The organism is Chitinophaga barathri (assembly GCF_003807585.1).
Classification (GTDB): domain Bacteria; phylum Bacteroidota; class Bacteroidia; order Chitinophagales; family Chitinophagaceae; genus Chitinophaga; species Chitinophaga barathri.
The window spans coordinates 749,726-807,396 of sequence record NZ_RMBX01000001.1; the positions used below are offsets into that span (position 1 = coordinate 749,726).

General features: G+C 51.4%; 52 protein-coding genes and 1 tRNA gene (2 of these 53 running past the window's edge). 28 read left to right on the forward strand and 25 right to left on the reverse strand.

Annotated elements, in window-relative coordinates:
• The 3 genes from EG028_RS02735 to EG028_RS02745 form a co-directional block, all read right to left on the reverse strand.
• Nucleotides 1-509: the 5' portion of a gluconate 2-dehydrogenase subunit 3 family protein gene (locus EG028_RS02735; RefSeq protein WP_120514508.1), read on the reverse strand. The gene continues 58 nt to the left of window position 1, outside the view; the window shows 509 of its 567 coding nt (coding positions 1-509); it begins with the start codon at nt 507-509; its stop codon lies beyond the left edge, outside the window.
• Between the two features lie 366 nt (nt 510-875).
• Complete coding sequence (locus EG028_RS02740) at nt 876-1,688, reverse strand: L,D-transpeptidase family protein (protein ID WP_120514619.1); 813 nt, start codon at nt 1,686-1,688, stop codon at nt 876-878.
• Between the two features lie 20 nt (nt 1,689-1,708).
• On the reverse strand, nt 1,709-1,897 hold the full coding sequence (locus EG028_RS02745) for a hypothetical protein (RefSeq protein WP_120514509.1): 189 nt from the start codon (nt 1,895-1,897) through the stop codon (nt 1,709-1,711).
• A 133-nt stretch (nt 1,898-2,030) separates the two neighbouring features.
• On the opposite strand from EG028_RS02745, the gene EG028_RS02750 reads away from it, so the two are divergent.
• On the forward strand, nt 2,031-2,849 hold the full coding sequence (locus tag EG028_RS02750) for a glycoside hydrolase family 16 protein (protein WP_120514510.1): 819 nt from the start codon (nt 2,031-2,033) through the stop codon (nt 2,847-2,849).
• A 70-nt stretch (nt 2,850-2,919) separates the two neighbouring features.
• Here the strand turns inward: EG028_RS02750 and hppD are convergent, their stop codons facing one another.
• The 3 genes from hppD to EG028_RS02765 are packed head-to-tail and all read right to left on the reverse strand — an operon-like array spanning nt 2,920 to nt 6,290.
• Nucleotides 2,920-4,050, reverse strand: coding sequence for a 4-hydroxyphenylpyruvate dioxygenase (hppD, locus tag EG028_RS02755; protein ID WP_120514511.1), 1,131 nt, complete (start codon nt 4,048-4,050; stop codon nt 2,920-2,922).
• 55 nt (nt 4,051-4,105) lie between these two features.
• A complete protein-coding gene (locus EG028_RS02760; protein WP_120514512.1) occupies nt 4,106-5,098 on the reverse strand; it encodes an aldo/keto reductase in 993 nt (330 codons plus the stop codon).
• Between the two features lie 34 nt (nt 5,099-5,132).
• Nucleotides 5,133-6,290, reverse strand: coding sequence for a homogentisate 1,2-dioxygenase (locus EG028_RS02765; protein ID WP_120514513.1), 1,158 nt, complete (start codon nt 6,288-6,290; stop codon nt 5,133-5,135).
• 252 nt (nt 6,291-6,542) lie between these two features.
• On the opposite strand from EG028_RS02765, the gene EG028_RS02770 reads away from it, so the two are divergent.
• The 6 genes from EG028_RS02770 (at nt 6,543) to rpe (ending at nt 14,021) form a co-directional block, all read left to right on the forward strand.
• Nucleotides 6,543-7,385, forward strand: a complete 843-nt coding sequence (locus tag EG028_RS02770; RefSeq protein WP_120514514.1) for a hypothetical protein — start codon at nt 6,543-6,545, stop codon at nt 7,383-7,385.
• Between the two features lie 425 nt (nt 7,386-7,810).
• Nucleotides 7,811-10,252, forward strand: coding sequence for a bifunctional aspartate kinase/homoserine dehydrogenase I (gene thrA / locus EG028_RS02775; protein WP_120514515.1), 2,442 nt, complete (start codon nt 7,811-7,813; stop codon nt 10,250-10,252).
• A gap of 8 nt (nt 10,253-10,260) precedes the next feature.
• The gene (locus EG028_RS02780) at nt 10,261-11,205 is read left to right on the forward strand and encodes a homoserine kinase (protein ID WP_120514620.1); all 945 of its coding nucleotides are present in this window, start codon (nt 10,261-10,263) and stop codon (nt 11,203-11,205) included.
• A gap of 3 nt (nt 11,206-11,208) precedes the next feature.
• Complete coding sequence (thrC, locus tag EG028_RS02785; protein ID WP_120514516.1) at nt 11,209-12,504, forward strand: threonine synthase; 1,296 nt, start codon at nt 11,209-11,211, stop codon at nt 12,502-12,504.
• A 21-nt stretch (nt 12,505-12,525) separates the two neighbouring features.
• Nucleotides 12,526-13,332, forward strand: coding sequence for a tetratricopeptide repeat protein (locus tag EG028_RS02790; protein WP_162946219.1), 807 nt, complete (start codon nt 12,526-12,528; stop codon nt 13,330-13,332).
• Nucleotides 13,333-13,358: 26 nt separating this feature from the next.
• On the forward strand, nt 13,359-14,021 hold the full coding sequence (rpe, locus tag EG028_RS02795) for a ribulose-phosphate 3-epimerase (RefSeq protein WP_120514518.1): 663 nt from the start codon (nt 13,359-13,361) through the stop codon (nt 14,019-14,021).
• Between the two features lie 74 nt (nt 14,022-14,095).
• Here the strand turns inward: rpe and EG028_RS02800 are convergent, their stop codons facing one another.
• Nucleotides 14,096-14,488, reverse strand: coding sequence for a response regulator (locus EG028_RS02800; RefSeq protein ID WP_120514519.1), 393 nt, complete (start codon nt 14,486-14,488; stop codon nt 14,096-14,098).
• 6 nt (nt 14,489-14,494) lie between these two features.
• The gene (locus EG028_RS02805) at nt 14,495-17,101 is read right to left on the reverse strand and encodes a PAS domain-containing protein (RefSeq protein ID WP_120514520.1); all 2,607 of its coding nucleotides are present in this window, start codon (nt 17,099-17,101) and stop codon (nt 14,495-14,497) included.
• A 222-nt stretch (nt 17,102-17,323) separates the two neighbouring features.
• Here EG028_RS02805 and purE point away from each other — a divergent pair, with 222 nt between their 5' ends.
• The 5 genes from purE (at nt 17,324) to EG028_RS02830 (ending at nt 20,563) form a co-directional block, all read left to right on the forward strand.
• Nucleotides 17,324-17,779: a 5-(carboxyamino)imidazole ribonucleotide mutase gene (purE, locus tag EG028_RS02810; protein ID WP_120514521.1), complete on the forward strand. Its 456-nt coding sequence runs from the start codon at nt 17,324-17,326 to the stop codon at nt 17,777-17,779.
• 92 nt (nt 17,780-17,871) lie between these two features.
• Nucleotides 17,872-18,855, forward strand: a complete 984-nt coding sequence (locus EG028_RS02815) for a PhoH family protein (RefSeq protein WP_120514522.1) — start codon at nt 17,872-17,874, stop codon at nt 18,853-18,855.
• Between the two features lie 122 nt (nt 18,856-18,977).
• The gene (locus EG028_RS02820) at nt 18,978-19,406 is read left to right on the forward strand and encodes a DUF4878 domain-containing protein (RefSeq protein ID WP_262707097.1); all 429 of its coding nucleotides are present in this window, start codon (nt 18,978-18,980) and stop codon (nt 19,404-19,406) included.
• Nucleotides 19,407-19,635: 229 nt separating this feature from the next.
• On the forward strand, nt 19,636-20,181 hold the full coding sequence (locus EG028_RS02825; RefSeq protein ID WP_120514524.1) for an inorganic diphosphatase: 546 nt from the start codon (nt 19,636-19,638) through the stop codon (nt 20,179-20,181).
• 7 nt (nt 20,182-20,188) lie between these two features.
• Nucleotides 20,189-20,563 carry a sulfite exporter TauE/SafE family protein gene (locus EG028_RS02830; protein WP_120514525.1) on the forward strand — a complete coding sequence of 125 codons (375 nt, stop codon included), beginning with the start codon at nt 20,189-20,191 and terminating at the stop codon, nt 20,561-20,563.
• Nucleotides 20,564-20,855: 292 nt separating this feature from the next.
• Here EG028_RS02830 and EG028_RS02835 read toward each other — a convergent pair whose 3' ends face one another.
• Entirely contained in the window at nt 20,856-21,617 is a 762-nt protein-coding gene (locus tag EG028_RS02835; protein WP_120514526.1) for a C40 family peptidase, read from the reverse strand.
• Nucleotides 21,618-21,687: 70 nt separating this feature from the next.
• Between EG028_RS02835 and EG028_RS02840 the strand changes: the two genes are divergently transcribed.
• From EG028_RS02840 to EG028_RS02855, 4 genes are all read left to right on the forward strand, one after another.
• Complete coding sequence (locus tag EG028_RS02840) at nt 21,688-22,251, forward strand: RNA polymerase sigma factor (protein WP_120514527.1); 564 nt, start codon at nt 21,688-21,690, stop codon at nt 22,249-22,251.
• Entirely contained in the window at nt 22,244-23,395 is a 1,152-nt protein-coding gene (locus tag EG028_RS02845; protein ID WP_123864531.1) for a tetratricopeptide repeat protein, read from the forward strand. The genes EG028_RS02840 and EG028_RS02845 overlap by 8 nt, the downstream gene beginning before the upstream one ends.
• A 438-nt stretch (nt 23,396-23,833) precedes the next feature.
• Nucleotides 23,834-24,442: an RNA polymerase sigma factor gene (locus EG028_RS02850; RefSeq protein ID WP_120514529.1), complete on the forward strand. Its 609-nt coding sequence runs from the start codon at nt 23,834-23,836 to the stop codon at nt 24,440-24,442.
• A 36-nt stretch (nt 24,443-24,478) separates the two neighbouring features.
• The gene (locus tag EG028_RS02855; protein ID WP_120514530.1) at nt 24,479-24,832 is read left to right on the forward strand and encodes an anti-sigma factor family protein; all 354 of its coding nucleotides are present in this window, start codon (nt 24,479-24,481) and stop codon (nt 24,830-24,832) included.
• On the opposite strand, the gene EG028_RS02860 is transcribed toward EG028_RS02855, so the two are convergent.
• On the reverse strand, nt 24,833-25,318 hold the full coding sequence (locus EG028_RS02860; protein ID WP_120514531.1) for a nucleoside deaminase: 486 nt from the start codon (nt 25,316-25,318) through the stop codon (nt 24,833-24,835). It lies immediately after the preceding gene.
• 368 nt (nt 25,319-25,686) lie between these two features.
• Complete coding sequence (gene clpB, locus EG028_RS02865) at nt 25,687-28,287, reverse strand: ATP-dependent chaperone ClpB (RefSeq protein ID WP_120514532.1); 2,601 nt, start codon at nt 28,285-28,287, stop codon at nt 25,687-25,689.
• Between the two features lie 316 nt (nt 28,288-28,603).
• Here clpB and EG028_RS02870 point away from each other — a divergent pair, with 316 nt between their 5' ends.
• Complete coding sequence (locus EG028_RS02870) at nt 28,604-29,860, forward strand: OmpA family protein (protein ID WP_120514533.1); 1,257 nt, start codon at nt 28,604-28,606, stop codon at nt 29,858-29,860.
• 51 nt (nt 29,861-29,911) lie between these two features.
• Here the strand turns inward: EG028_RS02870 and EG028_RS02875 are convergent, their stop codons facing one another.
• Complete coding sequence (locus EG028_RS02875) at nt 29,912-31,819, reverse strand: DUF3857 domain-containing protein (protein ID WP_120514534.1); 1,908 nt, start codon at nt 31,817-31,819, stop codon at nt 29,912-29,914.
• On the reverse strand, nt 31,816-33,777 hold the full coding sequence (locus EG028_RS02880) for a DUF3857 domain-containing protein (protein WP_162946221.1): 1,962 nt from the start codon (nt 33,775-33,777) through the stop codon (nt 31,816-31,818). The genes EG028_RS02875 and EG028_RS02880 overlap by 4 nt, the downstream gene beginning before the upstream one ends.
• A gap of 161 nt (nt 33,778-33,938) precedes the next feature.
• Here EG028_RS02880 and queG point away from each other — a divergent pair, with 161 nt between their 5' ends.
• On the forward strand, nt 33,939-34,865 hold the full coding sequence (gene queG / locus EG028_RS02885; protein ID WP_120514536.1) for a tRNA epoxyqueuosine(34) reductase QueG: 927 nt from the start codon (nt 33,939-33,941) through the stop codon (nt 34,863-34,865).
• A 231-nt stretch (nt 34,866-35,096) separates the two neighbouring features.
• The gene (locus tag EG028_RS02890; protein ID WP_120514537.1) at nt 35,097-36,977 is read left to right on the forward strand and encodes a DUF3472 domain-containing protein; all 1,881 of its coding nucleotides are present in this window, start codon (nt 35,097-35,099) and stop codon (nt 36,975-36,977) included.
• 104 nt (nt 36,978-37,081) lie between these two features.
• On the opposite strand, the gene EG028_RS02895 is transcribed toward EG028_RS02890, so the two are convergent.
• Complete coding sequence (locus EG028_RS02895) at nt 37,082-38,476, reverse strand: hypothetical protein (RefSeq protein ID WP_120514538.1); 1,395 nt, start codon at nt 38,474-38,476, stop codon at nt 37,082-37,084.
• A 220-nt stretch (nt 38,477-38,696) separates the two neighbouring features.
• On the opposite strand from EG028_RS02895, the gene EG028_RS02900 reads away from it, so the two are divergent.
• From EG028_RS02900 to EG028_RS02940, 9 genes are all read left to right on the forward strand, one after another.
• On the forward strand, nt 38,697-39,020 hold the full coding sequence (locus EG028_RS02900) for an ArsR/SmtB family transcription factor (protein ID WP_120514539.1): 324 nt from the start codon (nt 38,697-38,699) through the stop codon (nt 39,018-39,020).
• A 5-nt stretch (nt 39,021-39,025) separates the two neighbouring features.
• Nucleotides 39,026-39,493, forward strand: a complete 468-nt coding sequence (locus EG028_RS02905; protein WP_120514540.1) for an SRPBCC family protein — start codon at nt 39,026-39,028, stop codon at nt 39,491-39,493.
• A 72-nt stretch (nt 39,494-39,565) separates the two neighbouring features.
• Nucleotides 39,566-39,946: a DoxX family protein gene (locus EG028_RS02910; RefSeq protein WP_120514541.1), complete on the forward strand. Its 381-nt coding sequence runs from the start codon at nt 39,566-39,568 to the stop codon at nt 39,944-39,946.
• Nucleotides 39,947-39,956: 10 nt separating this feature from the next.
• On the forward strand, nt 39,957-40,535 hold the full coding sequence (locus EG028_RS02915) for a YdeI/OmpD-associated family protein (RefSeq protein ID WP_120514542.1): 579 nt from the start codon (nt 39,957-39,959) through the stop codon (nt 40,533-40,535).
• Between the two features lie 123 nt (nt 40,536-40,658).
• Nucleotides 40,659-40,732, forward strand: a tRNA-Pro gene (locus tag EG028_RS02920).
• Nucleotides 40,733-40,943: 211 nt separating this feature from the next.
• Nucleotides 40,944-41,390, forward strand: a complete 447-nt coding sequence (locus tag EG028_RS02925) for a bifunctional polynucleotide phosphatase/kinase family protein (protein WP_120514543.1) — start codon at nt 40,944-40,946, stop codon at nt 41,388-41,390.
• Nucleotides 41,380-42,141 (forward strand): tRNA(His) guanylyltransferase Thg1 family protein, encoded by a 762-nt coding sequence (locus EG028_RS02930; RefSeq protein WP_120514544.1) that lies wholly within the window; start codon nt 41,380-41,382, stop codon nt 42,139-42,141. The genes EG028_RS02925 and EG028_RS02930 overlap by 11 nt, the downstream gene beginning before the upstream one ends.
• Before the next feature lie 67 nt (nt 42,142-42,208).
• Nucleotides 42,209-42,457 carry a hypothetical protein gene (locus EG028_RS02935; RefSeq protein ID WP_120514545.1) on the forward strand — a complete coding sequence of 83 codons (249 nt, stop codon included), beginning with the start codon at nt 42,209-42,211 and terminating at the stop codon, nt 42,455-42,457.
• Nucleotides 42,458-42,650: 193 nt separating this feature from the next.
• Nucleotides 42,651-44,096 (forward strand): hypothetical protein, encoded by a 1,446-nt coding sequence (locus tag EG028_RS02940; RefSeq protein WP_123864532.1) that lies wholly within the window; start codon nt 42,651-42,653, stop codon nt 44,094-44,096.
• A gap of 26 nt (nt 44,097-44,122) precedes the next feature.
• Here the strand turns inward: EG028_RS02940 and EG028_RS02945 are convergent, their stop codons facing one another.
• From EG028_RS02945 to tssD (EG028_RS03000), 11 genes are all read right to left on the reverse strand, one after another.
• Nucleotides 44,123-47,887, reverse strand: a complete 3,765-nt coding sequence (locus EG028_RS02945) for an AsmA family protein (RefSeq protein ID WP_123864533.1) — start codon at nt 47,885-47,887, stop codon at nt 44,123-44,125.
• A 10-nt stretch (nt 47,888-47,897) separates the two neighbouring features.
• A complete protein-coding gene (locus EG028_RS02950) occupies nt 47,898-49,004 on the reverse strand; it encodes an AI-2E family transporter (RefSeq protein ID WP_120514548.1) in 1,107 nt (368 codons plus the stop codon).
• A gap of 76 nt (nt 49,005-49,080) precedes the next feature.
• Nucleotides 49,081-49,854 carry a hypothetical protein gene (locus tag EG028_RS02955; protein WP_120514549.1) on the reverse strand — a complete coding sequence of 258 codons (774 nt, stop codon included), beginning with the start codon at nt 49,852-49,854 and terminating at the stop codon, nt 49,081-49,083.
• Between the two features lie 26 nt (nt 49,855-49,880).
• A complete protein-coding gene (locus EG028_RS02960) occupies nt 49,881-50,696 on the reverse strand; it encodes a PoNe immunity protein domain-containing protein (RefSeq protein ID WP_120514550.1) in 816 nt (271 codons plus the stop codon).
• A 17-nt stretch (nt 50,697-50,713) separates the two neighbouring features.
• Entirely contained in the window at nt 50,714-52,045 is a 1,332-nt protein-coding gene (locus EG028_RS02965) for a PAAR-like protein (RefSeq protein WP_120514551.1), read from the reverse strand.
• A 19-nt stretch (nt 52,046-52,064) separates the two neighbouring features.
• A complete protein-coding gene (locus EG028_RS02970) occupies nt 52,065-52,952 on the reverse strand; it encodes a hypothetical protein (protein ID WP_120514552.1) in 888 nt (295 codons plus the stop codon).
• Nucleotides 52,953-52,957: 5 nt separating this feature from the next.
• Nucleotides 52,958-54,778 carry a type VI secretion system Vgr family protein gene (locus EG028_RS02975; RefSeq protein ID WP_120514553.1) on the reverse strand — a complete coding sequence of 607 codons (1,821 nt, stop codon included), beginning with the start codon at nt 54,776-54,778 and terminating at the stop codon, nt 52,958-52,960.
• A gap of 30 nt (nt 54,779-54,808) precedes the next feature.
• Complete coding sequence (locus EG028_RS27625; RefSeq protein ID WP_162946222.1) at nt 54,809-55,633, reverse strand: hypothetical protein; 825 nt, start codon at nt 55,631-55,633, stop codon at nt 54,809-54,811.
• 2 nt (nt 55,634-55,635) lie between these two features.
• A complete protein-coding gene (locus EG028_RS02990; protein WP_120514555.1) occupies nt 55,636-56,547 on the reverse strand; it encodes a hypothetical protein in 912 nt (303 codons plus the stop codon).
• 212 nt (nt 56,548-56,759) lie between these two features.
• Nucleotides 56,760-57,152, reverse strand: coding sequence for a type VI secretion system tube protein TssD (tssD, locus tag EG028_RS02995; RefSeq protein ID WP_120514557.1), 393 nt, complete (start codon nt 57,150-57,152; stop codon nt 56,760-56,762).
• 126 nt (nt 57,153-57,278) lie between these two features.
• Nucleotides 57,279-57,671 carry the 3' portion of a type VI secretion system tube protein TssD gene (gene tssD, locus EG028_RS03000; protein ID WP_120514558.1) on the reverse strand. It continues 9 nt past the right edge of the window, so only the last 393 of its 402 coding nucleotides appear in the window; its start codon lies beyond the right edge, outside the window; it ends in the stop codon at nt 57,279-57,281.

The window sequence follows — 57,671 nt, forward strand, 5'->3', positions numbered from 1 at the left end:
ACTTTGATGTAACGCAGAGCTTTGGTGGCGCCGGGCTCTGAAGTGAAATAACCCAGCAGGGTCAGCTCCTTCATGTACTGGAAGTAGTGGGTCGGATCGTCCTTTTTCTTGGCTTTATTGTAATCCACCCGTTCTTTGTCGATAGCCGTCAGCAGTTCGGTACGTTGTTCAGGCGTGATCTCCATGAAGTCTTTACCGGAGAATTTCTTTTTGCTCTCATCATTCACTTTGTTCAGACCGGCTTCAAATTCTTTCTGCGCCTTTTCGTCGTAACAATCGTTGATCATCAGAACAATGAAATCCTGCACATTCGCGGCTTTGGCGCCGGGACTGGTAGTTTCCGGGATGATGGTTTCGGCTATTTCAGCCAAAAGGGCCTTGGTTTCCGGTGTCTGTAGCGTTAAAGTAGCAGGCTTGGATTTACAACCCTCCAGAGCCGCTAACGTGGAAGCGGAAAGCGCGGTTCCCATAAGGATCGCGACATTCCTGATGGCATCTCTTCTGTTCATAATTAGTAAATTGATTTGACCTTAACGGTAAGTTTCGAAAAATTAACGAGATTTTCAAATAAAATAGTGCTATTGGCAATAATAAGGTGTAAAAATTACGCTAAGTTGAATTTACGGGACTTTCAGGGGGCTGAACGGTGGATTTTACCCCGCATGTACACCCCACCGATCCCCATGCTAAAAATCCACCACCGGCTAAATGGCCTTTGTATTATTTTACCCCTCCTCTCCCGGTGCTCTCCTATATCTCTCGTATAAGTATCCTATATCTATCGTATATGCTCAGCACTTTCGGTAATATGCTATCAAATAAAAAGAGCACCGCGGTTGCGATGCTCTTTTTTAATATTATTTTATCTGTGGTGATTAGTTACCATTCGCTGGTTTGGCGGCTGCGCTCTGCGCGATAGACGGCGCCTGCTGCGGGGTCGTATATACATATTTCCCCTGGCTGTTCACCAGCACTACCGGCAATTTACGATGTTTTTCAAAATAATCGTAAGCGGATTTCAGGTTGATCCAGAACTTCTGCGATTCATTGTCCGTCAGGGACACGCTGCCGAGATAGTCCATAGACCTGGAGTTGCCGAAACGCACCGGGAACACATGTACAGGAATAAAATCCTGCCCGTTGTTCTTGGCGTGAACGGCCATTACATATACTTCTTCAATAAATTCGTCTGTCAAAGGAATACAGCCGATGGTGAGACAGTTACCATGAATATAAATGTCACCGCCGGGCTTTTTCTGGTCGCTGAGGATCCTGTCTGAGAAGTTAGGGTAGTTGATACCCAGGGACAGGTGGAAGCTGCTGTTCGGGTTAAAATCGTTGATGTAATAGAATCCTTCCGGCACCTGGCGATCACCTTCCTTACGTTTAGGCCCCATCTTTCCGGAGAGGGAACATACGCGGTAGGTTTTGAGCAGGCTGAAAGTATCGGACACGCTGTTGCGCACCCATATCTCCAACTCGCTGTCCAGCTTGAAGGAACGGATGTACATCTGTTTGGCAGGGTACGCAATGCCTTTTTTCGCGAATTCCTTTTTAAGGGATTCTTCTTTTTCACGGAAAGCTTCTCCAACCCTTGGGAACATTTTCTGGTTCTCCAGGAAGGTCTGCTGTGCGTGAACATTCATAGCGCCCAGGAGGGATAAAATTCCAATTAATAACCGCTTCATACTTTTATAACTTTCCAAATTCATACCAGGAAATAATACGCCAGGTAGAACAATACAAATGCAAAAATAACATATATTATCGAACCGACCTTACGGTTGGCAAAGCGCAGCACATAATGGCGCTGGCCCGCGAAGATCAGATAGGCCGTCAGCAACTGTAGCAAACCGGCCAGGATAAATAAATACCCGAATAAGTCCCTTAAATCCATAAATATTAACGTCAAATATAAAGATTTAGTGGGTAAAAGGGGGTTAAATATGATAAATTTCTTATGAAACGGCTGTAAAAAACTGAACACCCACGCCGTTTTTTATTATTTTGTTAACCTTAAAAACAACCACATGCTGCTCCAAACCCTGTTCCTGGCGATGCTCGCCTTGCCCTCTCCCGCCCCCGCGGACACTTCCGGCTATAAAATGATCTGGAACGATGAATTTAACACAGATGGCGCTCCCGATCCCGGTAAATGGGATTATGAGCGGGGTTTTGTGCGCAACAACGAGCCGCAATGGTACCAGCCGGACAACGCCGTTTGCCGGAACGGTATGCTCGTGATCGAAGCCAGGAAAGAAAGGTTGAAAAACACGAATTACGACCCTTCCAGTAAAGCCTGGCAGCGCAACCGGGAATACGCGGAATATACTTCCACCAGCATGATCACCAAAGGCAAATTTGATTTCAAATACGGCAGGGTGGTGATGAAAGCGAAGATAGACGTTCGCAAAGGCATGTGGCCCGCGTTCTGGATGCTGGGCAGCAGCCGCGCCGCCGGTGGCTGGCCGGCCTGCGGCGAGGTGGACATCATGGAGTTCTACCGCGGCGACCTGCTGGCAAACTGGGCCTGGGAAGGCGATAACAAAGTAGCCTGGAACACCGGGAAATTCCCCGTTGCTTCCTGGGGCGGGGAACAATGGGCCAAAGACTTCCACGAGTGGGTGCTGGAATGGGATGAAAACAAAATGGATATCCTGCTGGACGGTAAGGTGATCAATTCCATGGACCTTACCCGGACCGTCAATCATAAAAAGGGGAACAATCCTTTCAGGGAGAATTTTTACCTGCTGGTGAACCTCGCGCTCGGCCAGGGCGGGGAAGAGATACCGGATGCACATATTCCCGCTCAGCTGGTGGTGGATTACATCAGGGTGTACCAGAAATAAAAACCGCCGGCCAGAAGACCAGCGGTGCCGAATTGATTTTGTTGTAACCTAATAGTAGTAGTAAAAAGATTTATAAATTCCCGCGCAGCGCCTGTTCTCTTTCTATCGATTCAAACAGCGCCTTGAAGTTGCCTTTCCCGAAGGATTTGGCGCCTTTGCGCTGGATGATCTCGAAGAACAGTGTAGGCCTGTCCTGCAGGGGTTTGGTAAAAATCTGAAGCAGGTAACCTTCCTCATCACGATCCACGAGTATGCCCAGCTCACGGAGCGGCGTTATGTCCTCGTCTATGTCCCCCACTCTCGCGGACAGGTCTTCGTAATAGGATGCAGGTACGGTAAGGAATTCAATACCGCGGTGCTGCAATTCTCCCACTGTGTGCACGATGTCGTTTGTAGCAATGGCGATATGCTGCACGCCAGGGCCGCCGTAGAAGTCGAGGTACTCCTCGATCTGCGATTTCTTTTTCCCTTCCGCCGGCTCATTGATCGGGAATTTGATACGACCGTTGCCGTTGCTCATCACCTTGCTCATAAGGGCGGAATATTCGGTGGAGATGTCCTTGTCGTCGAAAGAAACGAGGTTGTGAAAACCCATGGTACGGCCGTAAAAATCCACCCAGGTATTCATTTCGTTCCAGCCTACGTTGCCCACGCAATGGTCTACATATTGCAGGCCGGTGCTGGTGGGATTGTATTTGCTGTCCCATGTTTTAAACCCGGGAAGGAAAGGACCGTTGTAGTTTTTCCTTTCCACAAAAATGTGCACGGTCTCGCCGTAGGTATGGATACCGCTGCGTACTACTTCACCGAATTCATCTTTCTCGGTCACCGGCTCCAGGAAAGGCTTCGCCCCTCTTTTTACCGTCTCCTCGAAAGTTCTCCGCGCGTCGTCTACCCAGATGGCCAGTACCTTTACGCCGTCCCCATGATTGTCCACATGCATGGACATTTCATTGCCCGGGCGCAGCGGTGTGGTGAGCACAAAACGGAGTTTGTTCTGCACCAGTACATAAGATACGCGGTCTTTTACGCCGGTTTCAGGCCCGGCATATGCCAGTGATTGAAACCCGAAGGCTGTTTTGTAAAAGTGCGCGGCCTGTTTGGCATTGCCGACATAAAACTCCACGTAGTCCGTACCGAGCAAAGGCAGGAAATCCTGCTCTTCCTGCACCGGTATTGGTTTTACTGCTGCACTGTTCATAAAAAATGGATTGGTTTTAAAAAAGATTGTTTTGGTGTTGATATTGGTGATTGATTTATACTAAGCTCAAAGCATACAGGTGTTTGTTGATAAAATCGATCTCTTCCGGTGCCAGTTTGATGTCTATCGCCTTTGCGTTCTGGATCGCCTGGTTCGCGTCCCTGGCGCCTACCAGCGCCACGGTAATGCCCGGCCTTTCGATGGTCCAGCGGATGACCAGCTGTGCCAGCGTTGCATTTTTACTTTCGGCAAGCGGCTTGATGAGCCCCAGGAAAGCATTGATGCGCGCGATATTGTCCGGCTGGTAGAACTTTGTAGTGGGCCGGTGATCGCCGGCTTCAAACTTATGCCCCGGTTTGATCTTGCCAGTCAGTATCCCTCTCTGCAAAGGGCTGTAAGCCAGGATGCCTTTATTATTTTCTATACAGTAAGGCACCAGTTCCTTTTCGATGCTGCGCTCCACCATACTGAAAGGCACCTGGTTGGACGCGAGTTTTATCACGGCATCCGCTTGTTTCATTTGTTCCGCGTTATAATTGCACACGCCCGCTGCAAGTATTTTCCCCTGCTCTTGGAGGCGCAGCAATGCTTCAAAGGTTTCTTCGATGGGCGTTGTTGCATCGGGCCAGTGGATCTGGTACAGGTCGATGTAATCCGTTTTCATGCGGCGGAGGCTTTCCTCGCATTCGCGGATCACGCTTTCTTTACCGGCGTATTTATAAATATCGATCGCTTTACCGCTGTTGTCCGTACTGCTGAAGCCGAATGTGCCTTTGGTGCCTTCCCAGGTCATACCGAATTTGGTCAGGAGCTGCACTTTGTCGCGCTGTATGCCTTCCAGGGCTTCGCCTACAATTTCTTCGCTGGTGCCCTGGCCGTAAATGGGCGCCGTATCAATAGAGGTGACGCCCTTGTCGATGGACGCCCTGATGGCTTCCCTGGCGTCCTTTCTTTCCGCTCCGCCCCACATCCATCCGCCAATAGCCCATGCGCCAAAGGTGATGGCCGAAACTTTTACATTGCTTTCTCCGAGTTGTCTGTATTCCATGCTTTAATTTTTCCTAAAAGTAATACCCGGAAAACTATTCCGCCCAGCTCATTACGTACTGCTGATCTTCAATGTTCAGCGCATCGCCCGTGATCTGCAAGGGGTGAAAGGTATCCACCATTACCGCCAGTTCTTTTGTTTCCTTCGCCCCCAGGCTTTTTTCCACCGCTCCCGGGTGCGGCCCATGCGGAATACCGGCCGGGTGCAGGGTGATCATACCGCGGGTTACGTGTTTACGGCTCATAAAATCCCCGTCTACGTAATACAGCACTTCGTCGCTGTCGATATTGCTGTGATTATACGGCGCGGGCACGGCCAGCGGGTGATAATCGAACATACGCGGGCAGAAAGAACACACTACGAAGTTGTGCCCTTCGAAGGTCTGGTGTACGGGCGGCGGCTGATGCACACGGCCGGTGATGGGCTCAAAATCGTGAATGGACAATGCGAAAGGATATTCGCAGCCATCCCAGCCGATCACGTCGAAGGGATGATGACCGTAGTGGAGGGGGTACATCACGCCTTTCTTTTTTACGAGTATGGTGAAGTCTCCCGCCTGGTCGATGGTTTCGAGGTTTTGCGGCTGGCGGATGTCCCGCTCGCAGAAGGGCGAGTTCTCCAGCAGCTGCCCGTAAGGGCTGAGGTATCTTTTCGGGAAACGCAGCGGGCTGAAGGATTCCACGATAAACAGGCGGTTGTCCGCATTGGAAAACTCTACCTGGTATATGGTGCCCCTGGGTATGACGATATAATCGCCATAGCCGAACTGCAATTGCCCGTATTGTGAATGCAGGATGCCGCTGCCTTCGTGTATAAAAAGTAGTTCGTCCGCATCGGCGTTCTTATAAAAATAATCTTTGGTGCTGTGTTGCGGCGCTGCCAGCGAGAGGTGGCAGTCACTGTTCACCAGCACTGGTTTGCGGCTTTTCAGGTAGTCCGGTTCCGGCTGTACGTTGAAGCCCTGGAAGCTGCGGTGTTTCAGCATTTTTTCTTCCGCCACGGCGGGCGCCACGCTGTAGGGCTCTCCCACTTTGATGATCTCCGTGGGCGGATGGCAGTGGTACAGCAGGGAATAATGGGAGGAAAAACCTTCCGTGGAGAAAAGCTGTTCCGAGTACAACTTACCGTCCGGCTTACGGAACTGTGTATGCCGTTTATGCGGAATCTGCCCTAATGTGTGATAATGAGGCATAATTGGGTTTATTAAATAAATAACAAGTATCCGGCCATTTAGATGACGTAGTCACGAATTAGCCCTGGGGCTGCCGGAAAGCGGGAAGATTATAAAGCCGAATCCATGGCGAGTGTGGCCATGAGGAAGCAGTAATTGCACTGATTTTTGTATGTAAGCGAACTGTGCATGAGGATTGTCGGGCTAAATTATGTCTTTTTCGGATACGGGGGAAATTTTTTTTATATATTGAGAAGATTATACCTATTACCTATGTGGACCTCCTTCATCAATACCTTCAACGGATTTGCCAAACTGGCCGGGCAATATTACAAAAGCTGGGCGGGATTTATATTCAGCGCAACACTCATCTTTTTCCTGTTGGGCACAGCAGCAGGGCTGCTGGTTATGAAAATATTGTTTTTCCTGCCGTTGGAGGGTTTGCAGGAAGAATACGGCATGAATTTCATCTGGATCAATTATAGCCTCCGTGTGGGCGCCCATATCATGATGATCGGCTGCGGGCTGATCGCGGCTGCTTTCAGCAGGAATGAAAAGGCGCCTTCCTCCTTCCAGGAATTCACAAACCAAACGCCGGGCGCCGCATGGGTGAGTTTCTTCAGCCTATCCGCCATTCTCACCATACCGGTGATGATAGAAATGTATTACAATATCAGGATGACGACGGTATACATGAATTCCTCCCTGGGTCTTGGCGAACAGCAAAGCGCCAGGGAACTGTATTACTGGCTGATGACCTTCATGAATATATTCAATGCCCTGGCAGTGCCGTTGTTTGCCGCCATCACTTTTATCAAAGCCGCGGGCGGCCAGCGGATCGGGCCTTATGCCCGTCAGATAAAAATACTGGCGATAATGGGATTCCTGGTACAAGTGATCGTCATCGGGCTCTATTACAATCTGAACATCCTGGTGGTGATGCCCGTAAGTAAGATAACCCGTCTCCCTTACGGCGATATTCCTCCAGGCACCATCATCGCAGTCATCACCATTGCGCTGGCCGGCGTATGGGCATGGCTGATCTGCGGTGCTTTTTATGAAGAAACCGTGGAATTTGAACTGGAAGAAAATACCAAAGCCAGCACTCACCAATAAAAACACTATTTGTCATATTATTGTAATAGACACTAACCCATAACAGTACCCCTACGGCAGCGGGCTGACTCATCCCCACAACGTATATCCGCCACGGTGAAGCATTTCACGCTGAAATGCCTGGGAAATCTTATGCCCTTTCCATATTTAGACGTTTTCTAAATTTCCAAAACCCACTTGCATTTCCCGTTTTTATTCCTAACCTTTGTAATACTAAAGTCATAAAATAATAGTGCATTTATTCAACTCACATATAATCCGTATTACTCCATCCTCCTCCGGAGTGCGCGGCACTATTATTACAACCACAACCACCACAACCCCATCGCGGGGTTAATTTTTCATATCGTCCACCGGCCAGGTAACACTGGTACACCGCAAAGCAGGGAACACCCCTTTTATATCCATTCAACATCCTTTTTACAATGCAGGTTTTAAAATTCGGCGGTACTTCCGTAGGCAGTACAAAGGCCATAGAGCAGGTTTGCAATATCGTAGCGCAATACAAACGTAAAGGCAACATGGCCATTGTCGTAAGCGCCATGAGCGGCATCACGGACAAACTGATCCAGTGCGGCCAGCTGGCCGGGCAATGCCAGGAACAATACAAATCCGTATTGCAGGAAATAGAGATCAAACACCTGGACACCATCCGCGCGTTATTCCCCATTACCGTACAAAGCAGTCTCCTCAGCGAAGTAAAAAAACAGCTCAACCAGCTGGAAGCCCTCTGCGACGGCATCTTCCAGGTAGGCGAGCTTAGCCGCCGCTGCCAGGACAAGATCATGAGCTTCGGAGAACTCCTCTCCTCCTGGATGGTAGCCGAAAAACTCAAACAGATGGGGCTGAACGCAGCCTGGAAAGACAGCCGCGACCTCATCGCCACGGACGCACAGTTTGGGCATGCACTGGTAGACTTTGACACCACAGACCACCAGGTCACCGCCTTTTTCCAGCACCAGCCGGCCAGCTTCGTCGTACTTCCCGGCTTTATCGCTTCCAACAGCGACAAAGACACCACCACCCTCGGCCGTGGAGGCTCCGACTATACCGCCGCCATCATCGCCGCGGCCATGGACGCCAGCGTGCTCGAAATATGGACGGACGTGAGCGGCATGATGACCGCGGACCCGCGCCTCGTGCCACAGGCCATCGCCATCCCGCGTATCTCTTACGAAGAAGCCATGGAACTGTCCCACTTCGGCGCCAAAGTGATCTATCCACCCACCATACAACCCGTTATGAACCGCCGCATCCCCATCTGGATCAAAAACACCTTTGCCCCGGACGATTACGGCACACTGATTCAGGACAACGGCGAAAAACCTTTCCCGGTGACCGGCATTTCCGGCATCCAGAAAATAGCCCTGCTCACGCTCGAAGGCAGTGGCATGGTAGGGATCCCCGGCTTCTCCAAACGCCTCTTCGACGCCCTGCTGCGCGAAAAAGTGAACGTGATACTCATTACTCAAAGTTCCTCGGAACACTCCATTACCGTAGGCATCCTCGAAAACGATATGCTCAGCGCCAAAGCGGCGGTAGACAGCGAGTTCGTACAAGAGATCCACGACAAACGTATTGAACCCCTGATCGTTGAAAAAGACCTCTGCATCGTGGCCGTAGTAGGCGACAATATGAAAAACCATCATGGCATGAGCGGCAAACTATTCGGCGCGTTGGGCCGCAACGCCATCAATGTAAGGGCTATCGCGCAGGGCTCTACGGAGAAAAACATCTCCGCGGTGATCAACAAAGCGGACGTCAAAAAAGCGCTGAACGTGATACACGAAGCCTTTTTTGAATCGGAGACCAAACAGGTGAACGTGTTTGTGGCCGGCACCGGTAACGTGGGCGGCAAACTGCTGGAGCAGCTGCAATTGCAACAGGAATACCTGCTGCGGGAGCTGGGCCTGCAGGTGCGCATCATCGCGCTGGGCAACAGCCGCAAGATGCGTTTCTCCGAAAGCGGCATCACCCTCAGTACCTGGAAAGAAGAGCTGGAAGCAGGCCATGAAATGGACCAGGAGCTGTTTGCCAGACATATCCTGGACATGAACCTGCGCAACAGCGTGTTTGTGGACAACACCGCCAGCGATGCCGTTGCAGGCATGTACAGTAATTTCCTGCAACATGGCATTTCGGTGGTCACCTGTAACAAGATCGCGTGTTCTTCCCAATATGCGGAGTACAAAAAACTGAAAGACCTGGCACGGAAATTCAACGCCTCTTTCCTTTTCGAAACCAATGTAGGTGCGGGCTTGCCTGTCATCAATACCCTGAACGACCTGGTGCGCAGCGGCGATAAAGTACAGACCATCGAAGCGGTGCTGAGCGGCAGCCTCAATTTTGTGTTCAACAATTTCGTGAACGGGGCCAACTTCCGGCAGGTCGTAAAAGCCGCGCAGGATGAAGGATATACCGAGCCGGACCCGAGGATAGACCTGAGCGGGAAAGACGTGATGCGCAAGATCCTGATACTGGCCCGGGAGAGTGGTGCCGTGCTGGAAATGGAAGATATAGACAACCTTTCTTTCCTGCCCTCCGAATGCCTGAACGCCAAAGACGTACCTGCCTTTTACGAGCAGCTGGACGTACACGCCGCGCATTTCCAGGCTTTGCTGAAAGCCTCCGCGGACAAAGGAGAACGCCTGAAGTTCGTAGCCCGCTACCACAACGGTAGAGCATCCGTGGGATTGCAGTCCGTGAGCCCGCAGCACCCGTTTTACCAGCTGGAAGGCAAAGACAACATCGTACTGTTCACCACCAGCCGTTATTCCGCCCAGCCGCTGATCGTAAAAGGCGCGGGCGCCGGTGCGGACGTTACCGCCTCCGGCATATTTGCAGACATCATCAGAACCGTACGATAATGAAAGATATGAGCCAAACAAACAAAAGATCCGTAAAGGTATTTTCCCCTGCTACCGTAGCCAACGTAGCCTGCGGTTTTGATGTAATAGGTCTCGCGCTGGAAGGCACCGGCGACGAAATGGAACTGCACCTGAGTGATAAACCGGGCGTGCGCATCACCTCCATCGAAGGGGCGGACCTGCCGCTGGAAGCATCGCAGAACGTGGCCGGCGTGGCCCTGATGGCGCTCCTCCAGGAATATGGCAAACCGGAGATCGGCATCGAAATGTCCATCAAAAAGAACATCCATCCCGGCAGCGGCATCGGCTCCAGCGCGGCCAGCGCGGCGGGCGCCGTGGCAGGCGGCAATATGCTGCTGGACAACTATTTCTCCCCGGACGCGCTCATCCGTTTTGCCATGGAAGGGGAAAGACTGGCCTGTGGCACACCCCATGCGGACAACGTGGCGCCGGCCATCCTCGGCGGCTTCACGCTCGTGCGCAGTTATCAGCCGCTGGACGTGATCAAGCTCCACACACCGCAGGACCTCTGGGTGACCGTGATCCACCCGCAGATAGAAGTAAAAACGTCAGACGCCAGGGGCATCCTGAAACAGCAGGTACTGCTCAAGGACGCTATCCGTCAATGGGGCAACGTAGGTGCGCTGGTAGCGGGCCTTTACACGGAAGACTACGGCCTCATCAGCCGCGCGCTGGAAGATGTGATCGTGGAGCCCATCCGCTCCATCCTCATCCCCGCCTTCCACGACCTGAAAATACGCTGCAAGGAAGCAGGCGCCCTCGGCGGAGGCATCTCCGGCAGCGGCCCCTCCGTGTTCATGCTGAGCAAGGGCGAAGACAATGCCCGCGCTGTGGCCGCCATGATGGAAAACATATATGCGCCGCTGGGCGTGGATTACAAAATTTACGTATCCCGCATCGGCAACTCCGGCGTAAAAGCCATAAACATTTAACCCATGCAATACTATAGCTTACAGAACCACCAGCACCGCGCCTCTTTCAGGGAAGCCGTGATCCAGGGCCTGGCGCCGGACAAGGGGCTGTATTTCCCTTCGGAGATCCCCAGGCTGAACAAGGACTTTATCGAACGGCTGGACGAATACGATCCTCAGTATATCGCCCGCAAGGTGATACTGCCTTTCGTGGGCAACGACATTCCCGTGCAATACCTCACCCAGATCATCCGCGAAACGCTCACCTTCCCTTTCCCGCTGCGCGAAGTGGAAGAAAACGTGTATGCACTGGAGTTATTCCATGGCCCCACCCTCGCGTTCAAAGACGTGGGCGCCAAATTTATGGCCGGCTGCCTGGGTTATTTCAGGCGCGCCGCGGAACAGCCGGTGACCGTACTGGTAGCCACTTCCGGCGATACCGGCGGAGCAGTGGCGCATGGGTTTTATGACGTGCCGGGCGTGGAAGTGGTGATCCTCTACCCTTCCGGCAAAGTGAGCGAATTGCAGGAAAAACAGCTCACCACCCTGGGCCGGAACATACGCGCACTGGAGATCAAAGGCACCTTCGACGATTGCCAGCGGATGGTCAAAACCGCCTTCCTCGACGGCGAGTTGCAGGCGCACCGCCCGCTCACCTCCGCGAACTCCATCAACGTAGCCCGCTGGCTGCCGCAGATGTTCTATTATTTTATGGCCTACCGGAAGATAAAACAGTGGCACAGGGAAACCGTCATATCCGTGCCCAGCGGCAACTTCGGCAATATCTGCTCCGGCCTGATGGCCGCCGCCATGGGCCTGCCCATACAACACTTCGTCGCCTCCACCAATGTGAACGATACCGTGCCGCGTTTCCTTGCCAACGGAAAATATGAGCCGCACAACGCTATCGCCACGCTCTCCAATGCCATGGACGTGGCGGACCCGAGCAACTTTGTGCGTATCCTTCAATTGTTCGCTCAAAACGAAAGGGCGCTAAAAGCCACCCTTTCCGGCTACCGCTTCACGGACGAAGAAACCGTGGCCGCCATGAAAAAAGTGCACAGCGAACACCAGTACCTGATGGACCCGCACGGCGCGGTGGGTTACCTTGGCTTGAAAAAATATATGGAAAAACACCCGGGCGTTACCGGCATCTTCCTTGAAACCGCCCACCCGGTGAAGTTCGCCAACGTGATGCCGGCGGGATTGCAGGAAGCTATCGCCGTGCCTGAGCGCGTGCAGCAGATGAATGGCCACCGCAAGGAATCCGTACTCATGAACGCCGATTATGCGGATATGAAGGCCTGGCTGATGCAATAAAAATTCCCTATGTTTGGGACTATGAAACTTTTTTATGTGTTATGCATACCGGTGTTTTTTGCAGCCTGCCAGCAAAGCGGCAACGAGCAGAAAACACCGGTTGTAACAGATTCCCTCAGCGTAGCGATAGACAATATGCGCAAAGACCTTGCGATCAAACCTTCAGACGCTGCCACCCGCATCTTTTTGGCCAACGCACTTATTGAACAGGGGAATTACGCCGCCGCGGACAGCCAGGCAGCCTTCCTCGAAAAATACCCTGCCACCCTTCCCAATGCCTTTTATATCTACGGCCTCTCGTCCCTGAACCGGAAGGACACCGCCACCGCTATCACGCACCTTACCAAAGCCATTGGCCTCCGGAAAGACAGCAGCGAATACGAAGCCGTCATGCTCACCGGTGACCTCCTGCTGGATAAAAAAGAATATAACAAGGCCCTGGAACTGTACACCCTCGCCTCCCGGATAGATTCCACCTCCGCGGAAGCCAGTTACGCCGCTGCTGAGGTATACAACCTCCAGGGAAAGGAAACACAGGCCAGGCAACAATACGTACAGACGCTTGCACTCGATCCAGCCTACAGCCCGGCTTACATCGGCCTGGGGAATTTATTGTCGAAGTATGGCAAATGGAAAGAGGCATTGCCGCATTACAATATGGCGGCCAAAGCGGATCCCACCAATGCCGATGCATTTTACCTTCGCGGCCGCGCATTGCTTACGCTGGGCAATCAGCCCGCGGGCATAGACGATCTCACCAAGGCCCTTTCTTTCAGGAAAAACTTCCCGGAAGCCCGCCAGCTCCTCGATTCCGTTAAAAATCAGTAGGTTTGTAATCTTTAAAATCATCCCGCTTGGAAAAGAAAACACCGCTTATCGCCCCCTCTTTACTCGCCGCCAATTTCCTGGAAATAGGAAAAGATGTGAACATGATCAATAACAGCGAGGCGGACTGGCTTCACCTGGATGTGATGGACGGGCGTTTTGTACCCAATATCAGTTTCGGGCTGCCGGTGATCGCCGCCGTTACCAAAATAAGCACGAAGGTGAACGATGTGCATTTAATGATCGAAGAGCCGGAGAAATATGCTGAAGCCTTTGCCAAAGCGGGCGCCAATATCCTTACCGTACATATCGAAGCCTGCCGCCACCTGCACCGGAATATCCAGCAGATCAAAGGCCTGGGCATGAAGGCGGGCGTAGCCCTCAACCCCCATACCTCCGTGAGCCAGCTGGAAAATATCATCGCGGACCTGGACCTGGTGCTGGTCATGAGCGTGAACCCCGGTTTTGGCGGGCAGCATTTTATAGAAAAGACATACGAAAAGATCAGGCAGGTAAAGGCCCTGATCAATCAGTCAGGCTCAAAGGCGCTGATTGAAGTGGATGGCGGCGTAACGCTAGACAACAGCAAGGCCGTCATCGCAGCCGGCGCCGATGTGCTGGTCGCGGGCAATACCGTGTTCTCCGCAAAAGACCCCGTGGAAATGATCCGCGCTTTAAAACACAATTCCTGAAGTAACGATGAGATCAATACATCGCGGCAGCCGGTGAAGTACCCGGCCGGCAAAGACATGCCTTTCATGAACCGCTAACGCGCCAGGCTGAGGATAATGTCGTTCGTAAGCGGCTTGGTAAGATAACCCTCCACAAAGTCGAACATACCCACCCGCTGGCGGTCCCTTTCATCGATAGAAGAGGTAAGCACATAGACCTTCACAGGTTTGGGAAGCGTGCCGCGCACGGCGGAGAAGGCTTCCAGGAATTCCCATCCATCCATCACGGGCATGTTCAGGTCCAGTAGAATAATGTCCGGCAATGAAGCGGGCTCGGCGATGTGGAGCCGGATGTGATCCAGCACGTCCTGGGCATCGGAGAATTTTTTGACGTCGTTGGTAACCCTTAAACGGTCCAGCATGATCTCGGTGATCTGCTGGTGAATGGGGTCATCGTCTACTATAAAGATCGATCGTAGCGGCTTCATAGATTACTATTCGGGGCTGAAGGTAATGATAAATTTGGTTCCTGCGCCAGGCTGGCTCTCAGCATGAATGCTTCCGCCCATGGCTTCTATCTGGCTTTTTGTAATAAATAGTCCTATTCCCTTGGCATCCTTGTTCTTATGAAACGTTTTCCTGAACCCGAAAAGTTTCGCCCCATACCGCTCCATATCGATCCCCATGCCGTTATCTTCCGCCGTAAGCATCACCCCGCCGTCCACCATCCGGCTTTGCAGCTTCAGGCTGGGTTTCCTGTCCGTAGCCCGGTATTTAATGGCATTGGTAAGGAGGTTCTGTAAAATGCTGTCCAGGTAAATGCGCGGATATTCAATGTACGGGGCTTCGCTGAAGTCTGTTATCAGTTCAATCCCACTTGTTTCGATATCCACGAATAATATATCCCTCACCTTCTGCAGCCTTTCGGAAAATACGAGGCGCTCGCGCTCCACGTTCAGGTCTTTCCTGATCTGCACCACTTCTATGAGGTCGTTCAGCGTTTCGTCTATATTTTTGATCACTTCCTGGAACATGCCGCGGTACAGCTCTTTTTCCTGTTCGCCGTCCGTATCGTTCATGATCTGCATCAGCGCCTTGAGGTTCGCAATGGGCGCGCGCAGGTTGTGCGAGGTGATGTGCGCGAAATCCTCCAATTGTTTGTTCTGGTTCACCAGGTATTTATTGAGCGAGGAAAGTTGTTCATTTGCCTTCCGCAGTTCCCGCTGCATCTTTTTGCTGTCCGTGATGTTCCGGGTGAAAATGGAGATGTTCCCGTCCTGCATGGGCGCCAGCAGGAATTCGTACCATTTGTCCGTAGCGGGCAGGTAATTGGAGAAAGATACGGGGGCCTGCAACATCATACACTGCTGCACCCGGGCGTGGAAGGTGGAGCCCACCAGCGTGGGGAACACTTCAAAGATATTCCGCCCTATCACCTTGCCATGATCCACGATCTCCTGCGCCTTGCGGTTGATAAAATTCACCTTCCCGTCTTTATCCATAACGGCATAGCCCATGTCTATCGTGTCAAAGAAAAGCCGCATCAGCTCGGCGTTCCGCGTCAGCTGGTTGCGTATTTTATATTGCTCCGTCACATCCTGTATCACGCCATAGATGCGCACCATACGCCCGTTGCGGTATTCGGGTTTGCCAATGATGCGGCATTGCAGCACGTTGTTCCTGGCGGTGTTCACGGTGATCTGCAGGTCGAAGGCCTTGCCCCGCTGCATACACGCGGTCACGGCCAGCTCCACGCGGTTGCGCGATTCTTCCGTAAAAAAGGACAGCGACTTTTCGTAGGTCATATGCGTAAAAGGCGGCAGCTCGTGGATCTTGTAGGTCTGGGCGCCCCAGCGCATCTGCCGGGTGGTCATATCCACCTCCCAGCCGCCTATTTTGCCAATCTCGCCGGTCTGGAGCAGGAATTCGTGGGTCTTGACGTTCTCCAGTTCCTGGCGTTTTTTTTCCGTGATATCGTTCACCAGCGCCACCACGATCTGGTCTTTGTCCACGGGGTCTTCCACGGGGAACATGGTGAGGTCCAGGAACACTTCCCGGTCCGTTTTGCCGCCATTGTTGTGCACCTGGAATTCCAGTTTTTTTTCCAGCCGGATCATTTTGCCTTTTTGCAATACCTGCATAAACAGCTGGTCCAGCTCAAAGAGCCGGGCAAAGGGGTCTTGTATCAGGTTGCTGTCCGGCTGCTCTTCCAGCCCGGTGCTGGCGAAAAAGCGGCGCTGCGTCTGGTTCACCCGGCGGATGAATCCGAAGTTATCAAACTGGATGTACCCCACGGGTAGGTGTTCCACGATGGTATAGAGCAGCCGCTCGCTTTTTTCGAGGCTGAGCACGGCCAGTTTTTTTTCGGTGATCTCGCTGAGAATGATGAACAGGTAAGCGATCTCCCCTTGCAGGTCCAGCACGGGGAAGCCCGTCACGTCATAATACAGCGGCTGGATGCGGGTCACATTTTCGTCGTGTATTTCGGAATACCGCAGCAGCATTTCTTTTTTAACGGGGCCTTTGCGCTGTTTTACTTCGTCCAGCAGGGCGGTGAGGCCGGTGCGGCGGTTAAAACCGTCTTCAAATACATTGTATGGCCCGTTATTGGCGGGGTGGTCCTCGCCAAGGATATGGCGCTGGGCGGTGTTCATATTCCGGTGCCAGCCGTCCGGTGTAAACTCCTGGAGGCCCACGGGAAGGTTTTCGAGTACGCTGCGGAAAAACCGTTCGTTCCGGCGGGCTTCCGTTTCCTGCTGCACGTTGCGGATGATCATCATCACGTGCACGGTATCGTCGCCATTGTAGAGGGGGCTGTAACTGATCTTATAATGAAGGGGGGGATCGCCGAAGGGCACAACAAGGGTGAAGCGTTCGCCGCTGAGGGCGCGCTGCCAGTGTTCAAGTGCCTCGCCTCTTACATGTGGTGCCGCGTCACAAAGGCGTAAAAGGCTGTCTCCTGCTTTGAATGTTATAGCCAGGTATCTTTTATTTTCCTCCACAAAGGCGCTGTTCAGGGTTACCAGCCGCAATTGTGCGTCAAACACCGCTACGGGGTCCGGCAGCGCCTCCACCACCTGGCTCAGCAGGGCAATGTTCATGGAATTATTCAATTTGGCATAGGCGGTTGGGATGGGTCAAATATAGGGGTTATATTATACAAATTCATGCTATTATTATGTGATAAAGGCAGTTATGCGTGTTTTCAAAAAATTCACATGGGGGTAAGTGTGGTGGGCTCCTTACTTTTAAATATCTTTGAGCAGGAAACAATAGTTCCTATTTTACGTTAAACTATAGCAGATTAATTATCAAACAACAGGATGAAAGTTTTAATTCTCATGGGCTCCGAGAGCGATAAACCTGTGATGCAGGAATCGCAGAATTACCTCCAGTATTTTGGCATTGAAAGTGAAATGATCGTGGCATCAGCCCACCGGAATCCGGACAAGGTGCGCGAACTGGTTATCAATGCCCAACCTCAGGGTTATGGTGTGATTATTGCAGCGGCTGGTATGGCGGCTGCGTTACCGGGTGTGGTTTCAGCTTACACTTCCCTCCCGGTGCTGGGCGTTCCTTTAGAAGGGGGCTTGCCTGGCGGTGTGGACGCCCTGTATTCCATTGTACAGATGCCCGCGGGGCTGCCGGTAGGCACCCTGGCAGTAGGCAAGGCTGGTGCAAAGAATGCGGCGGTGCTGGCGGCAAGGATCATTGCCCTGAGCAACAAAAAAATTGCAGAACGCGTAGAAGCGTTCAAACAGAACGGATACCGGGTCTAGCACTTTATTTTCAGGATGCGCGGGCCCCCTGGCTCACGCATCCTGACTTTCCAGTTCAGATCCGAAATGCAGACATCTAAAATGAACCGCACTTGACAGAATCGATCATTAACCTGGACAACGTAAATCCCATTGAATTTTTCGGGGTGAACAACGGAAAGCTGGACTTATTAAAAAAGAAGTTCCCTTTATTGAAGATCCTTAGCCGCGGCACACAGCTGAAGCTCTCCGGAGCGCCGGAAGAAGTGGCCACCGCCAAAGAAAAGATCGGGCAGATCGTGAGTTATCTCGAGCGCAACGGGCACCTGAGCGAAAATTATTTCGAGCAGATACTGGGCGAAGAGGAAGGCACGGGCATCGATCACTTTAAGGACCGCAACCCGAACGAAGTGCTGGTATTTGGCCCGAACGGCCGCACCATCCGCGCCAAAACCGCCAACCAGAAAAAAATGGTGGCGCTGGCGGACAAAAACGACATCGTTTTTGCCATTGGCCCTGCCGGTACCGGTAAAACCTACACTGCTGTAGCCCTCGCCGTAAGAGCGTTGAAGAACAAGGCGGTACGCAAGATCATCCTCACCCGCCCCGCTGTGGAAGCAGGGGAAAGCCTGGGATTCCTGCCCGGGGACCTCAAGGAAAAGATCGATCCCTACCTGCGCCCCCTGTACGACGCACTGGATGACATGATCCCGCCGGATAAGCTCAGTTATTTTATGACCAACAGGATCATCGAGATCGCACCCCTCGCCTACATGCGAGGCCGTACGCTGGACAATGCCTTTATCCTCCTGGACGAAGCGCAGAACTCCACGGACCTGCAGATGAAAATGTTCCTCACCCGTATCGGTTCCTCCGCCAAGGCAATCATTACCGGTGACCTGACCCAGATAGACCTTCCCAAGAACCAGAAGAGCGGCCTCGGCAGAGCCACCCGCATCCTCCGGAACATCGACGGTATCGGGTATCTTGAACTGGATGAGGAAGATGTGGTACGCCACCGCCTCGTAAAGGCCATCATCAAGGCTTACGATGCAGCCAGCGACGAGCCCGGCCAGGAAAGAAGGAACGACAATTAACACGGTTTTAACAGCCATTTGTTGTAAGTTGCGCAATTGAATGATTCCTGTTAATTTTGTTAATGACATTATAACTTTAACCTATCAACCACATGAGCTATTACAGGCGAATTGTTTATTTGATGTGTGTCTCGGGAATATTTTTAACTAGTTGTAAAAAAAGACCTGAACCGCAAGAGGTTGCCTTGGAATTTATGCACGCTATACAGGAATCCAATTTTGAGCGCGCGAAGGAATTTGCTACCAAAGAATCACAACAGGTTATACTGCTTTACTCCATTTTTGACGGCAAACGCAATGAAAATGAACGTGAAAAGATCAAAAATGCCAAACTGGAAGTAGTAAATCACCAGGAAAACGGAGATAAAGCGACTGTTACCATTCTCAACTCTTCCGCCAGCCAGCAGGAAACCCTCCAGCTGGTAAAGGAAAGCGGTCAATGGAAAATATCCCTGACACTTGAAAGCATCCTTCCTACCTACGTAGCCCCGGGCACCATGGATATGAACTCAATGGCCCCGCAGACAACGGATTCTTCCACAGCTCACTGATTCCCTCCAATATTTTATAGTTATTCGCGGTTTGTTCCTTAATTTTGCGCCTTTACAAACCGGCAGGTTACTGATATTCAGGCTCCCTGGGCAGCAAAACCGGCTTTCCGCCAGTTAAAACCGCCCAGTCCACCGCCCGGATATCAGTATTCCTGTTTTATGGCCCCGGCCACACCGGTATGCATTTGTAGACGTGAAACACATCCTAATTTTTTAAAAGAATCATTGAATGACGACAACGAATCCATGGCACAGCGTAAGCCCAGGTGATAACGTGCCCCACTCGGTAACAGGCATTATTGAAATTCCAAAAGGCTCCCGCGCCAAATACGAACTGGATAAAGAAAGCGGCCTGCTGAAACTGGACCGCGTGCTGTACTCTTCCGTGTATTATCCGGCCAACTACGGCTTCATCCCTAAAACATACTGCGACGATAATGACCCGCTGGACATCCTCATCCTTTCCCAGATAGACTGCGTGCCCCTGTGCATCGTGGAAGCAAAGGTGATAGGCGTAATGCAGATGATAGACGGCGGCGAGGCGGACGATAAGATCATCGCCGTGGCCGCGCACGACATGAGCGTGAACCACATCAACGACATCAGCGAGCTGCCCCCGCACCTGCTGGAAGAGATCCGTCACTTCTTCGAAGAATACAAAAAACTGGAGAACAAAACCGTGAAAGTGGAAGAATTCCAGAACAAAGCGAAGGCGGAACAGATCATCAACGACGCGTTTGACCTGTACGATAAAACTTTCGGACAACAAAACTAACACGCATATGCCGTTACCCCTCATCTTCGGTTTGATCCTGCTGGGCCTCGTGGCCGGTGTTTTCTCCGGTGTGGTGGGTATAGGCGGCGGCATCATCCTGATACCCGCGCTGGTGTACTTCTTTGGCCTGAGCCAGCATGAAGCGCAAGGCACTTCCCTGGGCATGCTGATGCTGCCCGTGGGTTTCCTGGCGGTGATCCAGTATTACAAACAGGGGTTCGTGGATTACAAACTGGTCCTGTTCATTGCCATCGGCTTTGTACTGGGCGGTTTTATCGGCGGAAGACTGGCGGTAACGCTGCCCGAAACACTGGTAAAAAGAGTGTTCGCGCTCTTTATGATCGCGGTGGCGGTGAAGATGTTGTTTTTTGACAAGTCCTGAATGACTAATTTTACATTTTGAATATCCGGATGACCGGGAAGCAGGTAATGTTTCCCGGTCATTTTTTTACCGGCCGGTCCGGAGTGGGTGTAAGCCTTATCAGGACAAGACCGAAACATTATAACGGTACCTGAAGCATATCAAAAGCATAGCAAGAGCATATCAAAAGCGTATCAAAAGCATACTTACCCCCACCCGCTGCCATTTTGATCGTCCTTTTAGGCAAAAATGGCAGCCTTCCCTTGACCTACACCTTTGAAAAGTCCACTTTTGTAAGCCACCAGGCTTTGCCTCAGAACATCCTTTTGATCAGCCTGAGCTTGTGCGTCCTCACGCCCGTATCCGCATTCACGATCCCGAGATGATCGATAGGATCGATGCGTACCTTGCCGGAAGCGTGGATGATCTCCTGTTCGTTCAGCATCAGCCCTACATGGGTTATTTTCCCCGCTTCATTGTCAAAAAAAGCGAGGTCGCCGGGCTTTGCTTCCTGGATGAGGGATACCGTTTCACCTTGTGTAGCCTGCTGATAAGCGTCCCTCAGGAGTGGAATACCGAGGATTTTATACACGGTTTGTGTAAACCCGGAACAATCGACGCCAAAAACCGTCTTTCCGCCCCATAAATAGGCTGTATTCAGGAAAGTATGGGCAATGGGGCGCCAGGCCAGATGAGGAGATTTAACGTCCTTAAACGGCTCAATTCCTGATTCGGCGGTCACTTTCACATTTCCCCAATCGGAACTGCCGAGTTTGAGTAAACTGCCGTACGGAATATACACCGGCTGGCCGTTCAGTCCCAGGCGGGCCGCCCATTGCGTGGCTACATGGGTATATGGCGCGTTGTATAATTCAGCTGTAATCGTTTCGAGGTGGGAATAAGTAATCCAGCCTTCATACCCGTCGTACTGCAAACGCACTTTAATCCACCCATCCGAATTAACTGATTCTGTTTCAACACATTCTCCAAAAATTGCCTGGGAGATCATTTCACTTTTGTGAGAAGGCTCGGCGCGCAGCGGCATCACCGGCACGATAGTAATGGCGAGTGGCATGTTAATTGTTTAAAATATGTGGGCTGGGTGAACTTTTAACCCGGTTTTGCGTAAATATAGTAATAAGCATATGCACCTCCAGTTAAATAACCTAAACGACAAGGAATTGCTGCTCCGCATGCGGAAGCTACAGGACCGCGAAGCCGCCGGCGTTCTGCTGGACCGGTACAGCCATCTGCTGGTAGCGGTTTGTATGCCGAAGCTTTCTAAAGAGAAACCAGCTGAAACAGTATTTCCCGCAATAACCCGTCAATTGTTTACCCAACTCTCCTCTTCGTTTGGTAAGATAAACGAAACCGTATATGCAATAGTTCAAAGTTATTTCGTGAAGGGCAACAAACCAACTGCCCAATATATACCTCCGCCATCACAAGCCATACAGCGACTGGAATTACAGGTAGAACAGGCCGGCAACAACCCGATCGCCAAAGCAACGCTTACCGCCCGCATAGAGCAGGCGCTGAGCCAGCTGAGCAAAGAAGAAGCAGAACTTTTAACAGGCTTTTATCTCGAACACCAGACGCTGCAGGATCTTGCACAACGCCGGCATATTACGGCGGACAAAGTAAGGAACTCCCTGAAAGGCATCAGGAAGAAAATAGCAACACAACTGAAGGACGTGGCTTATGAATAATCACTCTCCAAGGCAAGAAAGGGTCCTCAAGATCTTTACCCCTGTACGCTGCATCAACAGGGATCAACTGCTCCGGTATCACCGCGGCAACATGACACCCGTGGAAAAACACCTGGTGGAACAACATATTGTTGACTGCGATCTCTGTCATGACGCACTCCACGCCATGAGCAATCATCACCTGCATGAACAATACAGTCACCTCACCCAGGAGCTCAGCCAGTTCATCCACCGCGAGTTCACCCCGCCGCCGCAACCCGCCAAAAAACAATTGCAACGGCAGGTGAAGCAGCATAAAACGACGGAAAGCCTGCTCTCCTATTTCTGGGCTATTATGTTCGTAGCCATCGGCGGCGGCAGCATTTTCCTATTGCAGCAGCACCTGAAGAACAGGCCCGCGCTCGCCACCCTGCCTTCCCGCACAACGGACGCACTGATCATACCGGCAGCCGCAAAAGAGCCCACAGCCACCATAGACCCGAACTACCAGTCCGTATCCTCCGGCACCGGCAAACCATCGGTCATTCATACCCAATACAACGCCAGCGCCCGGGACTCCATCAATAAAACAAACACCGCATCCGTTACCGCGGGCATCACGCCTCCGGCCGCACTGGCAAAAAAGGATACCACATCCCTTAAAAAGAAACCGCTGAAAGACAGCGCGGCCAAACTCCCCGCCACGGATACAAACACCCGCATGGCACTGAACGCACCGCCACCTAAAGACGATCCTAAAAAACAGGAACTGAAAGATCCGAAAGACCAGAAGTTTGAAGCGCAGGACGGTGAAAACGTACCGGCAAAAGAACCGGAAAAGACCAGCGGCGGCACAGCAAACAATACAAACACACCCACCAATAAATCCAAAACCGAAGAGCCCAAATCTCCCGCCTCGGGAGACGAATCCCTCTTCCGCGCCGCCATGCAATACCAACAGCAGGGCGATCTGAACGAGGCCGCCAACCAGTTCAAAAAACTCTCCGGCAACGATAAATATTCCGAAAGGGCCAAATATCAGTTGGCCATGATCTACAAAACCAAAGGCCAGAACGGCAAAGCCAGGAGGCTTTTTAAAGAGATCATCAAAATGGAAGGCAACATGAAATCCATGGCCCAAGCCGAACTCAACACCATCAACTGAATTTTTAACCCTGAATTTTTTTATAAAAAGAACTGGGCGGTTGTCTTTCAGGGCAGCGGGCACAGCTTTTTATAAAAAAATTCAGGGTTAAAAATTTTCCCAAACAAACCTGGTATTTCACAGACTGGATACGGATTTGTTTCTTTATGCTGCTACCGGGACCGGATATATTATTTTGCGGATTGTGCAATTTGGAAGGGTATTTTTATCCTTTATCTTCTGTTCCATTCTCTACTCTATTCTCTACTCTATTCTCTACTCCATCCTCTACTCCATCCCTTACTACTCCCCGGCTCACATGTAAATTCACCCCAGCCAATCGCAGTCCTGGGGTACATGGGCAAATTTTACCTTCTTAATTTTTTAAAAATGACTGAGCACCCAGCCATAAGGAACACTGCCCAGTTTCATTTTTAAAAAATTAAGAAGGTAAAATTTATGGAAAAAGGAGAAGAACACTATCTTACTGGGGTGAATCCCTCCGAACAACACCAGAACCTGAGTGATCAGGAATTGTTACAGCGGTATAAGACCGATGGGAATGGCGATTGGATAGGTATATTGTTTGACCGGTACGCCATCCTGTTGCTCGGCCTTTGTATGAAATACCTGAAAAATGAAGAAGACGCGCGGGACAGTGTGCAGCAGATCTTCCTCAAAGTATTGTCAGATATCCATAAACATGATGTGGTGTACTTCAAAGCCTGGATCTACCAGGTGGCGCGGAATCATTGCCTCATGCAGCTGCGGCATCATAAGGAACTGGAGCTGAAGGAGGATTATATGCCCGGCACCGCCCAGCAGGAAGACGTTTCGACGGAGGTATACGTACAAAAGGATACGATGCTGGAAAACATGGAGCGGGCGTTGGGAGAACTGAATAAAGAACAGTCGCTTTGTGTGCGCATGTTTTACCTGGATAAAAAATCCTACCAGGAAATAACGGAACAGACGGGATACAGCCTGCTACAGGTTAAAAGTTACATACAGAATGGAAAAAGGAACCTCAAAATATTATTGGAAAAGTACAGTAAAAATAAACGCTAACTTGCAGTTAAATGCAGTAGCGATCATCTGCTTGATATGAACGAACATTTTGCCGACATATTCACTAAGACAGCTTGTCCCAGCCAGGATCAGCTGCTGGCGTACGTAAAGGGGGAATTGAGCGCGGAGGAACGTCACGAGGTGGAACTTCACCTGCAGGACTGCGATCTATGCAGTGAAGCAGTGGAAGGTTTGACGGCTATCTCTCAGAAAGACCAGATACCAGGCTGGCTGCGGCAGGCCAAATACAACGTGCTGCAAAAACTCCGCAAAAAAACACGCAGGAGGAGGAAATCCGAATCCTATCTCTACATTGCCATCGTAACCCTGGTAGTGATATTCCTGCTGCTCGCGTTTTACTGGATCTTCCACTTCGGTACCGCCAAATGATCAGTACAACTTCTTGTTCTCTTTCCGGTCCCATTCGCGGAACACTTCGCGGGCGGCTTCATGCGGGAAGGCGATAAAAGGTATTTTTTTTTGCCCGTGCGGCAATTCTATCTCCGTGTAAATAAAGGAATCATCGAAGTGGATGGCCGCTGCTTCTTCTTTGGTATTGGCGAAGAACACCCTTTGCGGGCGGGCCCAGTAGATGGCGCCCAGGCACATGGGGCAGGGCTCGCAGGAGGTGTATATTTCACAATCGTCGAGCTGGAAAGTGCCGAGGTTCCGGCAGGCGTTGCGGATGGCCACTACTTCCGCGTGCGCGGTGGGATCATTGTGGGTCAGCACCTGGTTCCAGCCTTCCCCCACTACCTCGTCCCCTTTCACGACAATGGAACCAAACGGCCCCCCATCCCCATTCCGCATACCCCGCTGCGACAATTCGATGGCCATCGCCATGAACTTCTTCTCTCTTTCTCCGATCTGGTACATATTACGTTCTGTTTTCCGGGTTAATACCCCAAAGGTACGGAAAATCAAAGCGTTCCGTAACCGTACAGGGGAAGGCGCAGGTCTCTGCGCCCTTCCTGTAGGCCTTTTAACCCCCATCATCCTAACAACACATCTTGATAAACGGCCGGCAAGGCCGGCCGTAAAAGCTTTTGCCGAATGAATGCGGGCAGTAACGTATGCGTACGTACGCACAATATAACCATGTATATTAGATTAAACAAATTATTAATTTGATCTATTTCATAATGCGTTAGGCCTGACGGCATTGAAGGAAATAAAAAAACCCGGGCGAAGATTCACCCGGGTATTACCTGTAACTGTATATCGTCGTATTAGAATAGACTTGTTTAAGTATTCCTGATCACCACTACCCCGTCAAACACATCCACGAGCACCGGTTTGTTCTTATCGATATCCCCGGCGAGGATCTTCTTACTGAGGAGATTGATGATCTCCTTCTGGATCAGGCGCTTCAGCGGCCTGGCACCGAACTGGGGATCATAACCCTGTTCCGCCAGGTAGTCAATAGCATAATCTGAGAATTCCAATATCATGCCATTTTTGCTGACCAGGTTACGCAGTTGTTGTAATTGTATGTTAATAATTCCACGTACTTCTGAGCGCAGCAGGGGCTGGAACATGATCACTTCATCCACACGGTTCAGGAACTCCGGCCTGATGGTCTGTTTCAGCAGGCCCATCACCTCTTCTTTCGTTGCGTCCACTATTTCGTCGCGGTTGCTTTCGTTGATCTTTTCGAAGTTTTCCTGGATGATGTGGCTACCCATGTTGCTCGTCATGATGATGATGGTGTTCTTAAAATTCACCACGCGGCCTTTGTTATCCGTCAGGCGGCCGTCATCCAGCACCTGCAGCAGGATGTTAAAAGTGTCCGGGTGAGCTTTTTCGATCTCGTCCAGCAACACCACGCTATATGGTTTACGTCGAACGGCCTCTGTTAGTTGCCCGCCTTCATCATATCCCACATAACCCGGAGGGGCGCCCACCAGCCTGCTCACGGCATGTTTTTCCTGGTATTCGCTCATGTCTATGCGCGTCATCATACTTTCATCGTCGAAAAGGAAGTCTGCCAGGGCTTTGGCCAGCTCCGTCTTACCCACGCCGGTGGTACCGAGGAAGATAAAGGAGCCGATGGGCCTCTTCGGGTCGTTCAGGCCTGCACGGCTCCTGCGGATGGCGTCCGCCACGGCCACGATCGCTTCGTCCTGCCCTACTACCCTTTTATGCAGCTCATCTTCGAGGTTGAGGAGTTTATCTTTTTCACTTTGCAGCATACGGGTGACCGGGATGCCGGTGGCTTTGGCCACGTTTTCCGCAATGTCTTCCGCGTCTACTTCTTCCTTGAGCAGCCTTTTATGGCTGGAAGAAAGGGTGCTCAGCTCCTGTGTAAGATCGGCGGCCAGTTTTTCCTGGTCTTTGATCTTACCATAGCGGATCTCCGCTACCCTGCCGAAGTCGCCGTTCCTTTCCGCCTGTTCGGCTTCCAGCTTCAGGTCTTCGATGGCGGCTTTTGCGTTCTGTACTTTATCCACCAGTTCTTTTTCCTGCTGCCATTTGGACTTGAAGGTGTTGCGTTCTTCGCTCAGGCGGGCGATCTCGGCCGCCAGTTCGCTGAGTTTTTCTTTATCGTTCTCCCGTTTGATCGCTTCCCGCTCAATTTCCAGCTGGCGGATGCGGCGCTCCAGCTCATCCAGCTCTTCGGGCATGGAATTCATTTCCAGGCGGAGCTTGGCCGCGCTTTCATCGATCAGGTCAATCGCCTTGTCCGGCAGGAAACGGTCCGTAATATAACGGTGAGAAAGCTCTACCGCCGCGATGATCGCTTCGTCTTTGATCAGTACGTGGTGGTGATTTTCGTATCTTTCCTTGAGGCCGCGCAGGATGGAGATCGCGTCTTCCACGCTCGGCTCGTCAATGATCACTTTCTGGAAGCGGCGTTCCAGCGCTTTATCTTTTTCAAAGTATTTCTGGTATTCGTTCAGCGTGGTGGCGCCGATGGCCCTCAGTTCACCGCGGGCAAGCGCGGGTTTGAGAATATTTGCGGCGTCCATCGCTCCTTCCATCGCGCCCGCACCGATCAGGGTGTGGATCTCGTCGATGAACAGGATGATGTCACCATTGCTTTCGCTCACCTCTTTTACGACCGATTTCAGCCTTTCCTCGAACTCGCCGCGGTATTTGGCGCCTGCCATCAGCGCACCCATGTCGAGTGCGTAAATGATCTTGTTATGCAGGTTGTCCGGCACGTCGCTGTTGATGATGCGGTGGGCCAGTCCTTCCGCGATCGCGGTTTTACCAACGCCGGGCTCGCCTACGAGTATCGGGTTGTTTTTGGAGCGGCGGGAAAGGATATGCAGGGTTCTGCGGATCTCTTCGTCACGGCCGATCACGGGGTCCAGCTTACCGGCGCGGGCCAGTTCGTTGAGGTTCTTCGCGTATTTTTCGAGGCTGTTATACTGAGCGTCCGCCGTCTGGGAATTCACGGTACCTCCTTTACGAAGCTCCGTGATGGCGGCTTTCAGGCCTTTTTCGGTAAGGCCTGCGTCTTTTAATAATTTGGCGGTATCGTCGCTGCCGCCGAGAAGGCCCAGCAGCAGGTGCTCTACGCTCACGAATTCATCTTTGAATTCCTTGATGCTGGAGCCCGCGCGGAGAATAACGTTGTTCGCCTCCCTGCTCAGTACCTGCCCGCCTTCGCCATTCCCGATCACGGCATATTTCTGTATCTGTTCGTTGAGTTTGCTCTCCAGGAACCCCGTATTCACGTCGTTCTTTTTGAGCAGGTATTCTATACTGTTATCGTCGTCTTCCAGCAGTGCTTTCAGGATGTGGCCGGTTTCAATCGCCGAATTACGGTGATTAAAAGCCAGCTGCTGTGCAGCCTGCAATGTCTCCTGGGACTTGATGGTAAAATTATTCAGATTCATATTGTTTCTCTTTTGTCGCTCCTTAAGGTTAACGGTTAGTTTTTTGATTTGTTTACAGTTGATCAAATGTCGATCCAAGGTGTTTTTCCCGGTTATTTTGACAGGATCGCAGTCGTTTAACTGCATTAATTTCAGTTTATATACGAAATGACTGTTATTTTGTCTATTCCCTTCATTATTAACCCCTTACAGTCAAGCGGATATTAAATCGTCCAACCCATTGAACTGTATGGATTTTAGCCTGTTATACTTCAGTTACACGCAGACCCTGAACACTGTGAGCACTCCTATTCATTAACCACCAAAACCTCTTTTTATGGCTTTTGATCTCATTGACACCCTGAAAAACCTTTTCAACAATGATTTTAGCAATAAAGCCGCCGCTCAGTTAGGCGAAAATGAATCCAGCGTACAAAAGGCCCTCGGCGGTATCATCCCGGCCGTGCTGACCGGCCTGCTTAATAAAGCCGGCTCCGGCGATACGGGCGGGCTTATCGGGATGATCAAAGACGCAGCGGGAGCCAATCTCTCCCAGCTGGGCAACCTGGGCAGCGGATTGCCCGCAGGGCTGCTGGCAAAAGGCGCGGACGTCCTGCGCTCGTTGTTTGGCAACAAGGCCGGTGACCTGACAGGCGCCATTGCCAGTTATGCCGGCATCAAAGTACAATCCGCCGAAACGCTCCTGCAAACGGCCGCACCCGCCTCATTGGGTGTGATCGGGCAGCAGGCCGCCGCACAAAACCTCAGCCCCTCTGGCATCCTCGATATCCTGAACAGCCAGAAAGACAAAATACTCGCCGCCGTGCCCTCGGGCCTCGGCCTAGCCAGCCTGCTGGGTGTAGGCAGCCTGGGCGATATCGGGAACAAACTTTCCGGCATCGCCAGCTCGCTGAAACATACGGCAAACAGTGTAGGCGGCGCTGTTACCACCACCGGCGGCAACCGCTGGATCACCTGGCTGATCATCGCCATTGCGCTGATCTTATTGCTCTGGTGGCTCCTGAAAGGATGCGGCGGGCAACACAGCACTCCGGTGGCCGATTCCCTGGCGGTTTCGCATATGGAAGACACTGCGGTGGGCGCCGTCACCACAGCACCCGTTGCCACCCGCGAATCCATCAAGGTGACCCTGCCGGACGGTACGGTACTGGATGCGTATAAAGGCGGTATAGAAGACCGGCTGGTGATGTTCCTCCAGGATCCAAATACCAAAGGGGGCAAAGACCAGTGGTTCGACTTCGATAACCTCAACTTCAAAACCGGCAGCGCCGAGATCACCCCTGAAAGCCAGGGACAGATCAACAACCTGGCGGCCATCATGAACGCATTCCCGAAAGCCAAGATCAAAATAGGCGGGTATACGGATGCCACCGGTGATGCAAAAGCCAACCTGAAACTGTCGCAGGACAGGGCCGAAGCAGTTACTCATGCACTGGGCGCTGCAAACGTAAAACCGGTACAGTTGCTGGGTGGGGAAGGTTACGGCTCACAGTTTGCCAAAGCCGCGGCGGATGCGCCTGATGAAGAACGTCAGAAAGACAGGAGGATATCTGTAAGCGTAAGGGAGAAATAACAAACTAAACCTGATAAAAACGGAAGAGAGGGCTTATGGCCCTCTCTTTTTTTATGCTTCCTTTTTTACCAGGATGACCCTGTTTCGGTCAGTTTTGTATATCATATTCAAAAACTCTTCCAGCGCGGAATAATCCTTTGCGGGGTATTGCCCCGCCCGCAGCTCCAGTGTGCGGAAATAAGTGATCTTATTGCCTTCCACTTTCACGCTGGCCTGGTACATCCCAAACCGGCTCTCCACCTTCACCGGCTGGAATACGGACTCCGGCGTGTAACCGTTGGGGATCAGGATCTCCACCGTATCCACATCGCGGGTGGGCGTACGGAGCCAGATATCTGCCTTGCGGGCTTCGTCCTGCGTGAGTTTGAGGGTATTCCTGTTCAGCACGTTGGGCACAATAAAAAACCTTTTACCGCTCACGGACGCGTAGTTCGGAACGGTAATCTCCAGGTCTTCCGTCATTTCCGGAACGGGTCTGGCCTGCGGGTGCGGCGTGTAATGGAATTTGCGGATATCGTAGCTGGAGAGGTTCAGTTTTTCCTTTAATATGTCCAGCTGTTTTTCCGCCGATACGCTGGTGATCAGGCTGTGATACCAGTCCTGGCGGGGACCGGTGAACAGTGTGGCCGATGTGCCGGTCAGGTTGCCGTCTTCGTCCACAGTGGCTTTTACTTTACCTGCGCGCAGGTTCTGATCCAGTGTGTATACCGGCGTGCGTACCAGTTTGCCGCCATTTTCGGTCACGAGCAATACCGGCCTGCCATCGGTAAAATCGCCGAGGTACCCGGCAGGCTGGATCTGGCTGGTACATTCCAGCCACACCGTGTCCTTTGCCATGGGCACACACAGGATCATATGGTTGAACTGGTTTGCGGCAAAATCTTCGATAAAATCCGTTTCCCCTTCACCGGCTTTCACCAGCGCGCAGTGCGAGCGGATGCCCGCTTCTTTCAGGAGGGAGAACATATAATTGGACAGCGCTTTACAATCCCCGTAACGGTTATTGGCCACGTAAGCGGCGTCAAAGGTTTGCCAGCCGCCTATACCCAGCTGAACGCTGATGTAACGGGTATTCTGCTGCATGTATTCATAAAGGACGCGCACTTTTTCGCGTGGATCCTGCACGTTGTCCGTCAGCTGGTGAACCGTGGTTTTGATCTTGTCCGGCAATACATCGCGGCCGCCGTTGAGCACGCCGAGGAAGGTGCCAAAATCTTCCCAGGTTTTCATTTTACCGGTGTAGCTGCCGTATGCAAAATCGCTCGGCGCCAGGTACACCATTACAGAGCGCGTTCTCCAGGGGCTTGCAAGCGTTTCCGCTTTTTGCGCGGGGATATCTTTTACTTCCCATACAAAGGTCTTATCTCCTTTGCCGGGCACCTGTAAAGGCTGGCCGTTGTAATTGAACTGCCTGTACCGGAGATCGTAATCCGCCGGAACCGTTACGGACAGGCGGCTTTGTTCCACCGCGTAGTTATCCGTTCCCTGCGGCACCCATGGCGCAAAGTTCGCCGATCCGCGCTCGCGGTACTCCACTTCGTATTCTATCGTGTAGGGATATACTTTGTAGTAGAAATCATGGGATTTCACCCGGCTGTCGTCGTAAAGGTTATTATCGCTCACCCCGCTTGCATCGCGGACCTCGCTTTGTTTCAGTTTACGCAGCTGTTTGCCCGAAGCATCATACAACGCACCACGGAACTCGGTGATGCTGCGCTCCTTGTCGTACCAGGTGCTGAAGCCTGAGTATTTTTCCCCCTTTTCATTCAGAATGGTCATTACGATCCGATGCGTGAGCCGCACATCTTTGATATCATGCAGCTTCATGGTTACTTCTTCCAGGCGCTGCACCACATCCGCATTTTTCAGCAGGGCCGGGGGAATGGCGCTTACCGGATACTCCGGGTCACCGGCTAAAGCCGTGACGCTGATCAGTAATAATAATGCCGTTAGTCTCATGATTTTTTCTTTAAAACGATCTGTTCAGCCTGCTTTTTTACCACCACATCAAAAAATTCGCGGAGCGAATCATACTCTTCCGGCTCATACAGGGCGCGGCTGAGCTTCACGCGCGAGCGCAGCTGGATCAGGTTGCCTTCCTGCTGAACGATATACTGGAATATCCCTTCGCCGTCGTTGTATTTTACGATGGTGGATTTGGGTATTTCTTCTACGGAGTAGTTGTCCGGCACCTGGAGGCTGAGGGTAAAATTCACATCCCTTACAGCCGGCATTTCCACCGGGTAGGTACGCACGGCGGATTTGAAGGGATTGGTGCGCATGGATTCGGAGAACATCGGGTGGAGGTACAGCATACCGCCTTCGTCCAGCCCGGTCAGTTTAAAATCATATTCCACCACGGCCTGTTCGCTGTAATCTTTGAGATACCCGATCTTGCCGTTCTTCAGCTCAATGTCCGACATAAACCCTTTGGATACTTCCTTAAAATAATCCTCCTCTCCTTTTTCCTTGATACGGGAACGCAGGTCGTACGATTCAAAATAAGTAAGCTGACGCTGGTAGTGGCCTTCAAACCCACCTTTTTCGTTCGGAGAAATAAAGATGCCGGCTACGGTTGCTTCGCGCAGGGAATCTGATTCAAAAGTCAGCGGTGTGGCATCCACATCCACCTTCCGTGCATGACCGTTGTAAGCGGAGGCATGCAGCTTGCCGAATCCCAGGTAAGGGCGGGTGGCGTCCATGTAATATTCCGCGCCGTCCACATTCAGGCTCACCACCGTATAGTTCAGCTTGGAGCGGATGGGATAGATGGGATAAGTTTTGCCATGCGCCCTGGTACTGAGTATTACCGGCACTGCATACAACCCGGCTTTCCGCAGCATGGCAGTGAGCAGCAGGTTGATGTCCGCCACGTTCCCGTTGCGTTTGCTGAAGACGGTCTTCAACGGCTGTGATGTATAGAGGGCGGAATAGTCGGTACAGGTATAATTGTCACGCACATAACCATATATTTTCTCTGCTTTTTCCTTCGCGCTGGCTACGCCTTTGGTCAGCTCTTCCACCTTGTCTCCCAGGAAGCCGTTGCTTTTATCGAGGTCCGCGGCGTAGTCCACGTCTTTCATCAGCTCTTCCGTGTATTTCTCCCATGTACTCATAATCTGGCGCAAAGGCGCATCCGGGAAACGGACGGAGGCCAGCTGAAATTCGATATAGCTGAGGTGATTGGAAAGCGTGGTGACGTAATTTTCTTCCTTCAGTTCGGGTATATCCTTCATTACCCAGCGGTGGCGGGTTATGCCGGGGGATACCGTCACGCTTTCCGAACGGCCACCGGGCTGGGGCACCCGGAAACTGTAGGTTTTACGGCCATCTTCGCTGTCTTTGATATGAAACGGGTGATACCCCTGGCTGAGGAATATGTAATGGAAATACTCCGGCAGTGTCACTTCATATTCGCTCCACAGCACTGGTGCGCTCGTGGACTGGAAAGACCATGGGCGCAGGTAATGGGGGAACTCGGAATTGATAGTGTAAGAATATTCAATAATGGAGCCTTCCTTTACGGCCGGCAGTGTAAACTTTTTGAGAATGCTGTTTTTGTCCAGCTTTTCGGTGAATACGGATTTGCTCTCCAGTTTGGTTTCCACCACTTCGCCGTTTTCCAGGTTGTAGGTCACCGCTTTGAGATTGATCATCCGTTCTTCATCGGAGCCGTTCGAGTGCAGGTATATGGAGACGTTTGCACGGTCATACCCGTTTTTGTTGAGGATATGAATACGCTGGTATATTTTATATACCTGCATAAAGTCGTCCGTACCGGATTCGAATGCGGTGGAGCCTACGTCTGCGATCACCACCGCGCTGGCGGATGAGTCGATCTTGTAGGGAGCTTTACGGAAGTCTTCGGGTTTGACCTTACCGAAGGAAACGGGTGTTTTGTCCTGTGCGTTAGTCAAACAAACGAAAAGGGACATTCCCAGGAGCAGAAAAATTGATTTGCCGGGCATTACTAAGGTTGATTAGGTAAAGGGTGTATTTTCCGGGGGTAAATGTAGATATTTTTTTCGTTAGTCCACAAGGAGTGCCGGGCGCGGCGAATATTGTAACTTGCGGCAGAATGCGGACACCGGAAAAAAATACCCTGCTGATCAAGCAGAAAGCCCGTACCCTGGGGTTTGACCATTGCGGGATCGCGAAGGCTGAGCAGCTGACGGAAGATGCTTACCGGCTGGAGCAGTGGCTGCAGCAGGGTATGCACGGGAATATGCAGTACATGGAGAATTATTTCGACAAACGGATAGATCCCAGGCTGCTGGTGGACGGGGCGCAATCCGTGATCACCCTGCTGCTGAACTATTACCCCGTACAGGAACAGCAGCCGGAAGCCCCGAAGTTGGCCAAATACGCTTATGGCAGGGATTACCACGATGTGATCAGGGAGAAGCTGAATACGCTGCTGGCGGACCTCCGCGTGGAGATCGGGGATATCCAGGGGCGTGGCTTCGTGGATTCCGCCCCGGTGCTGGAGCGAAGCTGGGCGCAGCGGAGCGGCCTGGGCTGGATCGGCAAAAACGGCAACCTGATACACAAACAGGCCGGGAGTTTTTTCTTTATCGCCACGCTGATCGTGGACATCCCGCTGGTGTATGACGGCCCCGCCGCCGACTATTGCGGCTCCTGCACCCGCTGCCTTGACGCCTGCCCCACGGGGGCCCTGGTGTCGCCCACGGTGGTGGATGGCAGCCGGTGTATCTCCTATTATACGATCGAACTGAAGGATATGCTGATCCCCGCTTCCATGCAGGGAAAGTTTGAAAACTGGATGTTCGGCTGCGACATCTGCCAGGACGTATGCCCCTGGAACCGCTTTTCCAAGCCCAATACTGAGTTCGCCCCGATCCCGGAAGTGCTCAATTTCACCACTTCGCAGTGGGAGGAAATGACCGAAGAAGAATTTAAACGGATATTTGCCAAATCTCCCTTGAAACGCAGTAAATACGCGGGTATCCGCAGGAATCTCAAATTCCTGGGACGGCCGGAATAACCTGGCCTGCAAACACCCGCCGGCGCGGCAGCCCGCAGCGCCCGGATATACACTTTCCAATTTGTCACCTGATTGTATCAAAACCTTCCATCCCTCCTTTGAAGGATACCACATCTGACACACAAATGTCATATTAAAGACGTGTACAATACGATTAGTAGTGGAAAATATTAGATTGACAGTACGTGTGATAAGCTACCGTGTATTTGTTTACCTGCCAAAATCAACCCAATGCGTACTTATTTGCTACTCTTCCTGGCAATGATGGGGTACTGCCTTCACCTGGCACCGCCTGTCAAAGCCCAAAGCAGCAATGCTGCTCCTTCCCAGCATCTTGTGTTCAGTTTTCCCGCGGATGCGTCATTAAAAATGATGAAAGTAAAGATCACGCAAACCGCCTACACATCGTATTTTTCCGTGTTCAACTGGAGCGGCGGTTATGCCGGCCTACAGCACACGCCGGACAGTTCTTCCGGTTCCTCCAAGATCCTGATCGCCTCCCAGTGGGACCCTAACACGGCGGGCGGCGTGTTTGCACGGCAGGCTTACCTTGGCCAGGGCACCATTTACAGCCGCTTCGGCGGCGAGGGCGACGGCGCCAAGACCATCAATCCCTACAACTGGACGTTGAACACCTGGTACAATTTCGTGATCAGGGCCTGGAAGCTGAACGGGGAACTGTTTATCGGCACCTTTGTGCAGAACCTCAGCACTAATCAATGGTTTCACACCTCTACCCTGGCCATTCCCACGCGTACCACCTTCCTGGGCTCAGGCTCCGGCGCGTTCCTGGAAAACTGGCATGGCAGCGATCCCCGCTTCGACGGGCGTTTTGTGCGCAAAGCCTATTTTAAGGACTGCTGGAACCGTACAGATGCCGGCGTCTGGCAAAAATCCAGCAGCCGTTATTTCAACTGCAATGCAAACGATGCATACCGCAATGGGATCTACGACCTGGCTTACAACGCCGGTTTCGACAGTGGGGAAGACGCCTACTTTATGGAACATGGCGGGAACGTAACGCCCAGCGCGGCCTTCAATGGCGGCCGTACGCTGGACCTGCCCGTGCAGACCAACCAGGCCAGTACCCCTGCCCTCACCGTGGGTGAAGTAAGCACCGTAAGCGCATCGTACAGCGCGGGAGCCGTCACCGTCAACTGGGCCAATAACAACACCAAAAGCCCACAGTTTTCCTCCACCGTGGAGATACTGAATTCATCCGCCACCGTGGTGGGTTCTTCCACCGAAACGCTGCCACAGAAACGCAGCGCGGTGATCTCCGGGACATTACCGGCCGGTACCTATACCGCCCGCGTTACGATCACGGATATATTCGGCGGCGTATCCGCAGCGAAGACCGTGACATTCACCGCGGGCTCAGGCGGGATATCCGGCAACTGGTATAAGATCAAAAACGTTCACAGCGGGAAATACCTGGGGATAGAGAATAGCAGCACTGCCAACCTCGCCTACATAGCACAGTATACCACGGGCAGCAGCAACAACCTGCAATGGAAACTGGTAGCCCAGGGAAGCAACTATGTGCTGGTGAACCGCAACAGCGGCAAAGCGATAGACATCGCAAACAGCGACCAGACACCCGGTGTACAGATCATCCAGTATACTGTTACCAATGGCCTCAACCAGCAATGGCAGCTGGTATCCGCAGGATCTGGCTCCTACCTGATCCGCACCGCCATGAGCAGCGGGAACATCATCGATAATCCCGGCAGCAGCACGGCCGATGGCACCAAAATGATACTCTACGCGGCCAACGGCGCCACAGGAACGCCTAACCAGCGATGGGTGCTGGAAGATACAGGCGTGCCATCTTCGATGCAGATGCTGGCCTATACCAAACCGGGCGCCGCCACAACTGTTTCAGAGGAAGCCCAGGTTTTGAAAGTCTCTCCGAACCCGGCGTCCTCCTTCGTGTATGTGGATCTGCCGGCTAAAGGGACCGAAATCAGGGTATTTAATATGAACGGGGCGCTGGTGAAAGTGGTGAAAGGAGACCTTTCCGGGAAAGTGCGCGTGGATATATCCGGGCTTGGCGCCGGGATGTATATCATACATTTTGAAGGGAAACAGGTGCGGTTTATCAAACAATAACGGGTACCTCCTTTTAATAGGAGCCTTCAGCATCATACTTTTTCATACACAAAAGCGTCCGGGTGATACCCGGACGCTTTTTAATTAAAGCATTTTTATCAGTCTTAATGCCAGAACCGGCTGCGGGTATTATGCCGCCTGAATTTCCGGATTGCCTCTATATTGTTTGTGAGCCGGGTGGATTGTCCGGGTGATTTGGCCTGCTCATAGGCGGGTATTGATTTAAAAGCCATGACCATATCATAATCCATTGCCACCTGGCCTGTATCAAAAGGTATATTCCCGTAATTATTCCTGAACCACAAATTCCATTGCGGGCCGCCCGGTGTAAACACCAGTAATGAATCCGAGGTGGGGACCGGGCCGGGCAGCAGGAAGGAAACAAATGCATCCTGGGCCGGGCTATGGCAGCTCATGCAGGAAGACAATGCCAGGTTCTTATAAGGCTGGCCCGTGTTGATATCGTAAGCCAGCTGGGCAACGGCGCCATCATTCGGCCCGCTCAGCCTGCCGCCCCAACCCAGTGTTTCCGTACTGTATTGCGGCGCGGCCGGGTTAATGACAGTCTCATACAATGGAGGATAAGGAGGAGAAAGAGGGCTGTTCACTCCCGGATCGTTTCCCCACATGGCGCCCAGGGGCACCATTTTATCCCACAACGACCCCTGCACATCCTTGTTGTATACAAACGTGGAATACACCCATCCTGTTTGCGGTGATGCGATGCTATCCTTCACGATAACGTCCATCTGGAAAAAACTCACCTTACGGACCTGGTATCCGCCCCTGGGATCCTCCCCCGTCGGGATGGTATCATACACGCTCATGATCTGCGCATCTTTCATCACCGGCCATTCCGGGTAGTTGATATTTGAAAATGCAAGTTTTACGACGATGCTGCCTTCTGTGAACTGGGAGGCATTATTGATGAGGTTCACCTTTTCACCGGTTTTTCCCCATATCTGCCCTACCGTATAAGCCGCCGTGGAATCATACAGTACCAGCACGTACCCGGCTTCGTCCACTTTCAGGGACTTAAACATATTGGCGGGATTGCCGTTGCCCAGGTAGGTGCCCAGGATGGCTTCCCTTTGCGTTCCCAGCCAGGGCTCGTGAAACCAGCCGTATTGCGCGGCCGTCCAGGCGGCATTGTCCGTAAAGAAGGGCAATACGTTCGGCGCGATATAACTTTTTAAAGAATCCATAAAGATCAGCGCATTGGCGCTGGACAGCGGTTGCCCATTCAGCGCCTGCTGCCAGGGTGGATTCACTACCGGCGCCACCGTGGTGGGATAGTCGTGGCTGAGCACAAAAAGAGGGGCATCGTACTGCGATTTAGAGGGCACTGAGTCGCGGTGGTTCTGAAAAGCACCGTCCAGCTGAAGGGTTTCAGATGTTTCGCCGTCTTTAGGTTTGCTGGTGTTGACGCAGCTGTAGGCCGCAAAGAAAATAACAACCGGTATACACAACGCGGCTGCAAGGGTTGACTTTTTTTTCATAGCACTTTACAATTGAGGGTTTAACTATTGGTTTAACAATTCATATGATTGAGAAAGTGCTTATCCGGGATTCTTATCAAATAGGTGGTTAAATGTATGATAAAAAGCAACCCTTTCAACATTGGATGTGACAACATATAAAAGAACGGCTGTTGAGAAATAAAAAAATATTTGCGCAGTTAAGTGACTTCACATATATTTGCAGTCAAATAGCTGCGTAATGGAATTAAGAAGAGACGTATTTCAGGCCATCGCTGATCCCACCCGCCGGGCGATCATTGTTTTGGTGGCGCTCCATGCAATGACGCCCAGCGCCATTGCCGAAAACTTCGACTCATCGAGGCAAACGATATCCAAACATATACAGATCCTTGCAGAGTGTGAGTTACTTGAACAGACACAGAACGGAAGAGAGATTTATTACCACTTAAATCCAAAAAAAATGAAAGAGATAGCAGATTTCATTGAACCATTCCGCAAGTTGTGGGATGAAAGATTTAATAAACTGGAAAGTGTAATGAAAAAATTCAAACCCAAAAAATAGAGGATATGGGACTCAAAACAATAGTGAGCGCCGAAGCCGGCAAACAGGAACTGGTGATTACACGGGAATTTGACCTGCCATTGGAGCTGCTTTTTAAAGCGTATGAAGAGCCTGAGATTGTTGAGCAGTGGATGGGGACTAAAGTGCTCAAGCTGGAAAACAGGAAACATGGCAGCTGGCAATTTGAGACGTCAGATAGCAAGGGAAACGTAGTATTGCGGACCAACGGAACGATCCACGAGTTTGTTCCCAATCAGAAGATCACCCGGACCTTTGAGATGGAAAATACGCCGTATGAAGTTCATCTTGAGTTCCTTGATTTTGAAAAGCTCACAGACGACACCAGCAAACTCACGATGCATATCGTATACAGGTCCGTGGCCATGAGGGACGAAATGTTGAAGCTGCCTTTTGCCCAGGGCATCAATATGGCGCATAACAAACTGCAGGAGGTTGCCGGTAAACTCAGATAATCTGCCATGGCGGGCCTCCGCGCGCGGCATATCAATAACCTACACTATAACGCACATTAAAAACACCACACTATGACAAAGCGAAACAAAATCATTTATTGGATTGCTACTATCTGGCTTGCATTGGGAATGATCTCAAGCGGAATAGTACAGTTATTCAAAGTAAAAGCGGAAACAGATTTTATGGCGAACCTGGGCTACCCTGAGTATTTTCAAACGATACTGGGTACCTGGAAGATACTGGGAATTGTGGTATTGCTTATTCCCAGATATCCTTTGTTAAAGGAATGGGCATATGCCGGCTTTTTCTTTGTCATGACCGGAGCGGCGATTTCACATATCGCATCCGGCACTGTAAGTGAAATATTTCCTTCATTATTATTACTGGCCCTGACGATAACATCATGGTATTTCAGGCCTGCGGACAGAAAAATCATATTAGCTAATCAATAAAATAAATATCATGAATCCCAAGGTTGATTTTTATTTTAAAAAGGCCAAAAAGTGGCAGAAAGAACTGGAGAAATTGAGAACGATCATACTGGACTGCCACTTGACGGAAGAATTGAAGTGGGGCGTCCCCTGCTATACGTTTGAAGGCAGCAACATCGTCTTAATACATGATTTTAAGGATTACTGCGCGCTTTTGTTTATGAAAGGTGCCCTGATGAAAGATCCCAAAGGCATCCTGATCCAGCAGACGGAACATGTGCAGTCCGCCCGCCAGATCCGGTTCACCAATCTCCAGGAAATAACCAAACTTGAGCCGGTTCTGAAAGCCTATGTTTTTGAAGCCGTTGAAATTAAAGAGGCCGGTTTGAAAGTGGACTTTAAAAAGGCGCCGGAACCTGTCCCCGAAGAACTGCAAAATAAATTAGATAAGAGCTCCGCGTTTAAAAAAGCCTTTGAAGCACTGACACCGGGGCGGCAAAGAGGATATATCCTCTATTTTTCCCAACCCAAACAATCCAAAACCCGGGAGTCGAGGATTGAAAAATACACGCAGCAGATCCTGGATGGGAAGGGATTGAATGATGAGTGATCATCCGAAGCCGATATGTAGATTAATTCAAATATACCGGGATACTTGAATGGGCTTGGATTTCCGGTATTAAAATAAAATATTTTTGATTTTTGATGGTAAAGAGTAAATTTGCTGCCCATTCGGGATGTAGCGCAGCCCGGTAGCGCGCTTCGTTCGGGACGAAGAGGCCGCTGGTTCGAATCCAGTCATCCCGACTTGAATGAGATTTAAAGAAAGTAGAAAGCTCGTAAACGCAGTGTTTACGGGCTTTTTTGTTTTTAGGAGGTGTCAGTTTGCATCAATAGATATCCATCTGCGAAAACTTAAAGAGTGTATTAACCGCATTATCCTACCGACCTATTTGCCTCATCGGTTCAGGTTATTGACCTAAAAACATTAATTTCACCCGCTCTAAAAATCCCTACCATGGAAGCAGTCATCTTTTGCGGCATACAGGCAACCGGGAAAACAACGTTTTTCAAAAACAACTTTTTCTCTTCCCACATGCGTATTTCCCTGGACCAGCTCAAAAGCCGGTACCGCGAAGACCTTTTCCTGGAAGCCTGTCTCAAAAGCCAGCAACCTTTCGTGATAGACAACACCAACCCGGCCAAAGAAGACCGGCAGAAGTACATCCGGCTTGCCAAAGACCGGAAGTTCCGCATCGTCGGTTATTATTTCCAGTCGAAAGTAGCGGATGCCCTGGAAAGGAACAGCCTGCGCACAGGCAAGGCCCTCGTGCCGGACATTGCCATCAAAGGAACTTTCAACAAACTGGAATTGCCCTCCCTGGAAGAAGGATTCGACGAATTATATTATGTTTCCACCGAAAACAATGATTTTGTGATCAAACCTTGGACCTATGAAATTTGATGAGCTCGACAAAAAGATGCGGGTATTTGAAACCATCAACGACACAGGCGTACTGCCCGGCATATACATCGTGGCCCGCATAGACGGGCGCGGATTTACCCGTCTTACCAAAGAGACCTACTCTTTTGAAGCGCCCTTTGATGAACGTTTCAGGGATTATATGGTCGAAACCGTGAAACACCTGATGAACTGCGGGTTCAATATTATTTACGGCTACACTCAAAGTGATGAGATCTCCCTGCTGTTTCATGAGAATGAAGATTCTTTTGCCAGGAAACGCAGGAAATATATTTCTATCCTCGCCGGCGAAGCCAGCGCCAGGTTCTCCGTATTGCTGGGAAGCGCCGCCGCTTTCGATTGCCGCCTGTCCGAACTGCCTAACAAACAGCTGGTGACCGACTATTTCCGCTGGAGGAACGAAGACGCCCACAGGAATTCCCTAAATGCGCACTGTTACTGGCAACTGCGGAAAGAAGGTTTTTCAAAAACGGATGCCACCAAACAGATCGAGAAACTCAGCACCGCGGCTAAAAACGAACTGCTGTTCGGCTACAATATCAATTTCAATGATCTCCCGCTTTGGCAGAAACGCGGCATCGGCCTGTACTGGCAGGAAATTGACAAAACCGCCTATGATCCCCGACAAGAGCAGGAAATAACCGTAAAAAGACGGGAACTGACTACAAACTACAGCCTTCCCATGAAAGATGATTACAACGATTTTATCTCGGCGCTGCTGTTTCGCGGGTAACTGCAAAACAGCAACGACTGCCAGCATACCGGCCTTTGGAATTACCTAACTTTGTAAAAAAAGGATCATGGATACAAGAACCACCCTCCCTCCCGGCGGCAGCTTCTACAGCCAGGTGCTGGCGCTCCACGAGAATAAACAGGAAGCGAACATCCTTTACGAAGACAATGGCGTAACACGTGCAAACGGCATCATCACTTCCATCTTCGAAAAAGACGGCAAACAGTGGATGCGCCTGAATGATGAAACGGATGTGGCGATAGACAAGCTCTATGCCGTAAACGGTACTTTTACCTCGGATTATTCCGAATGCTGATCTTTATTTCCCCGTCTTTTTTCCCCAGCGGTGTATTCGTCCAGGCTTTAATGCCTGGTGAAACACACTGGTTTGTTATATCCCGCATACTCCGGGGATATGACATTGATACAAACACAAATAAATAATTTTCAGTAAATTAGAAGATATCTTTAAAACCCCGGCGCAACGCTGATCAATACTGTTAACGCCTATGAGGTATCTTTACCTTTTACTGATGATACTGCCGGCCCTGCCGGCAAAACTCTCCGCTCAGGATGCTAATTATTGGGCTTCCAGCTATGGCCCCGCCGGTTATTTTATGCCCGGCGCAGTGATCTCCCAAAACAGGGATAGCGGCGTGATGTTTTACAATCCGGCTTTGCTGGTGAATACGGAGGGTAGCACCACTTCCATCAGTGGCACCATTTATCAATGGCAATCCATTTTGTACAAGAATGGGCTGGGCACCGGCCTGAACCTGAAATCGCAGGGTACCAGCATCATCCCAATGGTGGCTTCCCGCGCTGTGCCGATGATCAAAAGAAAACTGCCCTTTACACTCGCTTTTGCCATCGTACACACGCCCATTATAGATTACGGCGTTTCACAGCAGAAAGACGTTGTGCAGGATGTGCTCGACAATTCATACAGCCCCGGCCCTGAAACCTTTATCGGGCAATACAAAGCAGCGAACAGGATGGACCAGACGGCGGTGCAGCTCGGCGCCGGCTGGCGGGCGGGGAAAAAGATATCCCTGGGATTTACGGCCGAAGCTATCATGCAGAAACAAACCTTTACCATCGATTATATCGCCCGGGCGCTGATGAACCCCGCGGGGCCGGATACCTTGCTGGCGCCTATCACCACCGTATCCGAAGACTATACCGCCACGTACTGGCAAGCTGGCCTTCGCGCACGGCTGGGCCTGGCCTGGGAAATATCCGCCAATCATCACGCCGGCCTGCTGATCACCACCCCTACGGTGAAAGTAGCAGGCAAAGGTACCGTGATCTCCAATGTACAGATCAGCAATCTATACCTGGACCCGACAATAGCCCTCAACCTGCTGGCCAGCTCCCGGCAGGCAAAACTGCCCAGTCATTGGAAAAATCCGCTGAGTATCGCCGCCGGCTATACGTATATCCATAAAAAAGGGCAGCTGTATTTCGCCGCCGAATATTTTGCGCCGGTAAAAGAATACAGCGTACTCAAACCGAAACCGGCCGCGTTTATCAGGCCGGACACCGGCAACAACAACACCTCTTCGGAATTCCTCCAGCTGAACGATGCCAGGCGCGCCCTGGTCAATTTTGGTATCGGAGCCAGTTACCAGCTGGCCGGAGATTTTGTGGCTTTTGCCTCTCTTCGGACGGACTTTACATATGACAAAGGCGACATTCACTCCGTAACCGAAGGGTATAACATCAATGTCACCAACTGGAACCTTTACCACGCGCAGATAGGCGTGAACATGCGGCGCAAGTGGTACCACCTCCGTACCGGGCTTATGCTCACCTATGGCGGCACCAACAATTATCCTCAGACATTCAACCTGGACAAACCAGACGAAAGCAATTTCCTCCTGGGCGAACCCGGCGTCACAAAGGCCCACACCTTCCAGGCGGGGGTGCTCGTGTCATATATCCATAACTTTTAGGAAAAGAAAAAGCCCTTATAGCGAAATCATTTATACCCGGCTGCCAGCGGGGGAAGGTAATATTGCTGCCGGTATTTATTGTATTGCTTTCGGTAGGCGCGGTCCCGCTTCGGTCTCAGGGAAGACATGACGCCGCTTTTCTGTACCAGTATCCAGTAGTTAAACACAAACTTTTCGCGGTTGCGTTCGGTGAAGATAAAAGAAGGCCGGGTGATGCGGGAAGGAAGCAAAAGATTGGCCAGCCAGGTTTCCACGGCAGGCAGCGGCCTCCATTTATCCGGGTGTCGTTTGTCGCTGATGCGGAGCTTCAGGTCGTGGTAATAAAAATGCATCTGGCCGTAAGCCGCGTATTTATTGCCTTTCCAGGTGCTGGAAACGGTATCGATGTACCCTTTGGTGATCTTTATGTTTCCCCGCGGCATGGCCTTACCGCCCAGCTCGGGCAACGATGCGGGAGATACACCCAGGCTGGCGGTGAAGCCGGAAAGGCTGTCCGCATACGATTCCCTGTACACCAGGTGGCGGATGCTGCCGTTGAACACATTCCCGGAAGCGTAAACTAACAACGAATCATTCCCCCCGAAACGGTTGCCGAAGTTCAGGATGGTGCCCTGCACGCCCGTCAGCGGTATTTCGTTCCATTGATCGCTTTTCGCGGGATGTTCCGAATAAATAATAGTACTGTTTGAAATCGCCACCGTATCTACCCTGAAAGACATTGTTATCTTCCCGATCAGTTTGGTGGGCATTTCTTTTTCGATCCCGTGCTGTAAGGGCAGGTGTTTATCCCTCGAAACAGTCATTTTTACGCCATCCAGGCCAGCTTTGCTGATACGCAACACCGATTCCCCGATACGGGCCGGATCGAAGCCGGAGAGGGCAATACTGCCATCTTCCACCGTAATGTAATCTCCCTGCCATTTTTCATTTTTGAAATGCGTTTCACGGTCCAGGTGCGGCTGCATAAAAATGTTATCCAGCCGGAAGGTGTTGTTCACCCATTTAAAACTACCGGCGCCTGCGTTCATCTTATCGCTGCTGAAGTTTATTTTCCCACCTTCCATGGCAAAACCAGGCACCAAACTCCGCCAGTCGAAAGTTTCTCCATGTTTGAGGTTGATGGATGAATAAGAAAGATCTCCCGCCAGCCGTTCTCCTGTCACCGTGGTATTACCTTTCGCAAACCGGAAACCGCCGCCGTTCAAGGAAAGCGATGCCTCTGCGGATATGTTTTCACTGTTTATTTCGCCGCCTGACAGCTGGAGACGTGTATGCGGCAATGCCAGTGTCAGCTCCGGCTGTTTTACTTTACTATCCGTCAATACAATATCGGCTGAATGAAACCTAATCCCTTCAGCAATGCTGCGCAAATCCCTGATATTTACCTGTAAGCGCGTATCCAGCCGCAGCGTATCTTTCGGTCCGATGCCGGTGTAATCAACGTGGGTATTTTTAATCCCGATCTCCCCTACTTCCAATGCAAAAGGCAGTTTTATACCTTTAGGAGAAGTATCTTGAGCATGTTCATGTTTTTGCTGGCACCATTCCACATCTGCATTGTCCGCGTACAGATATGGCATCCGCAGGGTGTTGAAATCCGTGGAATAAAGCGGCAGCCGGAACCGGAGCGAAGGCAGCGAAACCTTCATGGCCGTTGCTGCTGCGGAAACAAAGTTGATATTGCGTATAGTACTTTCTTTGCCGCTGTGAATGGATGCCGGGCCGGCCTCCAGCACAAAGCCTCGTTTTGTGACATTCACCGTTGACAGCTGCGCCTGTATGCTGTTCCATACAAAAAAGCGATGCTCCGTCCTCAGCTTCTCCATCAGCAAACCGCTGCCCATAGTCAACAATTTGCCTTCCGGCGATGTATGGGAAAAGGAAAACTCATCCACCTCCAGCTTCGCAATCCTGACAACGGGCAGGTTATGATGTGCCTTTGTCTCTCCTTCCTTTTTACCGCCCTTCAACGATACCATTACGCTGCTGGCCTTGAAATAATCAATCTGAATATCCCTCGTATGCTGGTATACATCCCAATCAAACACTTCCCAGTAAATGTCTCTCGCCAGCAACCGTGTTCCATTGGGCAATAGAATATCAGCCTCGGCTCCAAAATTGTGCCTTGTCACGCCATCGAGGCGGTAGCCAAGGACGGTGATCACCGTGCCTTTGGATGAAAGCTGTAGACTACCCACACGCAGGTCGGGGATGGCATGTTTAATATCCACCAGCGAATCGCTGCGGAATAGTTTATTTAAAAGAATATGCGCATTGATATCACTTACAGCCAGGGATGTACCCTTCTCCCCTCCTGCCTTATAACCCAGCTCCCCATCGCGCAGCCGGAAATGTTCCACATGTACTATTTCACTGATGCCATGCAAGGTCTGGTAAAATATATCAAGATTTTTGACTGGCGCCCGTTTGGAAGATGCGGAACGGGAAGGTGCGCCGCTTTGCCTGTGCAGGGTGATCACCGGGCTGATCAGCTCCGCTTCATCTGCGTGAAGGTGTTTACGCATCAGGGCTTCAAAGTCCACATGTTTTAACCGCAGCGCCGGGGCGGTGGCGGTCACGGTTTTATCCGCATGATTTTTTTCCGTTGGTGTGTAGGTAACGCCCTGGAACAATATCCCGTCCTTTTCAATGGCAAATTCGTTGATGCGCATCTGGTAAAGGCTGTCCCGGGAATAAAACACCATTTGCCGGAGGTCCATGCGCACGCTGTCTATGCTGAGCGGCCGTGTTGCTTTGGGATCCACGCGGAGATTGTAAATGCGGAGATTGCTGTTCCGGCTGGCGGCCTGGCGGCCCTGGAGATGCACGTCGGCGTTCACTACATTGATAAAACCGATCCGCATCAATTGAAACGGCATACGGCTGCCCAACAGCAGTGTATCTTTTTTATCCTTTCCATGCCTGCCGGGCGGAACGGTGAGCACGGGATTCAGGCAGGTGAGTGTATCGATCAGCAGGTGGTCGCGCTGGTAGAAGGCCGGGAGATTCCGGGAGTTAAAAAAAATCTTGTCCGCTTTCAGGCTCATACCTGGATTATTAGCGGAATCCTGTTCGTTGTAATCAAGACTGTCCAGCTCCAGCCGCTGGCCTTTGCTGTCAAAACGCAGGGCGCTAAAACTGACCGCCTGCTTACGTTTGGGCAAAACCCACCGCTGGCGGCCCAACGAAAGCACCACCCGTTCCGATCCGAACAGGTGATCGTCCTGGTTATTTATTTCCGTAAAATTCTTAACGTACAGATTGATATCGTTCACATGCAGCACTGTGGCATCTTCCTGGATATAGTCATAAGAAGCGCCCTGTAGGTTGAAGGCATGCGCATTAAAGTGCGTAAGCGTTTTTTTGAGAATATGGAGGATGTCCGAGCCTTTGAACACGCGCTGGGCACCGGTCACCGGTTTCCGTTGCACGTACATTTTCAGATGCGGTGAAATAAAAGCCATGCTATCCACGATCATTTTCCGGTTCATCAGCAGGTCTTTCCAGGAAGCCAGCGAAAAGTACATTTCCGGGATCTCCACATCGTACGTAGCTGCTTTATCCCGTGGATCCACGCAATGCACCGACGATCTTTTTAACCTGATCGCCCTTTTCCAGAAAGACACTTCCGCCACGCCCGCATCAAATACGTACTGGCCCTTCGTTTGCACCTTCACGGCATAACGCAGGCTTTCTTTAAAACGATAAGTGATCAGGTAATAGAACAAGCCGATGCATAGCAGGATGCCTGTCGCTATAATGATCAATATTCTTTTGAGGGCTTTTTTCAACACATCCGATTTACATGAACTCGCCGGCGCCGGCTTCAGGAGCCGGTTTCACCGTGGAGGCCCTTTGGGCCAGCCAGGAGTTGAAGATTGTATAAAAAACAGCGAGAATGATCGCGCCTTTGAACATACCCGTAAATCCCCAGGCCGCCAGCCCGCCTACCACGCCGATAAACAGTACGAGGAAAGGCAACCGTCCTCCGCTTTTGGCGATCAGGACGGGTTTTAGCACGGCGTCTATCAGCATCACGAACAGTCCATATACCGCCGCAAAGATCGCCGTACCGGTATGCCCGTCCACGGCGAGTATCACCACCAGCGGCAGCCATACCAGCAAAGGCCCTACCTGTATAAGCACCAGGAAAAACACCAGGGCGCAAAGCACGATCTTAAAATGCAATCCGGCAATTACAAAACCGATCCATGAAATAAAAGCGGCTATAAAAGCAGTGCCCATCACACCGATAGAAACACCTTTGATCGCATTGGTAGTGGCATTCAGCAAAGCAAGCCCGTCCCGCCTGCCCAGCAGGTGCTGGAGCGTGGTTTTGACGGGGCGCATCGCTTTATCCCCGCTTGCCAGCAGGATCGCTGAAATTATAATACCGAGTATGAACTGGAGAGCCGTACCCAGCACACCCGCGCTACCGGCAATAAGACGGTGGAGCACCTGGTGTATCTGGCGTTCATAACCCATCAGGGCTTCCTGCGGGTTCTCCTGCAGGTGCTGCCAGAAGTCCGCCACGCCGGCGCCTACAAACGGCAGTTCTGTTATCTGTGCGGGCAACGGCGGCAGTCCTTTGGTCTGGATATTGGCGTACAGCTGAATGATATCCTTCATATGTTTGCCCATCGCGCTCACGATGTACACCACCGGCAGCGCCACGATAATGACCAGGATAACGGCGTATAAGATGGAAGCCAGCTTTCGTCTTTGCCCCATGGCCTTTGCCAGCCGTTCGTAAGGAGTGGCAAAGGAAACGGAAAAGATCAGGGCAAAAGTGAATACACCGAAAAATACTTTCAGAACGTCGTACAACGCAAAAAGCAGGGCCAGGAGCAACAGCAACACCAGGATGGTTTCGATGATGCCGCGTGAATTGGGGAGGGTAAAACGCATGCAGTAAGGATTCTTAACTAAATATAATGAATCCTGCACAAATCACATCTTACGGGGAGTTTGTATTGTCAAATATTTATTCCCCTTCAGCTTTCCGCACCGGCTGTTTGCTCCATTTCTCCACCAGCAAAAATCCCCTGATGCTGATAAAGATCACAGGCACAAATAACAATGCGATCAATAAATGCTGCCAGAAATGCGGAAAGAGGCCGAACAGGTAAAACAAACCCGCCACCATCAGCAGGCTGACGGCACCCCAGGTATAATTCAACGCTTTAATGCGGCCGGGAGTTTTGGCCTGCGCGCCGATGGGAGAAAAACTGTCTACCTGCGGGAAACCGCGGTACCCGGGGGACACGGTGGCAAAGGATTCATCGCCCGTACCATCCCAGCCTGAAGTATCAGAAAGTGTTTTTTCAAATGCAGGCTGGCCCTGCGCGACCTTTCCGTAAAATTCCAGCAGGCTGTCCAGGAATTCGTCCGGGCTTTTGTAAAAACCCGCCACCTGCACCAGGTCGATGAAAAGGATATTGTCTGTTGTGGGTTGTTTCCCGAGATAAGCCACCCATTCATCAAAATAAGAAAGCAGCTCCGGGTAAGCCTGCGCTATATAATATCTGCGGCGGCCTACGTTTTCCAGCGCCCTGTCCTTATCGATCTTTATGTCCGTATCAATTTCCGCATCTTCATCTCCGGGCTGGTACGCCTCCCGGTATGTCCCCCGGACGTTTTCGATATCCTGTTTCTCCAGCAGCAGCAGCCAGAAATGCGCGAGCGAATTATTTCCTTCAAACAGGATCTCCTGCGGTTTACCCGGTTTGTTGATGATAAGATATGACCTGTTTCCCATGTATGAGCTGGAATATATTTAATGCCCTAGAATTGCCACCACTTCTTTTTGGCTCCGGGTGCGGCATCTTCCGCGTGGTTCTTATCCGGCGAGGGTGGTGGTTCCGCCGGGCCTTCAGTAGCGCCGGACGGATCGCCGTGTAACATATCGTAGGGGTAATACGGGCTGGTTTTCAGTTTTGAATCGTCCAGGTTCATCACTTTGGCGATGGCTGCGCTTTCGAAGCTCCAGTATCCCCGGTAGAAATTGCCCGATTTTTTATGGCTGCCGTAGAGGTCTTCCAGGTTATCGCGAGTGTAGAAGTTTTTTTGCAGGTATTCATACAGGCCCGCAGCCGCATCGGCTTTACCGGACTGGGTGATCTCTTTCAGTTTTACGCAGCCGGCATCCTCCGGCCACAGTAGTTCCCCGGGCAGTTCATACCCGGGTTGACCATACCTTAACAGGAAACTCACCAGGTAATCTTTATAACCGATCCTGGCCAGTATATCGCCCAGTTTCTGCAGGGATTCTTTTGTATCCAGCAGCACCCCTATGGAGATCATGCCGAGCAGTTCGGAATAGATGATGTCCCCGCCGTCTGAATAGTCCGCTTCCGTTTCAATGGATAAAACATAGTCATCCAGCATTTCTTTGCAGGGCGCCACAAGGGTCCTCACGGGCTGGCCCAGTGAATATGCCCAATAAATATAGATATACAACCCGTTGGCCATTACATAATACTCCATCGGGAAAGGCTGCGTTTTGGAAAGCAATTCTTTCCTTTTCGCATCCAGCGTTGCGGTTAATGTTTTTGTTGCTTCTCTGAAGTACTGTTCCTCTTTGAACTGATCCCTGAACATATCTGATGATTTTTACTTTAAAACCAGCTGCCGATCCATTTACCCACGCTGCTGCCGGCGATGCCGCCGATGACGCCTCCTACCACGCCACCCACGATGATCCCTACCGGTCCTCCCAGCGCACCTACCGCTGCACCTATCTTAGCGCCCACCAATGCCCCGCCGAGCGCCCCAATGGCCCCGCCGGTGGCTTCTTTGGTCTTTTCTCCGAAATGCCCTTCTTCCTGGTAGGCGGAGTAAACATTATATCCTTCCATCACGATACCTACCACAATGGCGCCACGACCCACTACCTTGCCCACTTTACTGACCGTGGACGCATTCCGCACCAGGAAATCGTTCGCGGCACTCACCGCCTTGTTCCCCTGTATGCTGGCGGAAATGCCGTTGATGGCATTCGCCGCTCTGGAGCCGCCCCGCACCACGTTCGCCGGTTCCAGGTTCACTTTGTTGCCCACCTTGCCGTTCCGGTCCACGTCGTGGTAAGATATCTTCCCATCGGGCTCCACGCCTGCCGCCAGTCTTTTCAGGCTCGGATCGTTTGTATTTACTTTATCAAGCACACGGGCCGCATCATCCGGGGGCAGGGATTGCTGCACCCTGCTGGTCCCTGTTGCCTGGCCGTTGGCCAGCCAGCGATTGCCGAGCTGCTTACCGCTGCCTTTGGTGTTCGCCAGCTTGGGTTTACCGCCACGGGTAGCGAACTTTCCATCAGTAACAATATCCGTGGTGCCTTTTACGTCCTTCGCTCCCAAATCCAGGCCGTTCTGGCCCGTACCCATGTCTGTGGAGTTGATCACGTAACCTTTTGCCTTCAGGTCCATTCTCACCCGTTCTTCTCCGTACACGCGTTTAAAGTCTCCTTTGCTCGCGGCAATCTCGTCTATTGTCTTACCTCTAAAATATTCATTTTCTATGTCTTTTAGCGTTTTGGCGCCTTCTGCAAAATTCTCCCCAAGATACATGCCACCATTGTTCATCCCAAAGCCCAGACCTGTAAGTGCCGCAGCGCCCGGTCCGCCGCCGGAGGGCGCATCAAAATCCACTTTCACCTTCCCCCCCTGTTTGCAGAGCAAGCAGGCGTCTTCGAATACCAGTTTATACCCGTTCACTTTTACGCCCTCGTTACATTTGTCCCAATAAATGGGGTCCGGCTTGCAGGAACCGCCCGTGACGGAGCAGGAACCCATCGGGAAGATATTTTCGCCCGGCACCATATCCATTTCGCTGGCGAGATTTTCTCCATAGATACGTGTATTGTTGTGATGGGTCACCATCAGGCGCGATGGGGCGCTGCCTTTGTCGCAGGTAAGCCAGCTGTTTGCGGGAATATATTTTTTTGAGCCCATGTTTTACAAATTTTGATCTTCAGGCTGCGGCTTCCGCCTGGAATAATTTTTCCGGTTGAAGCGTTTCTTTTTCCGGCACCTGTGCCAGCGTATGCGCGGCCGTAATGCTGTACCAGTCAGAGACTTTAGTTTCCAGGAACAGCTCCGCCTGTGTGAGCCAGTGTCCGGCGTTATAATGAAAATTTTCTTCCATGGCCACTTCCAGCGCCGCGCTGATATTAAATACCCCGGTAAGGTCTTTCAGCATCCGGGCAAAAGCTTTCCTGTCAAACTGCGTCGTGTCCAGCGTCGCATTGTTCACCAGGCTGTAGCGGTGATGATGCAGCGCATATTCTTCCTCCCAGCGGGATTCCAATTGCAGCGTCAGGTCCACCGTACCGAAATACTGCCTGAGCACATAGGGTTTTATTTCCCTTGGTTTCTTTTCCGCGTAATTGTCCTGGAAAAAGAAACGCCAGGCGCTATACCCCTCAAAAGCCTGCATAAAACGCTGTTTGTCCTTCAGCAGCTTCCCGGTCTCCGCGATCATGTTGTCCGCGCTTTCTTTCAGATGTTTATATTTTTTCTGCATCCGGGCGGCGAAAAAATCCGTCCATCGCTGGTGCAGCGTGGCAAAATTCCGGATATCCTTTAGCCTGCCGTTATTATCCAGCACCAATACCAGCGGCGATTGCAGCTCATCCATATCCGCAGCCCATTCATGGATCTGTATAGTACCCTGCATCTGCTGGGCAGTAAGCGTGTATTCCAGCACCAGCTCTTCATCATCCCTTTCCAATACCTGCAATTTCACCAGTTTGTGCTGTACAAACTGCATCACATGCGATCCTATCGCCGTTCTGTTGGCGCTGGTGATGTGATAATACACATACGATCCCGGCGAAGGCCTGTCAAGGTTGAACTGCATACTATTTAACATTGGTTGATCTCCACCTCGTTTGCAATGATATTGGCCATGGTACCTCCATGAGCGGTGAATTTTTCGGTGGCGGTAAAAGTCATCTCTTTGGAATCGAGTTTACACATCCCGGCGGCGGAATTGATCTCCACGTTTTTGGCGGTAGCGGTAAGAGAAATACTTTCCGTATCCGCTGTGCCGGAAATGCTCTTTTTAGCACTCATGGCAATCGTACCCTCGCCCCCGCCCTGTTCACCGGGCTGTGCGTTGATCGTGATGCTGTTACTGGAGTTCACAATAAAATCTTTTGTATTGATCGTGAACTTCTGCGGCGCGTCCAGCGTGATGGAACCGTCTCCATGCATGGTGAGCACATTGCCGCTGGGGTCCTTCACTACTACGCTGCCCTTGCTGTCATCCAGCGTCACGGTGGAGCCGCTGCGTGTGCTCAGGCTCTTCACGGCATTGGAAGCCCCGCCGCCGCTGCCGCTGTTTCCATGATATACGCTACCCATCACAATCGGACGGGCGATATTACCTTCTTCAAAAGCCACTACCACCTGGTCACCTTTTTCAGGCACAAAGGTGAAGCCCCTGTTTTTGCTCACTTTTTCGGAGCTGCCCGCATTCGGCGACACTACCCGCAACCATTCGCTGACGTCGTTGCAGTTACACTCCCATTTGAATTTCACCTTCACGCGGCCCTGCCCTTTCGGATCTTCGTTATCTTCCACTATGGCCAGCTGCATGTCCGCGAGCGGCTTGTCATATTCTTTTACGGGTATACGCTCGGAATCTGCCAGGATCGCTTCAAACGTGTGGTAATAATGCCCGACGCCGTCAAGATGATGGTAGATGCCTGTTACCAGGAACCGGCCCAGCTGCTGAACCGTGAAGCTGAGCGCTTCTTTTACGCTCATGCTCACATCCACGATCTTTCCCAGGCCTACCTCCGGATTGTCTCCACTGGCTGTAACCTGCAACAGATCCGCCATGTGAGCCTTTTCCTCATTTTCCACGTAGGTATCTATTTCTTTTTTGGAATCGATGCGCACCTGCAGCGGCTGGGAGTAGGTTTTACTATAAAGCTCATTGGAAGCGTTCACAGCGTGCGCGAGATCCGGCTGGCCACCGGGAGCGGCTTTTGCTTCGGACTTGAACAGCTGGTCTTCTTTGGGATTGTATGCGAACTTGCGGCTTTTCAGCGGCGCCACCTGCATGGCGTATTGCAGGCTGTGCAGGTCGCGGCCGTACACCAGTTTCACTTCCTTCTGTTCATCCGGCTTGCCGAAATGAAGTTTTACGCCGTCGTAATAAAACCATTCATGGTATTCTGCCGAAAGACGGTTGAGGAATTCGTAGTCGCTCTCGCGATACTGAATGAGGTAATCCACGGGTTCTTTGCGGGAGGGGTTGAGCTGGATATTCAGATCATTTTTCGGCGCGTCTTCCGTGGCTTTCCGGATCACCGACGTGAGGTCTTTATTGAGATAAGAGCCCAGGTCAGGCCCGCGGTCTATGAGTATGCTGGGGCTATACCCGCTCACGATCAGCGTGCCGTGGTATCCATGGCTCTGCGAAAGCTCCACGCGGGTCACTTTACCGGTGAAGAGCTGTTCCTGCCCTGCCACCTGGCCGAACTGCACGGTAATGCTTTTGCCCATAAAGCTGCGCGATTTGTCCAGCGAAATAATGCCGGGCGCGCCCATTTCATCGTGATTGAAGCGCAGCTCAAAATAGTGATGCGCATTAAAACGCTGCTCCAGCGTAAAAGATGAAAAATGAAGGATAGGTGTATCCTCTATATTGATCTGTACATTCAGTTTTCCTTCCATCGGTTAACTCTTTAGCTTGATTGTAATAGATCAGCCTTTCACAGGCCATTTGGCATAGTAGCCGATCACCTTGTACTGGCCTTTTACACGGCCGAACACAAAGGCGAAATAATTTTCAGCGGTCCCGTTTTTCTCCGGGTACTGCATATACACTTCATACATTTTTGTAGCCCGGTCCGTACATTTCCGCAACAGCTTGTAATAATCTTCCGGGCTCCGGGCATCAATTTCAGACAGCTCACCTTCTTTTGCATCCGGCAGCAGGCGGAGCACGTCCCGGTTAAAAATATTTTCGCGGTAGCTGTTGAATTCCTGCCGGCTGACTTTCCCTCCTTCCTTATCCACGGCCATATCACGGAGGTCCTGGTTCGTCCATTGCTGCGCGGTCTGAAGCGGGAAATACAACATATTCACCAACTGCCCGGGGTTATTCTGCCGCACTGCCTTCTGGAAAACAGCAAAAAAACTGCGGAACTGCTGCTCTTCGGGGTCTGAAGACGGCAGCTTTACGGTCGCCGTTTTTGAAGGTGATTGCTGTCCAGCGGCAGATGGTACGGATACACTGCCTGTGGGGGACGATGTGGCGGCGGAGTTTGCAGGCTGCCTGCCTGATGGAACAACCGTGTTTGCCGCTGGTTGTAATCCGGTGGGAGAATCTCCAACGCCCTGTGCGGCCGTAGCCGAAACTGCGCTGCCCGCGCCTGATGCAGGTGCTGCTGCTACGTTTGCAGCAGGCGTATCCGTTACTCCGGAGGCCGCCCCATTACGCTGCGTACCACGGGAATTGTGACAAGCCTGCGTGCCCGTAAAAAGGCAACAGCATAAAAATGTGATGTATATCCGGTATGGCATCATATTCAAAACCTTGGAATATAGATCAACCCTCTTTCTTCCATCCTTTTCAGGATCACGGCGGCGCCCATCTGCTGGGAAACCGCCTCCGCATCATACTTCCCGTCCTTCACATACTTCCCTTTGGTATAGTGACCAGAAAAGCTCCAGAGATAGGGCGTATTGATCTTTTTATACTTAAAATATCCGAAACCGTTGTAAGCCTCCAGTTTCCGCAGGATAAACGGCAGTATCCACTGCCGAACCTTGTCGAAGTTCATATACCGCAGTGCATCCACAGCGCTCTCTTCAAAAGAAAACGGTGGCGGATGCCCCACCTTCGGCCTTCCTGACGGAACCTGCACAGTGTAACCCGTCAGCGGGTCACCGTTGTGAAGGTGTTTACTGAAATTAAAACTGCATTCCAGGTAATGCACACAGGCAATAAAAAACCATGGAATACGTCCTGATGTAAGCGACAGGAAATCCGGCATCGCATCGCTGAAACCCAGTGCGAAGGGATTGTTTCTTCCCGCGAATGATCCTGTACCGAAAAGCCCCGGCAGCCGGAACGGCTTAAAAGTCACATCAGGCACCTGTACATCTTCCGCCTGCATAATGCCCCGGGCGTACCGCAGCGGCTGAAACACCGGCGCATTCCCGGTAAGCGCGGCCCCGGGCAATCCATAGTTCATGGTCGGGCCCTGTACCAGGCGTGATACCTGTTCGTAACGAACCCGGTTTGCCAGTACTTTCTCATCGATCACTTTATCCACCTGCGCCAGCTTTTCAGCGGTGATCACACAGGTATCAAACAGGTTAAGATATTCAAGGTCCGAAGGGGAAGACGGTACATCCGTCTTTGCCCTGGATTTCTTTTTTATCTTGGGCCTGGCTTTGGGTTGAACAGTGGTTGAAATATGTTTTTTCTTCTTCATTGTTCCACGCATTATTCCGCTTCTTCATTATTTCCTGTAACTACTTCCTGCAACCGGATACCCCGGACGTCAGAACATCCATCCCGCTTCCGGATAACGAAAACAGCCCCGTTACCTCCGATGACAAATTTCCGTCCGTCACCCGGTACAGCAACAAAGGGTGTGCTGCCCGCGTGGGGCAACACACCGCAGATAAGTGTTACAGGTTGTGACTATTTCGGCCAGTCGTTCACGTGCTCCGCATTACCCAGTTTGAGGCTTTGCGCGGAGATCACGAAACTGAGCGTCATCGGATGGTTGCCCACCACATTGATGCCTTCATTATACTGGATGATGTAACCGTTGCTGAAAAACAGCTCTTTCATTTTAGCGTCTTCATCGGTCTTTTTCACTATCACTTTACCGGAGAAGGGCTTAAACTGGCTGTTCACCATAGACTCGATCACGGATGTATCTTCTGTGGATTCCAGCTCAACATGAATAGTTCCTCCGTAAACACCGGATGACGGGCGGCCTTTGGCGTCCACATCGCGGTTGAGTGAAAAGCTGCATTGTATTACATCATATTCCTTGCTGCCCAGTTGCAGCGTCGCTTTAAATGCCATAGTGTTTCAAAATTTAATACTGCTGAAAAAATTGGTTCACCGGCCTTTATACACGACCAGGCATCACATACAATGATGTGAACGCGGACACGTATAGATAGGGCTTCGGGAAAATTCGTGGGAGGACTAGGCTTTTGCGTCCGGCCAATCGTTCACATGTTCTGCATTGCCCAGCTTCATCTTGCGGGCGGAGATCGTGAACTTGAGCTTCATCGGATCAGAACCGATCACGTTGATGCCTTCCGTGTATTTGACGATGTAAGCACCTTCAAATGTCACTTCTTTCATCTTGGCGTCTTCTTCTGTCTTTTTGATGAGCACAGCGCCGGAGAATGGTTTGAACTGGCTGTTCACCATCGCTTCGATGATGGACGTGTCTTCAGTGGATTCCACTTCCACGTCAATAGTGCCGCCGTAAACGCCTGAGGATGGGCGGCCTTTGTGGTCAACATCCCTGTTGAGGGTGTAGCTGCAGCTCAGTACGTCGTACTGCTTACCTGCCATGTTTAATCTTGCATT

Excerpts from the sequence above, each read along its gene's own strand:
- EG028_RS02740 (WP_120514619.1), bottom strand. The coding sequence starts at position 1,688 with ATGAAGCGGTTATTAATTGGAATTTTATCCCTCCTGGGCGCTATGAAT.
- EG028_RS02745 (WP_120514509.1), bottom strand. The coding sequence starts at position 1,897 with ATGGATTTAAGGGACTTATTCGGGTATTTATTTATCCTGGCCGGTTTG.
- EG028_RS02750 (WP_120514510.1), top strand. The coding sequence starts at position 2,031 with ATGCTGCTCCAAACCCTGTTCCTGGCGATGCTCGCCTTGCCCTCTCCC.
- hppD (WP_120514511.1), bottom strand. The coding sequence starts at position 4,050 with ATGAACAGTGCAGCAGTAAAACCAATACCGGTGCAGGAAGAGCAGGAT.
- EG028_RS02760 (WP_120514512.1), bottom strand. The coding sequence starts at position 5,098 with ATGGAATACAGACAACTCGGAGAAAGCAATGTAAAAGTTTCGGCCATC.
- EG028_RS02765 (WP_120514513.1), bottom strand. The coding sequence starts at position 6,290 with ATGCCTCATTATCACACATTAGGGCAGATTCCGCATAAACGGCATACA.
- EG028_RS02770 (WP_120514514.1), top strand. The coding sequence starts at position 6,543 with ATGTGGACCTCCTTCATCAATACCTTCAACGGATTTGCCAAACTGGCC.
- thrA (WP_120514515.1), top strand. The coding sequence starts at position 7,811 with ATGCAGGTTTTAAAATTCGGCGGTACTTCCGTAGGCAGTACAAAGGCC.
- EG028_RS02780 (WP_120514620.1), top strand. The coding sequence starts at position 10,261 with ATGAGCCAAACAAACAAAAGATCCGTAAAGGTATTTTCCCCTGCTACC.
- thrC (WP_120514516.1), top strand. The coding sequence starts at position 11,209 with ATGCAATACTATAGCTTACAGAACCACCAGCACCGCGCCTCTTTCAGG.
- EG028_RS02790 (WP_162946219.1), top strand. The coding sequence starts at position 12,526 with ATGAAACTTTTTTATGTGTTATGCATACCGGTGTTTTTTGCAGCCTGC.
- EG028_RS02800 (WP_120514519.1), bottom strand. The coding sequence starts at position 14,488 with ATGAAGCCGCTACGATCGATCTTTATAGTAGACGATGACCCCATTCAC.
- EG028_RS02805 (WP_120514520.1), bottom strand. The coding sequence starts at position 17,101 with ATGAACATTGCCCTGCTGAGCCAGGTGGTGGAGGCGCTGCCGGACCCC.
- purE (WP_120514521.1), top strand. The coding sequence starts at position 17,324 with ATGAAAGTTTTAATTCTCATGGGCTCCGAGAGCGATAAACCTGTGATG.
- EG028_RS02820 (WP_262707097.1), top strand. The coding sequence starts at position 18,978 with ATGTGTGTCTCGGGAATATTTTTAACTAGTTGTAAAAAAAGACCTGAA.
- EG028_RS02825 (WP_120514524.1), top strand. The coding sequence starts at position 19,636 with ATGACGACAACGAATCCATGGCACAGCGTAAGCCCAGGTGATAACGTG.
- EG028_RS02830 (WP_120514525.1), top strand. The coding sequence starts at position 20,189 with ATGCCGTTACCCCTCATCTTCGGTTTGATCCTGCTGGGCCTCGTGGCC.
- EG028_RS02835 (WP_120514526.1), bottom strand. The coding sequence starts at position 21,617 with ATGCCACTCGCCATTACTATCGTGCCGGTGATGCCGCTGCGCGCCGAG.
- EG028_RS02840 (WP_120514527.1), top strand. The coding sequence starts at position 21,688 with ATGCACCTCCAGTTAAATAACCTAAACGACAAGGAATTGCTGCTCCGC.
- EG028_RS02845 (WP_123864531.1), top strand. The coding sequence starts at position 22,244 with ATGAATAATCACTCTCCAAGGCAAGAAAGGGTCCTCAAGATCTTTACC.
- EG028_RS02850 (WP_120514529.1), top strand. The coding sequence starts at position 23,834 with ATGGAAAAAGGAGAAGAACACTATCTTACTGGGGTGAATCCCTCCGAA.
- EG028_RS02855 (WP_120514530.1), top strand. The coding sequence starts at position 24,479 with ATGAACGAACATTTTGCCGACATATTCACTAAGACAGCTTGTCCCAGC.
- EG028_RS02860 (WP_120514531.1), bottom strand. The coding sequence starts at position 25,318 with ATGTACCAGATCGGAGAAAGAGAGAAGAAGTTCATGGCGATGGCCATC.
- clpB (WP_120514532.1), bottom strand. The coding sequence starts at position 28,287 with ATGAATCTGAATAATTTTACCATCAAGTCCCAGGAGACATTGCAGGCT.
- EG028_RS02870 (WP_120514533.1), top strand. The coding sequence starts at position 28,604 with ATGGCTTTTGATCTCATTGACACCCTGAAAAACCTTTTCAACAATGAT.
- EG028_RS02875 (WP_120514534.1), bottom strand. The coding sequence starts at position 31,819 with ATGAGACTAACGGCATTATTATTACTGATCAGCGTCACGGCTTTAGCC.
- queG (WP_120514536.1), top strand. The coding sequence starts at position 33,939 with ATGCGGACACCGGAAAAAAATACCCTGCTGATCAAGCAGAAAGCCCGT.
- EG028_RS02890 (WP_120514537.1), top strand. The coding sequence starts at position 35,097 with ATGCGTACTTATTTGCTACTCTTCCTGGCAATGATGGGGTACTGCCTT.
- EG028_RS02895 (WP_120514538.1), bottom strand. The coding sequence starts at position 38,476 with ATGAAAAAAAAGTCAACCCTTGCAGCCGCGTTGTGTATACCGGTTGTT.
- EG028_RS02900 (WP_120514539.1), top strand. The coding sequence starts at position 38,697 with ATGGAATTAAGAAGAGACGTATTTCAGGCCATCGCTGATCCCACCCGC.
- EG028_RS02905 (WP_120514540.1), top strand. The coding sequence starts at position 39,026 with ATGGGACTCAAAACAATAGTGAGCGCCGAAGCCGGCAAACAGGAACTG.
- EG028_RS02910 (WP_120514541.1), top strand. The coding sequence starts at position 39,566 with ATGACAAAGCGAAACAAAATCATTTATTGGATTGCTACTATCTGGCTT.
- EG028_RS02915 (WP_120514542.1), top strand. The coding sequence starts at position 39,957 with ATGAATCCCAAGGTTGATTTTTATTTTAAAAAGGCCAAAAAGTGGCAG.
- EG028_RS02925 (WP_120514543.1), top strand. The coding sequence starts at position 40,944 with ATGGAAGCAGTCATCTTTTGCGGCATACAGGCAACCGGGAAAACAACG.
- EG028_RS02930 (WP_120514544.1), top strand. The coding sequence starts at position 41,380 with ATGAAATTTGATGAGCTCGACAAAAAGATGCGGGTATTTGAAACCATC.
- EG028_RS02935 (WP_120514545.1), top strand. The coding sequence starts at position 42,209 with ATGGATACAAGAACCACCCTCCCTCCCGGCGGCAGCTTCTACAGCCAG.
- EG028_RS02940 (WP_123864532.1), top strand. The coding sequence starts at position 42,651 with ATGAGGTATCTTTACCTTTTACTGATGATACTGCCGGCCCTGCCGGCA.
- EG028_RS02950 (WP_120514548.1), bottom strand. The coding sequence starts at position 49,004 with ATGCGTTTTACCCTCCCCAATTCACGCGGCATCATCGAAACCATCCTG.
- EG028_RS02955 (WP_120514549.1), bottom strand. The coding sequence starts at position 49,854 with ATGGGAAACAGGTCATATCTTATCATCAACAAACCGGGTAAACCGCAG.
- EG028_RS02960 (WP_120514550.1), bottom strand. The coding sequence starts at position 50,696 with ATGTTCAGGGATCAGTTCAAAGAGGAACAGTACTTCAGAGAAGCAACA.
- EG028_RS02965 (WP_120514551.1), bottom strand. The coding sequence starts at position 52,045 with ATGGGCTCAAAAAAATATATTCCCGCAAACAGCTGGCTTACCTGCGAC.
- EG028_RS02970 (WP_120514552.1), bottom strand. The coding sequence starts at position 52,952 with ATGCAGTTCAACCTTGACAGGCCTTCGCCGGGATCGTATGTGTATTAT.
- EG028_RS02975 (WP_120514553.1), bottom strand. The coding sequence starts at position 54,778 with ATGGAAGGAAAACTGAATGTACAGATCAATATAGAGGATACACCTATC.
- EG028_RS27625 (WP_162946222.1), bottom strand. The coding sequence starts at position 55,633 with ATGATGCCATACCGGATATACATCACATTTTTATGCTGTTGCCTTTTT.
- EG028_RS02990 (WP_120514555.1), bottom strand. The coding sequence starts at position 56,547 with ATGAAGAAGAAAAAACATATTTCAACCACTGTTCAACCCAAAGCCAGG.
- tssD (WP_120514557.1), bottom strand. The coding sequence starts at position 57,152 with ATGGCATTTAAAGCGACGCTGCAACTGGGCAGCAAGGAATATGATGTA.